The sequence below is a fragment of the Psychrobacter sp. JCM 18900 genome (assembly GCF_904846625.1).
In the GTDB taxonomy this organism is placed as follows: Bacteria; Pseudomonadota; Gammaproteobacteria; order Pseudomonadales; family Moraxellaceae; genus Psychrobacter.
The window spans coordinates 576,715-634,385 of the sequence record NZ_CAJHBL010000002.1 but is presented as its reverse complement, the minus strand read 5'-3'; the positions used below and the strand labels follow the sequence as shown (position 1 = coordinate 634,385).

At 42.5% G+C, this 57,671-nt stretch carries 40 protein-coding genes and 1 other RNA gene (2 of these 41 only partly in view); 17 read left to right on the top strand and 24 right to left on the bottom strand.

Annotated features, from left to right (window positions below):
• The 5 genes from JMX96_RS05535 to JMX96_RS05515 all read right to left on the bottom strand — a co-directional run.
• On the bottom strand, nucleotides 1-583 hold the 5' portion of the coding sequence (locus JMX96_RS05535) for a class I SAM-dependent methyltransferase (protein WP_201567986.1). 23 nt of this gene lie to the left of the window's left edge; only the first 583 of its 606 coding nucleotides appear in the window; its start codon is at nucleotides 581-583; the stop codon falls past the left edge of the window.
• A 140-nt stretch (nucleotides 584-723) separates the two neighbouring features.
• The gene (hrpA, locus tag JMX96_RS05530; protein WP_227676938.1) at nucleotides 724-4,956 is read right to left on the bottom strand and encodes an ATP-dependent RNA helicase HrpA; all 4,233 of its coding nucleotides are present in this window, start codon (nucleotides 4,954-4,956) and stop codon (nucleotides 724-726) included.
• 209 nt (nucleotides 4,957-5,165) lie between these two features.
• Nucleotides 5,166-5,765, bottom strand: coding sequence for a DUF1543 domain-containing protein (locus JMX96_RS05525; protein WP_201567984.1), 600 nt, complete (start codon nucleotides 5,763-5,765; stop codon nucleotides 5,166-5,168).
• A 61-nt stretch (nucleotides 5,766-5,826) separates the two neighbouring features.
• Entirely contained in the window at nucleotides 5,827-6,825 is a 999-nt protein-coding gene (locus JMX96_RS05520) for an alpha/beta fold hydrolase (RefSeq protein ID WP_201567982.1), read from the bottom strand.
• A gap of 158 nt (nucleotides 6,826-6,983) precedes the next feature.
• Entirely contained in the window at nucleotides 6,984-8,405 is a 1,422-nt protein-coding gene (locus tag JMX96_RS05515) for an SLC13 family permease (protein WP_201567980.1), read from the bottom strand.
• 408 nt (nucleotides 8,406-8,813) lie between these two features.
• Here JMX96_RS05515 and JMX96_RS05510 point away from each other — a divergent pair, with 408 nt between their 5' ends.
• Nucleotides 8,814-8,966, top strand: a complete 153-nt coding sequence (locus tag JMX96_RS05510) for a hypothetical protein (protein ID WP_166739249.1) — start codon at nucleotides 8,814-8,816, stop codon at nucleotides 8,964-8,966.
• Between the two features lie 93 nt (nucleotides 8,967-9,059).
• Here the strand turns inward: JMX96_RS05510 and JMX96_RS05505 are convergent, their stop codons facing one another.
• Entirely contained in the window at nucleotides 9,060-9,755 is a 696-nt protein-coding gene (locus tag JMX96_RS05505) for a YoaK family protein (RefSeq protein ID WP_057760330.1), read from the bottom strand.
• Nucleotides 9,756-9,889: 134 nt separating this feature from the next.
• Entirely contained in the window at nucleotides 9,890-10,699 is an 810-nt protein-coding gene (locus tag JMX96_RS05500; protein WP_191113648.1) for an enoyl-ACP reductase, read from the bottom strand.
• A gap of 542 nt (nucleotides 10,700-11,241) precedes the next feature.
• On the opposite strand from JMX96_RS05500, the gene folE reads away from it, so the two are divergent.
• Nucleotides 11,242-11,838, top strand: coding sequence for a GTP cyclohydrolase I FolE (gene folE / locus JMX96_RS05495; RefSeq protein ID WP_185156591.1), 597 nt, complete (start codon nucleotides 11,242-11,244; stop codon nucleotides 11,836-11,838).
• Between the two features lie 98 nt (nucleotides 11,839-11,936).
• Here the strand turns inward: folE and msrB are convergent, their stop codons facing one another.
• From msrB to ffs, 12 genes are all read right to left on the bottom strand, one after another.
• On the bottom strand, nucleotides 11,937-13,151 hold the full coding sequence (msrB, locus tag JMX96_RS05490; RefSeq protein ID WP_201567972.1) for a peptide-methionine (R)-S-oxide reductase MsrB: 1,215 nt from the start codon (nucleotides 13,149-13,151) through the stop codon (nucleotides 11,937-11,939).
• A gap of 439 nt (nucleotides 13,152-13,590) precedes the next feature.
• The gene (locus tag JMX96_RS05485; protein ID WP_201567959.1) at nucleotides 13,591-14,895 is read right to left on the bottom strand and encodes an iron-containing alcohol dehydrogenase; all 1,305 of its coding nucleotides are present in this window, start codon (nucleotides 14,893-14,895) and stop codon (nucleotides 13,591-13,593) included.
• Between the two features lie 273 nt (nucleotides 14,896-15,168).
• Nucleotides 15,169-16,848 (bottom strand): ABC transporter ATP-binding protein, encoded by a 1,680-nt coding sequence (locus JMX96_RS05480; RefSeq protein ID WP_201567956.1) that lies wholly within the window; start codon nucleotides 16,846-16,848, stop codon nucleotides 15,169-15,171.
• 1 nt (nucleotide 16,849) lies between these two features.
• Nucleotides 16,850-17,899: an ABC transporter permease gene (locus JMX96_RS05475; protein WP_227676949.1), complete on the bottom strand. Its 1,050-nt coding sequence runs from the start codon at nucleotides 17,897-17,899 to the stop codon at nucleotides 16,850-16,852.
• A 62-nt stretch (nucleotides 17,900-17,961) separates the two neighbouring features.
• On the bottom strand, nucleotides 17,962-19,032 hold the full coding sequence (locus tag JMX96_RS05470) for a microcin C ABC transporter permease YejB (RefSeq protein WP_179798986.1): 1,071 nt from the start codon (nucleotides 19,030-19,032) through the stop codon (nucleotides 17,962-17,964).
• Between the two features lie 103 nt (nucleotides 19,033-19,135).
• The gene (gloB, locus tag JMX96_RS05465) at nucleotides 19,136-19,915 is read right to left on the bottom strand and encodes a hydroxyacylglutathione hydrolase (protein ID WP_201567954.1); all 780 of its coding nucleotides are present in this window, start codon (nucleotides 19,913-19,915) and stop codon (nucleotides 19,136-19,138) included.
• Nucleotides 19,916-20,239: 324 nt separating this feature from the next.
• Nucleotides 20,240-22,072, bottom strand: coding sequence for an extracellular solute-binding protein (locus JMX96_RS05460; protein ID WP_201568050.1), 1,833 nt, complete (start codon nucleotides 22,070-22,072; stop codon nucleotides 20,240-20,242).
• A 307-nt stretch (nucleotides 22,073-22,379) separates the two neighbouring features.
• Complete coding sequence (gene serC / locus JMX96_RS05455) at nucleotides 22,380-23,507, bottom strand: 3-phosphoserine/phosphohydroxythreonine transaminase (protein ID WP_201567945.1); 1,128 nt, start codon at nucleotides 23,505-23,507, stop codon at nucleotides 22,380-22,382.
• A gap of 92 nt (nucleotides 23,508-23,599) precedes the next feature.
• Nucleotides 23,600-24,526: a DNA polymerase III subunit psi gene (locus tag JMX96_RS05450; RefSeq protein ID WP_201567943.1), complete on the bottom strand. Its 927-nt coding sequence runs from the start codon at nucleotides 24,524-24,526 to the stop codon at nucleotides 23,600-23,602.
• 114 nt (nucleotides 24,527-24,640) lie between these two features.
• Entirely contained in the window at nucleotides 24,641-27,601 is a 2,961-nt protein-coding gene (locus JMX96_RS05445; RefSeq protein WP_227676936.1) for a M48 family metalloprotease, read from the bottom strand.
• Nucleotides 27,602-27,614: 13 nt separating this feature from the next.
• Complete coding sequence (locus JMX96_RS05440; RefSeq protein WP_082624601.1) at nucleotides 27,615-28,211, bottom strand: LemA family protein; 597 nt, start codon at nucleotides 28,209-28,211, stop codon at nucleotides 27,615-27,617.
• Nucleotides 28,212-28,479: 268 nt separating this feature from the next.
• Nucleotides 28,480-28,576, bottom strand: an RNA gene (gene ffs, locus JMX96_RS05435) — signal recognition particle sRNA small type.
• Between the two features lie 315 nt (nucleotides 28,577-28,891).
• On the opposite strand from ffs, the gene JMX96_RS05430 reads away from it, so the two are divergent.
• Complete coding sequence (locus tag JMX96_RS05430; protein ID WP_102091728.1) at nucleotides 28,892-29,608, top strand: SIMPL domain-containing protein; 717 nt, start codon at nucleotides 28,892-28,894, stop codon at nucleotides 29,606-29,608.
• A gap of 122 nt (nucleotides 29,609-29,730) precedes the next feature.
• Here JMX96_RS05430 and JMX96_RS05425 read toward each other — a convergent pair whose 3' ends face one another.
• Nucleotides 29,731-30,414, bottom strand: coding sequence for a DUF4124 domain-containing protein (locus JMX96_RS05425; RefSeq protein ID WP_227676934.1), 684 nt, complete (start codon nucleotides 30,412-30,414; stop codon nucleotides 29,731-29,733).
• Between the two features lie 262 nt (nucleotides 30,415-30,676).
• Nucleotides 30,677-32,086 carry a type I glutamate--ammonia ligase gene (gene glnA / locus JMX96_RS05420; RefSeq protein WP_057760355.1) on the bottom strand — a complete coding sequence of 470 codons (1,410 nt, stop codon included), beginning with the start codon at nucleotides 32,084-32,086 and terminating at the stop codon, nucleotides 30,677-30,679.
• An 828-nt stretch (nucleotides 32,087-32,914) separates the two neighbouring features.
• On the opposite strand from glnA, the gene JMX96_RS05415 reads away from it, so the two are divergent.
• From JMX96_RS05415 to JMX96_RS05395, 5 genes are all read left to right on the top strand, one after another.
• Nucleotides 32,915-33,538 (top strand): anthranilate synthase component II, encoded by a 624-nt coding sequence (locus JMX96_RS05415; protein WP_201567938.1) that lies wholly within the window; start codon nucleotides 32,915-32,917, stop codon nucleotides 33,536-33,538.
• Nucleotides 33,539-33,636: 98 nt separating this feature from the next.
• Complete coding sequence (trpD, locus tag JMX96_RS05410; protein ID WP_201567936.1) at nucleotides 33,637-34,758, top strand: anthranilate phosphoribosyltransferase; 1,122 nt, start codon at nucleotides 33,637-33,639, stop codon at nucleotides 34,756-34,758.
• A gap of 170 nt (nucleotides 34,759-34,928) precedes the next feature.
• Complete coding sequence (gene trpC / locus JMX96_RS05405) at nucleotides 34,929-35,798, top strand: indole-3-glycerol phosphate synthase TrpC (protein ID WP_201567934.1); 870 nt, start codon at nucleotides 34,929-34,931, stop codon at nucleotides 35,796-35,798.
• A 108-nt stretch (nucleotides 35,799-35,906) separates the two neighbouring features.
• Entirely contained in the window at nucleotides 35,907-36,638 is a 732-nt protein-coding gene (locus JMX96_RS05400) for a Smr/MutS family protein (protein WP_201567932.1), read from the top strand.
• 207 nt (nucleotides 36,639-36,845) lie between these two features.
• The gene (locus tag JMX96_RS05395) at nucleotides 36,846-37,478 is read left to right on the top strand and encodes a DNA-3-methyladenine glycosylase family protein (protein ID WP_201567930.1); all 633 of its coding nucleotides are present in this window, start codon (nucleotides 36,846-36,848) and stop codon (nucleotides 37,476-37,478) included.
• Between the two features lie 60 nt (nucleotides 37,479-37,538).
• On the opposite strand, the gene JMX96_RS05390 is transcribed toward JMX96_RS05395, so the two are convergent.
• On the bottom strand, nucleotides 37,539-39,464 hold the full coding sequence (locus tag JMX96_RS05390) for a mechanosensitive ion channel family protein (RefSeq protein ID WP_413786734.1): 1,926 nt from the start codon (nucleotides 39,462-39,464) through the stop codon (nucleotides 37,539-37,541).
• 495 nt (nucleotides 39,465-39,959) lie between these two features.
• Between JMX96_RS05390 and JMX96_RS05385 the strand changes: the two genes are divergently transcribed.
• The 9 genes from JMX96_RS05385 (at nucleotide 39,960) to JMX96_RS05345 (ending at nucleotide 55,382) form a co-directional block, all read left to right on the top strand.
• Entirely contained in the window at nucleotides 39,960-41,876 is a 1,917-nt protein-coding gene (locus JMX96_RS05385; RefSeq protein ID WP_201567926.1) for a TonB-dependent receptor plug domain-containing protein, read from the top strand.
• Nucleotides 41,877-42,228: 352 nt separating this feature from the next.
• Nucleotides 42,229-43,653: an adenosylhomocysteinase gene (gene ahcY / locus JMX96_RS05380; protein ID WP_201567924.1), complete on the top strand. Its 1,425-nt coding sequence runs from the start codon at nucleotides 42,229-42,231 to the stop codon at nucleotides 43,651-43,653.
• A gap of 13 nt (nucleotides 43,654-43,666) precedes the next feature.
• Nucleotides 43,667-44,515, top strand: a complete 849-nt coding sequence (gene metF / locus JMX96_RS05375; protein ID WP_201567922.1) for a methylenetetrahydrofolate reductase [NAD(P)H] — start codon at nucleotides 43,667-43,669, stop codon at nucleotides 44,513-44,515.
• Between the two features lie 300 nt (nucleotides 44,516-44,815).
• Nucleotides 44,816-45,712, top strand: coding sequence for a 16S rRNA (uracil(1498)-N(3))-methyltransferase (locus JMX96_RS05370; protein ID WP_201567920.1), 897 nt, complete (start codon nucleotides 44,816-44,818; stop codon nucleotides 45,710-45,712).
• Between the two features lie 173 nt (nucleotides 45,713-45,885).
• Nucleotides 45,886-47,598, top strand: a complete 1,713-nt coding sequence (locus JMX96_RS05365; protein WP_201567918.1) for a putative bifunctional diguanylate cyclase/phosphodiesterase — start codon at nucleotides 45,886-45,888, stop codon at nucleotides 47,596-47,598.
• Between the two features lie 622 nt (nucleotides 47,599-48,220).
• Nucleotides 48,221-50,014 carry an acyl-CoA dehydrogenase C-terminal domain-containing protein gene (locus tag JMX96_RS05360; protein WP_101204980.1) on the top strand — a complete coding sequence of 598 codons (1,794 nt, stop codon included), beginning with the start codon at nucleotides 48,221-48,223 and terminating at the stop codon, nucleotides 50,012-50,014.
• A 348-nt stretch (nucleotides 50,015-50,362) separates the two neighbouring features.
• Nucleotides 50,363-52,147, top strand: coding sequence for an acyl-CoA dehydrogenase C-terminal domain-containing protein (locus tag JMX96_RS05355; protein ID WP_101204979.1), 1,785 nt, complete (start codon nucleotides 50,363-50,365; stop codon nucleotides 52,145-52,147).
• Between the two features lie 237 nt (nucleotides 52,148-52,384).
• On the top strand, nucleotides 52,385-54,829 hold the full coding sequence (locus JMX96_RS05350; protein WP_201567916.1) for a site-specific recombinase: 2,445 nt from the start codon (nucleotides 52,385-52,387) through the stop codon (nucleotides 54,827-54,829).
• A gap of 193 nt (nucleotides 54,830-55,022) precedes the next feature.
• A complete protein-coding gene (locus JMX96_RS05345; protein WP_102092992.1) occupies nucleotides 55,023-55,382 on the top strand; it encodes a hypothetical protein in 360 nt (119 codons plus the stop codon).
• A 1,032-nt stretch (nucleotides 55,383-56,414) separates the two neighbouring features.
• On the opposite strand, the gene JMX96_RS05340 is transcribed toward JMX96_RS05345, so the two are convergent.
• Both JMX96_RS05340 and rsmA read right to left on the bottom strand, forming a co-directional pair.
• Nucleotides 56,415-57,251 carry a symmetrical bis(5'-nucleosyl)-tetraphosphatase gene (locus tag JMX96_RS05340; RefSeq protein WP_201567914.1) on the bottom strand — a complete coding sequence of 279 codons (837 nt, stop codon included), beginning with the start codon at nucleotides 57,249-57,251 and terminating at the stop codon, nucleotides 56,415-56,417.
• Nucleotides 57,252-57,392: 141 nt separating this feature from the next.
• Nucleotides 57,393-57,671, bottom strand: partial view of a 16S rRNA (adenine(1518)-N(6)/adenine(1519)-N(6))-dimethyltransferase RsmA gene (gene rsmA, locus JMX96_RS05335; protein ID WP_201567912.1) — the 3' end only. The gene runs 585 nt beyond the window's last position; only the last 279 of its 864 coding nucleotides appear in the window; the start codon falls outside the window, past its right edge; its stop codon occupies nucleotides 57,393-57,395.

Genomic DNA, 57,671 nt, shown 5'->3' with positions numbered 1-57,671 from the left:
CAAACTGTACTACAGCGCTAAGCCCTTGATGTCGCTTTCCTTCTGATACCATACGCAACTTCTCTACACCAATCACTTCGTTCAGCCCTACAAGCTCATGTTGAAAGTTCTCTAAAGCGCCAAAAAGTTCCCTTTGACTGGCTGGCGGTCCACCGACTGCCTCTGTTTCAAGCTGTCTTTCTGTATAAGCTTCGACGATAAATATTCCCTCTGGCTTGAGAGCAGTGCTAATTTGTGCATGTACATATTGACGTACCGTTTTGGGCACGTGTGCCCAAATATAAACTATGGCATCCCATTTATCCTGACCAAAGTTATAATCTGCTAAATCAGCTACTTGGGTGGTAATAGCTACCCCTCTATCTTTGGCCAACTTGTTCGCTTTGTTTAACCCTACTTCGGACATATCCATTGCAGTCACCTTGAAGCCTTGCTCAGCTAAGAATACTGCATTCCTACCCTCGCCCTCTGCTAGACAAAGTACGTGTCCACCTACAGGTATCTGCTCAAATGTCTCTCTCAAAAAATCATTAGGTTCGGTACCAAATGCGAACTCTGTGCCGCTATAGCGTTCATCCCACATTTTAATCGTCCTTTTATTTGAGATTGATATCCAATTTGGTAGGTAACATATGGCATTTAGAATGCTTAGTCGTAAAGTCCGTATTTTAAGATAAATGCGCACTCTATAACATGACGTACCATACAAAACTAAAATTTAGTCTAACTCACCTTGTCCCACATTTTGCTTAGACGCTTGGGCGATACTGCCATACGAGTTTTCATAGGCTGGGCAAACAGTTGAATACGATACTCTTCCACCATCCAACGATACTCACTGATAGCTTCTTTGTCCGCACGTCCTGCTAACCGCTCCATATGCAAGTCAAGCGCGTAAACGCCGTCAAGGTCAGCGTCGAGGTTGTGCTCCAGACGCTCTAGTCGAATCTGTAGCGCTTCAAGATAGCGTGGGTACTGTTGCCAATGGCTATAATCCATCCGATAAACAAAATCAGCCAAATGTAAGTCTTCTAGCTGATCTTCGATATCATCGATAGACTCACCAAATATCTCGCGATCTAGCATCAGTAGTCCTTGGCGAATACGCTGCCAACGAGTGTAGACATTCTTAAGCGTTTTGATAACGCTTTGACCAGTTAATAAAAAGTTATTCACTACCACTTCGAGAGTCTGGGCATACTCTTCAGAGGTAAACGGTAGCTCTTCGCTCAATCCGACTGCAATATCATCGGCGCTTTCTGGTAAATTTTCAGCATGATCGAATAAGACGTAGTGCTCTTCGAGAGCCGCGTCTAACGCAGCATCTATGACGATCGTTTTGAGTTTATCCATGTCGCCAAGTGGCGCAAATGCCAGTTTAAATATACTGTCGATTTGGCTCGTTAACTGCTTTTTCTTTGCACCAAGTTTGCCTTTGATTAAAGTCAGCACCCCGATGCGATGTGCTTGAAGTGCTGCATTGACATCAGTGTATTGATGAATCGATACAGCTTCTCCCGCTTCATCAGCGACAAGCGCCGCAAACTGTTTCATTACCACACCTGCGCTATGATGATTTTTGCTAAAAGCAAAATGCTCAGGGAACTCAGTATGCACGCCTTGCTGCTCATTTACTGCTTGACTGGTTTCAGATGCATGACGAATCTGTAGGGTTTGCAGGTCACGGCCTTTTTCGATGATACGGTTTTTCTCATCGACCACACAGATTTGTGGCTGCAAATAGCGATCAATCGTAGATGGATTGAAGTTCTCTAGCGTCACCGACATAATACCGCGACGATGTAATGCCTGACACAGCTGCTTCAGCAATCCTTGTCCACCCTTTGGCTGCAATTCGTCAAACAAACTGTCTGCAGTATTTGGTATCGGTACGATTTGACGACGTATCTCCTTTGGCAGTGACTTGAGCAGCTGCAATACCAATTCATAGCGCCAACCAGGCACACCCCACAGTAGCTCAATCGCGTCGAGCTGCGGTAATGCGGCAAGCGGTACACGTATGGTCACACCATCATCATCGCTGGCTGGATCAAAGATATAGCGGAGCGGCAGTTTTAAATCGCCCAGCTTCCACACTTCTGGGAAGTCCCCTGTGGTCGGCGCTTGGCTATTAAGTACATCTTCATCGGTAAAGAATAGATGCTTGGCATCATGCTTTTCGACTTCTGCACGCCAATCCTCAAACGCTTTGCGACTAGCGACGTGCTCAGGAATTTTCTTATCATAGAACTGATAGAGCGTCTCTTCATCCACCAATAAATCACGGCGACGCAGCTTGTCCTCGATACGCTCAACATGAGCAATCTTATCCATGTTATGTTGTAGAAATGGTGCATTGCGCCCAAAGTTACCAGTTACCAAGCCATCACGAATAAATATCTCTCGTGATTCAACCAAGTTAACTTGCTCATAATTGGTCAGCTGCTTGCTGATAATGATCAAGCCAAACAAACTAATCTGTGCGTAGGCTTTGACGCGTCCTGTTTTCTTGGACCAATGTGGTTCGAAGTAATGATATTTCAGCAAATCACCTGCCGCTGAGATAATCCATTCTGGTTCGATTTTGGCAACAGTACGCATAAAGACTTGTGAAGTCTCCACCATTTCAAACGCCATCACCCAAGGTGGTATTTGTTTAAACACCGTACTGGCTGGGAATATCTTGGCCTTTTGCTGACGCGCCGCCAAATACTCACCGCGGCTTTCGGTCTTATGCGCGATGATAGACAATAAACCCGTCAATAATGCTCTATGCAGATTGGCATATTTGACTGCTTTTAACTCTTCGTCTTCGATCGCTGTCGGATCATTGACAGCCACATTTTTATCAGCAGCTTTTGACTCATTAACATCAGTTAGCTTCAGCTCAGTGACCATTTGTACCAATTGACGGTGTGTCTGATGCCATTCTCGTACACGCGGGAAGCTTAAATAGTTCTTCTTAGCAAACTGCTTACGCTGATTGCCAGACAGTTTATTACCGTCTTCATCTTTTTCAAACAGCACCTTCCATAGACTCAGATAAAACAAAAAGTCAGAGTCGTCTTGACGGAAGACCGCATGCTTTTGATCCGCTTGCGTGCGTTTATTGGCAGGCCGCTCACGTGGATCCTGTACAGCGAGCGCGGCCACAACGATTAGCATTTCGCGAATACAATCAAAGTCGGAACCAGCCACCAGCATACGTGCCAGCCTTGGGTCAATTGGCATACGTGCCATTTTCTGACCAGTTGCTGTCAAACGCAGGTGATCAAGCCCTTTTCTAGCTTTTGGCTTATTGGTTTTGTCCTGAGCAGCGGCATCTTTCTTAGAAGTAATAGCGCCCAACTCATCTAGCAGTTTATGACCATCAGTAACCAATCGGCTATCAGGCGGCTCAATGAACTCAAAGTCATCGACACTACCTAGACGTAAATTGGCCATTTGCAAGATTACTGACGCTAAATTGGTACGTAAAATCTCAGGCTCAGTAAACTCAGGGCGGCCACTAAAATCTTCTTCACTATAAAGACGAATGCAAACACCTGGGGCAACACGGCCACAGCGACCTTTACGCTGATTGGCAGCTGCTTGCGAAATCGCTTCAATCGGTAAACGCTGTACACGAGAGCGATACGAGTAACGCGAAATCCGCGCAAAACCCAAGTCGATCACATAGCGAATACCCGGTACAGTCAATGCAGTCTCAGCAACGTTGGTTGCAATAACAATACGGCGACCTCGACCCGATGGCTGAAAGATACGCTGCTGTTCTTCATAAGTCTGCCGTGCAAACAATGGCAGTACTTCTGTATGGCGCGGACCATGACGCTCAAGCACTTCCTGCGTTTCGCGAATCTCCGCTTCAGTCGCAGCAAATATCAAAATATCAGATTGATCGGCGTGACCTTTACTCTGCGCATCGCTAAAGCACTCTTCGACAGCGGCGACCACAGCACGCGGCAGGTTCTCTTCAAAATCATCGTAGCTGTCATCTTCCGAGCTGTTTACTGGCTCATCTGTCAACGGACGATAACGGACTTCTACCGGAAAGCTACGCCCTTCGACATTAAAAATAGGCGCAGGGACTTGCCGTTTGAGCTTGCTATCATAACGGCTGAAGTATTCACTAAAGCGCTTGGTATCAAGGGTCGCCGAGGTAATAATGACTTTTAAATCTGGGCGCTTGGGCAGCATCTTTTTGAGATAACCCATAATAAAATCAATGTTTAAACTACGCTCATGCGCCTCATCAATAATAATCGTATCGTACTTACTCAAAAACCGATCATGACCCAACTCAGCGAGTAAGATACCATCTGTCATGAGCTTTACAACAGATTGTGCTGTCCCTTGCTCATTAAAGCGAATCTTAAAACTGACCGTATTACCTAATGGCTCACCCAGCTCTTCTGCGATACGGTTTGCCACACTACGAGCAGCCAATCGTCTTGGCTGTGTATGCCCTATCTGTCCAGTGATACCACGCCCTGCTAACATCGCAAGCTTAGGCAGCTGCGTCGTTTTACCAGAACCGGTCTCACCAGCGACGATAATGACTTGATTATCGATAATCGCTTGTACTAAGTCTTCTGCGCGCTGGCTAACGGGTAGATCTAGATTTAGCTTGGCAGGTAAATCACTTGGAATACTATTGATACGTGCCTGTACAGCTTCTTGAGAACGTGTCTTTATTTTCTCGTACTGAGCACGTTTTTTAGCGAGTACATCATCTGAATTATTCTTTTGCTCAGAATCATGATTAGATTTTTTATTCTTAGATACAGCAGCACGTGCCAGCTCTCGTTCAAGACGGCTTAAGTAATAGCTGTCCTTGGCAAGTACTGGTAAATCCGCCAGTGGTACTGCTGGCTTCTTAGTATCTCGAGTTTCATTCACAGTAGATGTATCTGAATCGCTGTTTTTAGGAATATTGGGCTTAGAAGTATTGGGCATATTTGCTTAGGCTATTTATTATGTAGAAGTGGTTAGATTATGGGGGTAATTGGGGTATGATTCAAGTTAGTCGAGTCCTGATTGCTCTTGTATCAATAATGCTGAAACTATCACACATTACAGAACGTATCCGAACTTAAGCTATCCATTAAGTTCATTTAATCAGCCGTGTATTGGGTTACTTTTATAAAATTTAGATAAACCTGTTATTAAACCTGTTGTAGCGCCAATTTCCTTAAATTCTTGATGCTTAGATAGCCGACGTACTCTTTGTCTTCTTTAGCATTTAACTCACCTGTATCACTAATAGGCTCAATCGAAAGCTGAACATTGGAGATAAGATCGTTTACGTTATATATGTCATTTATATCTACTGCAAACTTATCATCAATATGAGAAGCTGCATTAAAAGGTGATGTTTCATCTTTAAAAGTAAACTGCTTATAAAAATCACTTTTTTTTGCTTGTTTGATGGCGTCAGCTTGGTTAGGTGCAACGATAAGTAGCTTGTAATGAAATTCTTCAAAACTGTCCTGTTGATAGCCACCTAGATTGATAAAGAATAACTTTAAGTCAGTAGCAGCCTTTAATTGCTCACTTGATTCAATTAACTTGATGGCATAACTACACACTTTAGTAATTGCTCGATATGAATCAATATGCCATTTATTTTTTACCTCAGGCCAATGCTCATTGATATCTCCTATCAAGTCACTCACCTGACTGGCCACACCAAAGAAGATATCGTGTTGCTCAATCAGACGGCCTTTAGGACGACCGCCCAGTTGAACCATATATAGTGTTAGCATAAAACATGACCTTCTAAACAACTCTAGTGACAACGACTATTAAAGCGTTTTAAATATTCTTTCAATTACTTATCGGATCATCCGTCAAAAACTGCTTTACAACGTCAACGGTTGCTAACGGATCTTCTTCGTGCGGTACATGACCTAAGTTATCAAATATCTTAAGCTGACTATTACGTATATCTCTATGAAATAACACGGCGTTTTCTACAGGAATAAGATCGTCTTTTGCACCCCATAAGATCAAAGTCGGTATGTCCAGCTGCTTTATTTGAGCTTGATCACTGGCATCATCGCTCTCATTTAGCCGACGACTCAAAGCCTGTCGATTACCTTGGCGCAAGGTCAATTCATAGTATCTGTTAATCAACTTCTCATCGACTTTGCTGTCATCGGCATACACGCTTAAAACGCTTTTTTCGACGACATTTCTGGGTAGGATACGATTTAAAATTGGTGACATCATTGGATATTTAGCAAGTTTAAAACCAATAGGAATATGTTTGGGTGTTGTTGGATAACCAACTGAGTCTACCAGTATCAATCGATTGACACGCTCAGGATACAAAGCGGCGGTACGCCACGCTACCTTGCCTCCTAATGAGTTACCGGCGAGCGTGACGCGGTCCAGCTTCAAATGATTGAGTACTTCAATAACAAACGCCGCGTAATTTTCGCTGCTGTATCGCGTGCTCTCGTCCACATAAGGACCTGTCAAACCAAACCCTGGTAAATCCATGCTCACGACACAGTATTGATCAGACAGCGCCTTGGTCCAGCTCTTCCATGTATGCAAGCTTGCCGATGTACCATGCAATAAAACGATTGTTTCGGGTCGGTTTTTTTCGGCTGTATTGCCACGATTTGTATAACAATTAGCTGACTGCGCTACATGCGCTTGCATACCTTGTATGTCTATAAATTCGCTGTTAGGTAGTTGCCATTGTTTTAGCTCAGCGACGGTACGATCAGGTGCCCAGTATTTTGCTATAAATACCATTAACACGGCAATTGCGCCTAGTAATATCAGAACAGTTGCTTTTAATAAGTACTGTGTCATGTGATCAAATCCATTTAATAAGATGACGTTAATAATAAACATTCTATACCGCTAGCTCGTATGATAAGCCATAAAAAACCCCAACGTTCAATTTGTCTTGAACATTGGGGTTTCATTTATACTAAGCAGATATGACTAGGATTGTAATGACTACTTGATTATATCAAGAAAAAGTACGCCCATAGCCCGATAACGATAGTAGAAATAATATTTAATATGATACCTGTACGAATCATTTCTGTCTGTTTGATCAAACCTGTACCGAACACAATAGCATTTGGCGGTGTGGCAACTGGCAACATAAAGGCACACGATGCACCAATACCGATGACCAATACGAGCACTTCATGTGGCAAACCCATCTGCTCTGCAATAGCGGCAAATACAGGCACTAACAATGCTGCCGAGGCAGTATTAGAAGCAAACTCTGTTAAGAAAATAATAAATGCTGAGACTGCCATCATCACAATGATAAGTGGTGCAGAAGACAACGCAGTTGCTACGGTTTCCCCTAGTACCAAAGACGCCCCAGATACTTTCAAAATTGTCGATAGCGCAATACCGCCACCAAACAACATGAGCACACCCCAATCCGTATTGTCCGATACTTGCTTCCAAGATACTAACCCTAAGCTCACTACTGCTGCAGCTGCTGATAGTGCAACGATAGCATCAGTATCCGTGATATCTAAGGCTGCTCCGATCTTTTTGGAGAATATCCAGCTCAATGCCGTAACGATAAAGACGATGATAGTGACGATACGTGGCTTGTTCCAAGCAATCGGCGCATCATCAACGAGGACAATAGTACGATTTAGGTTCGGCTTTAGGAACACATACATCGCACCCAACAATAATGGTAACAGTACCAACATCATCGGAATACCAAACTTCATCCAGTCTACAAAGGCAATATCGAGCGCCTTTGCTGCAATAGCATTGGGCGGCGAACCAACAATCGTACCTAGACCACCAAGGCTGGCTGAATAAGCAATACCTAATAGTACAAACACAAACGTACCGCGATCTTTTTCACGATCAACTTGCGTCAAGATACCGAGTGCCAATGGGAGCATCATCGCAGCTGTAGCAGTATTCGATATCCACATCGACAAAAATGCCGTCACACCAAATATCAAAAATACAGCTGTACTCAGCTTACCACCAGACATCGATAGAATCTTTAGTGCGATCTTTTTATCTAGCTGCTGCACATGCAATGCTGCTGCCAAGGCAAAACCACCAAAGAACAAATAAATAGTAGGATTGGCAAAGCTTTGCAGACCGATTTCAGCATCGAAGTCTGGTATGCCAACCAAAGCACCGATTACTACGACAAGTAGCGCTGTTATGGTGACGTGCACAGCTTCTGTAAGCCAAAGTACCCCTATAAAAAACAGGACTGCGAGACCTTTATTAGCATTGATATCGAACGGCAACACATTATAAATAATCAACGCAATAATCGCGGCAATAGCGACAACGATCAGCCCTTTGCCTGTACCTTTTGGGAAAGTATCAGTAAATAAATATTCATTGCCATCATTAGGAAGATGACTATCTAGCTTTTGCTCTGACATAGAATGTCCTTATTGAATCAAAGACGGTGTAAGAAACTTAAAAATAAAACATAAATGGTTGGTTAGTGTATTTTAATAAATACATTACTACTGAGGTAAATCTAATTATCTGCAGACATCACTTGAGATATATACGTCGAAACTCGCTTTTCTACAACTTATGCTAGAAATCCGTAAACTTAGTCGTTAACCACGTGATCAGCTTTATTATTAGTTGCATCGTTAAGTGCAGCATCAGTTACACATAGTCACTAAACAAGTGTACTCTGTATATGTACAAGACTATGACCACACTGCATACTAGATAAGTTAAATAAAAGCCAAGCGCTACTAAATACGAGCGTCAACAAATAAAGATTTAATTAAAACATCTCTATTAAGAAGTAAATAAAAACACTGGAGTACTTTATGACAGACTCAAATAAAACGGACTCAACGACCAAAATGGCACCAAAAGACATCAATCAAGATGGCCTAGCCAAAGAAGATCAACAACGTACTGACGACTCTATGCTCGATATGATGCAAGGGATGCATGAGCACGAAGATCATAAAGAATAAGCCCGAAGCATGTTTTAACAGCTCGCTATTCTACACCTAAATAAACATGCAAAAACCAATACGGCTAATAATAGGTACGATAGGCGTTTATCATTATGATAAGCGCCTATCTTTTTTTGGTTCTCTAACCTCTGGCAAATGATCTGAGACATAGTTGTATACAAATGCTGCTGTCGACACAATGGCGATGGGAACGAACAAAGCATCATAGCTGACTTTTGCAAACAAGAAAGCACCTACTGCACTACCGCCGCAAAAGCAATACCAGATAATGGCTTGGAACCCCAAGGTTGGCTTACTAATAGAACGACCCGCAAGCCAGTTACCGATTGCCGCCCCCATGTCTGAGGTCAGCCCTGTCAAGTGAGTGGTACGAATGACTGCCCCACTATAAGTTGCCACCATCGCGTTCTGTAGTCCGCAGGCCATTGCTGCTGCTAATTGCCCCAAGTAATCATGCTGCTGATATAGCCAATAACTAACTAACAGTAGCGCTGCTTCTAGATATAGCGCTCGCCCATAACGACGGCCAAGTTTCAATGATGTCTGGCCAATGACAAAGCCGCTTAGTATAGCCCCTGCCAAAAAGGACAGCAACAAGGTACCAATATATAAAATACTACGCGCGTCTGAATGAGCGATAGCCGCTGCAAACAAGCTTACATTGCCCGTTACGTGCGACACTGATAAATTGGCAAATCCCATTAACGCCGTCGTATTCACACAACCAGCACTAAATGCCAATACTGCCCCGCCCCATAGTATCCACTTTGGTAACTTGGTTATCATATCCCTCGCTCAAAGGCACTTAACTAAAAATGCACACTGCTAAAAAAGCACGTAGCCAAAAAGACTCATAGTATAACTAGAAAAGACAGCCAATTGGCTGTCTTTTCTATTATCAAACGAATCATATATAACAATTACTGTGCTGGTTCATCAAGCATCATCAACTGCTCGCTGATAGCTACTGTATTGAAGCCTGCATCAACGAACATAATCTCACCTGTGATACCAGATGCCCAAGGCGACAATAGGAACAATGCGGCGTTGCCTACTTCTGTCTGTGTGATGTTGCGCTGTAGTGGCGCAATTTTTTCGCTGATATCAAGCATTTTACGGAAAGACTTAATACCACTAGCCGCTAGCGTGCGGATAGGACCTGCAGATATCGCATTAACACGGATACCTTCACCGCCCATAGACGTTGCTAAATAACGAACGCTCGCTTCTAAACTGGCTTTTGCCATACCCATAACATTGTAGTTTGGCAATACTGAAATGCTACCTTCATAGGTCAATGTCAACATAGAACCATGGCGCATCGCTAGTAACTCACGAGCCGCTTTAGCCAATGCAACGAAGCTATAGCTAGATATATCATGCGCGATATGACTGCCTTCACGAGTCGTGGCATTGACAAAATCGCCATCCAACTGATCCATCGGTGCAAAACCAATGGCATGTACCACACCATTAATACCGTCGCCCCAGTGAGCAGTCACTTGCTCAAAGCATGCAGCAATTGACTCATCAGAAGCTACGTCACATTCTAGAACCAAATCTGCTTCAAATTTTTCAGCGGCCATATCGACGCGTTTTTTGATTTTGTCATTCGGGTAAGTCAGGATTAGTGATGCCCCTTCGCGGTGCAGCGCTTCTGCGATAGCCCAAGCGATAGAGAGTTTACTTGCGATGCCAGTTACGACAAATCTTTGTCCTTGCAGTAGCATAAGATTTCCTTTTGAATCAATCGAGATGATTTAGAATAAGAATTTATTTAGAGTAATTAGAAGATTGAGACTACTAAATAGTACAAATGAAAAGATGAGTTATTATACACGAAATAATTTAAGTAAACAGTCGTAAACTGTATTTGGTTCTTGTTATTGGATTGACTGATACAAACAACTAATAACGTCAAAATGACTAATAGCAGTTTATCACTTGAAGTAGTATCGACAGTGGGGGTTTTTCGTGAGTTATTAGATTGCATTTTAGCATCAATATTTTACGATAAAATACTCAGACTATAGTATTTTGCTTATTTTATGAGACAAATCACACTTCGAATATTGATACTACAACCGTTTCGATTAAGTACCAAACACTCCTTTATTGATTAAAGACTCAACTGCTAGCCACAGCAGTATGAAGTTAAGCAGATTTCGAGTATAATCACAGCCCTTCCCAGCTTGCACAATTTTTATAAGAATCCTCACATGATAGGATTCAACGTTAAGCTACACCCACATTTTGGATGGCTGCCAAACTTATGAGTAACACCCCCATCATAACCCCAGATTATAAAGAAAGTACCGAATCTTATCGCCAACTGATTGCTTCAACTGGCGAAGACTTAGATCGTCCGGGTTTGCTAGATACGCCTGTACGTGCTGCAAAGGCCTTTGCCCATCTGACCCAAGGCTATCATCAAAGTATAGATGAAGTGGTCAATGATGCTGTGTTTCCATCAGCCAATCGCGAGCTGGTACTGGTACAGAACATTGAGTTTTATTCACTGTGTGAGCATCATATGCTACCGTTCCATGGTGTCGCTCATATCGGCTACTTACCTGACGGCCAAGTACTAGGACTGTCAAAATTTGCTCGTATCGTTGATATGTTTGCTCGTCGTTTGCAAATACAAGAAAACCTAAGTGAGCAGATTGCACAGACCATCATGGATGTTACTGGCTGCCGCGGCGTAGCAGTCGTTATGGACGCATCACATATGTGTATGATGATGCGCGGTGTTAGCAAACAGCATTCAACCACGCGTAGCACCGCGATGCTCGGCGAATATCAACACAATAATCAAGCCCGTAATGAATTTTTGGGTGCGGTACCTAAGCGTCAACCAGCGTTTTAATTGACTGTTAATTGCTTAGGCTGTTGTGAATAACAACCAAATAAAAAGGACGCATATGATGCGTCCTTTTTATTTGGCTGAGCGATAGAAAAATAGTACTAACCAACTGGTTTTACGTCATCTACCCAATCGCCATAACCAGCAGCTTCCATCTGCGCCAGTGGAATAAAGCGGAGCGCTGCTGAATTCATGCAATAGCGCTTGCCTGTCGGTGCTGGACCGTCATCAAATACATGTCCCACATGTGAGTCCGCGTAACGGCTACGAATTTCAGTACGAGTTCCAAATATTCCTCGATCTGGCTTTTCAACCACTAAGCTCGTATCCAATGGGCGAGTAAAGCTCGGCCAGCCCGTACCAGACTTATATTTATCACGCGAAGAATACAGTGGCTCACCAGATATCACATCGACATATAATCCAGGTTCTTTATTATCCCAGTACTCATTATCGAAAGCACGCTCGGTCCCTTCTTTTTGAGTGACTTTATACTGAATATCACTAAGTGACTTCTTTAGCGCATCTTGTGAAGGTTTTACGAATGTATCTGGGTTAAAACCTTTGCCTACCTTACTATCCGATGTATTATTTGACGTCACTTGCTGTGTGCTATCTGCTTCGGGCGTAAACTTACTAAAATCAAGCTCATAGTTTTTACCATAGACACTCTCGATAAACTGATAACGACCAGAATTGAAGGTATAAGCTTTATAGCGTAGTGGGTTCTTTTTATAATAATCTTGATGATACTCTTCAGCAGGATAAAAAGTACTAGCAGGTACAATCTCGATCACTACTGGCTTTTCATACACACCAGATGCTTGCAGTGATTGCTTGGCCGCTTCTGCGATTTGCTTTTCTTGCGCATTATTATAAAAAATTGCTGGACGATACTGTGTGCCGCGATCAACATACTGTCCTTTATCATCAGTAGGATCAGCGATTCTCCATAGCGCCTGTACTATGCCATTGTAAGTAATCTTCTTAGGATCATAATACACCTGCGCCGCTTCTGTATGCCCAGTTCCACCTGCTGACACCTGCTTGTATGTCGGGTTTTCAGCGGTGCCACCCGTATAGCCAGACACGACTTCTACCACGCCAGGGATTTTTTCATAACCTGCTTCAACACACCAAAAACACCCACCCGCTACTGTGGCTACTGCCAATCCTGGCGTAGTCGGTGCATATGGGTTAGCGGCAGTTGTGTTTTTTACAGTAGAGCTGTTTTCAGTTGATGCACAGCCTGCGTAAATCGCACTACTCGCTATGATAACTAACCCTATAATTTTAGATGGTAATATGCGATTCATAAAAATCTCCTAAGCGTAATGTCCTTTAAATATCCTAACGCTTTTGTATCACTGAAACATTCCTATACTGTTATATATTTACAGTTTATTAAGATATTTTTTATCAACTGAGTTTAGGGCGTGTCCTCAATTCAATCGATAGTCATCTAAATGGGTTAAAAATGGCTAAATCTTGCCAAACGGTGTCAAATAGCTGACTAATATCTCGATATTATCCTTGTTTGACTGCAATTTATCTCATTTTTATCACCATTTTTAAAATGAGGACACGCCCTAATCACAAGATAAATTAAACGATTATTTGATGACGATTATATATTTTAGTATGGGTTGACCATAGAAATAAGACGGAAACTTCATTATCTCAATGCATTAAAAAAGCCTATCCTCCAAAAAGCAATAGGCTTTTTTATTGTAATGTCACTAGCCCCATCAAAAACTATGACGCTGTTTCATTATTACTATCAGCACGTTCGTCACTTGCCTGCTTAATTTTCGTTAGAATTTTTTTGATCTCAGCGGCTGATAGATAGGTTGGCACGGCATAAGTATCACTGACTTCTTTTGCAGCTGCCTTTGCAATATCATCAAAGTCGCTGATTTTCATACCATTGACAGTCGGATCAATATTTAGATCTGCAATCAAGTCTCTAACTTGCGTGATAAGGTTATCTGCTATCTCACTATCGCCATTAGCTGCTTGACCATCCTGTACCATACCGGTTCTTTTAGCCAATGCAGCCAGTCTCTTTTTGCTCACTTTGCGATTGACGTCGAGCACATAAGGCAACACGATGGCGTTAGCACGGCCATGAGGAATACTATAGTAAGCGCCTAATTGATGCGCGATAGCATGCACATAACCCAGACCTGCTTTGTTAAAGGCAATCCCGCCATAATGAGCAGCGATACCCATCTCTTCTCTTGCTTTTAGATTGCTACCGTCTTTATAAGCTAGTGGTAGATAATGCATGACAGATTTTACGGCAGAGGCTGCATAATAATCTGTCTCTACGCTGGCATTGGCACTCATCCACGCTTCTAGTGCATGGGTCAATACATCAATGCCAGTATCTGCGGTGATATGGGCTGGCATGCCTTTCATGATAACTGGGTCAATCGCTGCAGCTAGTGGTACCATTCTTGGGTCAATAGACAATGCTTTTTGATGCGTTTTATCATCCGATACTACTGCACCAAGTGTCGCCTCTGAACCCGTGCCAGCCGTCGTTGGTACGCAGTATAGCGGAGTCGCAGGCTTTCTTGCCTTAAGAATACCGATTAGCTGCTTTGGCTTGCACTTGTTGCCTTGAGACATGGCAATCATTTTGGCGGCATCAATTACTGAACCGCCACCAATAGCTACGATAGAGTCACAATTGGCTTCGATAGATTGACGGAGCCCTTCTTCAACTACCTTAAAAGTAGGATCTGGCGTAATACCGTCATAGATGTGATAGCTGATATTTTTCGCATCTAGATAATCGGTAACTTTTGCAGGTATGCCCAGTTTGTTGAGCACTGTATCCGTGACGATAAACACATTGGTATTGCCTTCATTGATAAGCATATCGCATAGCTCATCGCAGGCAGTCTCACCGATAAATAGCATTGGTCTTCTAATAGGTATCACATAAGAGACTGCTTTTAATACCTTTGCCCGAGTCTTAGCGACAGCCAAATAACCAGCATGCTGCAAACTGTTGTTCTTTACCAATTTAGTAATACTGTTTTGTGTTTTCATGAGCACAAAAATCCTTTTTAATGATGGTTTTAACTGCAATAAAGACCGTTTTGGGCAGCCAGTTAAATATTACTAATTTACGAGCGCCAGAATGTATAAAGATACGTATCACAGCATTATAAAATGGGCAGCTCTCTAAAATTATTGTACCACTGCTTTTTTCAATATGTCGCTATTATTATGAACTGCGATGTGTCAATTTTATACCAAGCCGCTTATTTTAGTCGCTTAGTTTGATTGCTCAGTCTAATTGGCTACAGTAAGTCGTTTAAACTAGTCAGTACTTGCCTTTAGCAGTTGCTGAGTATAAATATGTTGTGGATGATTAAAGAGATCTTCGGTACGTCCAGACTCTACGCAAGTGCCTTGTTTTAACACCATAATATGCTGACACAGTGCGCGTACTACTTTGAGATCATGACTGATAAAAACATAGCTGATTTGCAGTCTTTCTTGGATTTCACGTAATAAACTAACTACTGTTATCTGTGTGGTACTATCGAGCGCGGAGGTCGGCTCATCTAATATAAGTAAGCTTGGCTTCATAATGAGTGCGCGCGCCAGTGCCACGCGTTGACGCTGGCCACCTGACAGCTCATGCGGATAACGCTGCGCAAATGCTAAAGGCAAATGTACTGTAGCAAGACTATCTAGCACCGCTTGCTGACGGGCGACTTTATCCACGCCTTGTACCAGCAGCCCTTCTTCAACGATTTGCATGACCGTCATACGCGGATTAATACTGGCAAATGGATCTTGAAATACCATCTGTATCTGCGCGCGGAAGTTACGTAGCGCTTTTTTGGACAATATCGAAATATCTTGCCCGTTGACCACTATCTGCCCATTCACACGTGCTTGATTGCTCAGTAGTTGGCTAAGCGCCAGCGCAATGGTGGTTTTTCCAGAGCCAGACTCACCGACGATACCCAATGCTTGGCCTTTTTGTAGCCTCATATCGACATCTTTGACCGCATCGAACCAGCGCTTGGTACCACCAAACAGACCTTTTTCAATTGGGAACTGTACGTTAAGACGCTTCACTTCTAGTACGCTTGGGTGCTTATCCGCGTTATCGTCTTCTATGGTCAATGCTTGACCAAAGTCTTGCTGAATAAGCGTCCGAGTATAATCGGCTTTGGGCTGACTAAATACCGCTGACGTTTGACCCTGCTCAATGGTTTGACCATGACGCATGACGATGACCTCATCACTATAGCGTCTGACTAGGTTGAGATCATGACTGATTAATATCATCGCCATATTATGCTGACGTTTGAGATCATCTAATAGCGCCAAAATCTCATGCTGCAACGTCACATCGAGTGCAGTCGTTGGCTCATCAGCGATTAAAATATCAGGCTGCTGAGCCAATGCCATGGCAATCATTACTCGCTGACGCTGACCACCTGATAACTCATGTGGGTAACGGTTCAATTTGTCAGCAGGATCTGCAATATTGACATCATTTAGCAAAGCAATGCTAATGTCTCGCCATTGCTTCTTAGGTATTCCGCTTAGACGCAACGATTCAGCGATTTGTTTGGCGACCGTATGCAACGGATTTAATGCGGTCATCGGCTCCTGAAATACCATACCAATCCGCTGTCCACGAATAGACCGCAATGCAGCATTACGCGCCTTATCATTGGATATGGGCAAGGTAGACATACCTGCCGTACTTGCCAACTGAACTTCACCAGTAATCGTTAAACTATCTGGTAACAGACCTAGTAGCGCAAGACTGGCGATCGATTTGCCAGAGCCTGACTCACCAACGATAGCCAAAGTTTGCCCTTGTCTTAGCTCATAAGACAGCGCATCGACCAACTGGACACCTGTAGTCGTAGTAATAGTTAATCTATCTACTGTCAGCATAAGCTTATCTTGTGCATGATTCAGACATTCATCTGGTGCGTTGTGTTGCTCAGTGGCGATAATATTTTTAGTCATATTAAGAACGCCTCGGATCAAATGCATCACGCAGCGCTTCGCCAACGAAGATGAGCAATGACAAAATAAAGGTCAAACTAAAGAATCCTGACAAGGCAAGCCATGGTGCATCAAGGTTGTTCTTCCCTTGTACCATTAGCTCACCAAGAGACGGTGAGCCAGGTGGCAATCCATATCCCAAGAAATCCAGCGCGGTTAAGGCGATAATATTAGCCGTTAAAATAAATGGCAACTGCGACAAGCTAGAAGCTAATGCATTAGGTAAGATATGTCTAAGCATGATTTGGCTGTCCGAAACGCCTAAATTGCGTGCAGCTCGCACATAGTCAAAGTTGCGGGCTCGCAAAAACTCTGCCCGTACCAAACCGACCAAACCCATCCAACCGAACAGTAGCATCATGGCAAACAGCATAATAATGCTAGGACTAAACAGACTGACCAAAATAATAATCATAAACAGCTGAGGCATACCGCCCCATACTTCCATAAATCGCTGCCCTGCCAGATCTACCCAACCGCCATAATAACCTTGTACCGCACCAACGATAATCCCAATCAGTGCGCCCGCAAGCGTCAAAGCCAGACCAAACAGTAACGACACTCGCATACCATAAAGTATCCGTGCCAGCACATCACGCCCCATATCATCAGTACCAAGCCAGTTCTGGGCATTGGGCGCTGCTGGATAAGGCAAACCAAGCTCGACATTCGGTGTCTGGTCGGCAAACGGGATAGGCGGCATCATATAAAACCCTTGCTCATCAATCAGCGACTGCACTGCAGGATCTTTATAATTGGTTTCGGTCTCAAATACACCGCCAAACGTCGTTTCAGGATAGGCCTTTAATACCGGAAAGTAATAATCGCCTTGATACTGCACTAATAATGGTTTGTCATTGGCAATGACATTAGCCGCCATGCAGATGACAAATATCACTGCGAAAACAAACAGCGATATCACTCCAAGTCGATTTTGGCGAAAGCGATTTAAACGCGCTTGCCATATAGGGTTCAATCGTTGCTTTTTTGTGGTAGATAGCTGCTCAAGCATTGGCGATTTATCTGGTTCGCTATTAATAGGACTGCTCTTTGATGAAGGTTTATTATTTGACATTAGCGCCCCTCAAAATCAATACGAGGATCGATTAAGTGATAGCTCAAATCACTGATTAATTGCAGTAGCAGCCCCACTAAGGTAAAGATAAATAGCGTGCCAAATATCACTGGATAATCGCGTTGTTGAATGGCTTCAAACCCTAGCAAACCGAGGCCATCAAGTTTAAAGATAATTTCAATCAAGAAGTTACCCGCAAAGAAGATACCAACGATAGCGGCTGGAATACCTGCAATGATAATCAACATTGCATTGCGAAACACATGTCCGTATAGCACCTGACGCTCACCTAAGCCTTTAGCACGAGCGGTCAGTACATACTGCTTGCCCAGTTCCTCTAAAAAGCTGAATTTGGTCAAATAGGTCAAACCTGCAAAACCGCCTACGGTACTCGCCAGCAGCGGTAACGCCAAATGCCAAAAATAATCTTTTACTTTACCAAGAGCGCTTAGCTGATCAAAATTTTCGGACGTCAGTCCCTGTAATGGAAAGATATTCCAGTAACTGCCACCCGCAAAAAACACCAATAAAATCACAGCAAAGACAAATACAGGTATCGCATGTCCGATCGCCAGCAGCATAGCCGTGGCTTTATCAATGCCTGAGCCATGATGCATCGCTTTATAGACGCCTAACGGAATGGCGATCATATAGATGAGCAGCGTACTCCACAGCCCAAGCGATATCGAGACTGGCAACTTCTCTACGATAAGATCGGTCACCGACTGCCCTTTAAAAAACGACTCACCAAAATCTAGCTGAGCGTAGTTCTTTAACATAAGCCAAAATCGCTCTGGGGCAGATTTATCAAAGCCATATTGGGCATTGATTGCGGCGACCATCTCCTCAGAGAGACCACGCGTGCCTTGATAAGTGCTGTCATTCCCACCTGCACTGCCCGCGCCGATATTACCGCCAAGCGCATTGTCTTTTGCACCCTGCTCGATAAGTGCCAGCTGCTGCTCAACAGGCCCGCCTGGTGCCGCCTGTACGATCACAAAGTTGGCAAGCAATATCAAAAATAGTGTCGGCAATATCAGTAGTAGTCTTTTTAAGATATAACGACCCATAATGGCGACTTCCTAAATAAAGAGAGAGGGCAATGACGTTCAGCAGCGAATTGCGTTATGTTAAAGAGGTTCTTAAAAGCAAACTATTTGTTAAAAACTTGCTTTAAAAGTTGTTTTTTAGCTCACGTAACGCTGCAAATACCGTTAACGACTTCTCATCATCGATAGACATTTTGGATTTCACTCCTGCGATTACACTTGGCTCTTGTGTACGTAAAAACACATTTACCGTGCATTCATGCTCTAGTGTCACTGGTAGCGTTGCCATGCCTTGCTCAGTTTGCGCCTCTGCTCGTGCTAAGGCTTGCTGCATCGCTTCGTTGTCAGGTTCAATAGACAGGCCAAAACGTAGGTTACTGGCCGTATATTCATGCGCAGGATACAGTAGCGCCTCATAAGGCAAGCCGTTCAAACGCTTAAAGCTCTCATGCAGTTGCTCAATCGTACCAGTAAACACACGCCCGCAACCTGCACTAAACAACGTATCACCGCAAAAGCAGTGCTTTTGTCCATCGATATCTAAGATATAGGCCATATGGCTAGCGGTATGCCCTGACACATCCCAGACTTGCGCAGAGCAGCCCCATGCGCTTACCGTGCTACCGTCTTTGATAGTTTGATCCTCATCGACACCATGCTCACTATGCGCAACCAGATGAGTCATCGGATACGATTCCTGTAACTCTGCGACGCCGCCGATATGATCATGATGATGGTGAGTCGTCCAAATCGAGGTTAGCTCAAGCTCATGCGTCTCTAGATAATCAATGACCGGCTGGGCTTGACCTGGATCAATAACAATCGCCTGCTTATTATTTTCATTAATCAATGTCCAGATATAGTTATCGCTAAATGCTTTGATTGGGTGAATACGGATACTCATGTTAAATCCTTACCGGTAGTTATTTTTGTTACGTGTTATTTTGAGTTATCTAGGGCGTGTCCTCAATTCAAACGAGTGTCCTCTAAATGGGCTAAAAACAGCTAAATTTTGCCAAACATCGTCAAATAGTTGGTCAATATCTCGATATTATCTGCACTATTTTCCTCGTTTGACGGCAATTTATCTCATTTTTATCACCATTTTTAAAATGAGGACACGCCCTAATCTAACTGTTATTTGATACCAACAGAATATATTCGATAACAACAGCATCTATGCTCAGCTGTCCGTTGTTATCGGGTCAAACTTTATAATAAATACTGTCTACTGCTTTAAATATTTATTGATGCGCCCTTCTGCCTCTTTATCGACCCACCAATAATCGATACCAACAGCATTGGTCGGTAGCTTTTCGGTATGGCGATACTGATCCCAATAGGCGACATTGGTACCAGATTTGCCGTATAGCGGTACAACATAATGTCCTGCCCGCAATAACCTATCTAACACCTGTGTATACAGTACAATCTCGTCACGATTTTTAGCATTACCAAGGGCAGCAACGACTTTATCGACGGCTGCATTCTTGATACCAGCACTGTTATGATTACCCGGCTCGTCAGCAGCAGCGCTTCCCCAGAATGCCGCTTGTTCAGCACCAGGAGATAGACTTTGAGCAAATACGTCCACGACCATGTCATAGTCAAAACGGCGCATACGCTCATAATATTGCGGCCCATCGACTTGGCGCAATGTTGCATCAAATCCCAAGCGTTTTAGATTGCGAATATAAGGCAATAATACACGGCCCATGGTCTCGCCTGTCATTAAAACCTCAATCTGGGCAAGCGATCCATCAGGCTGATATAGTTTCATATCCTCATAATAAAACCCAGCCTCTAATAGAAGCTTACGCGCCTCTAATAACCCTTGACGATTAAAGCCGTTCCCATCACTGGTGGGTAGCTGCCATTCTGCTAATGTTGCTTTACGTTGAATCGGTTCGAGCTCAGACAATAACGGTGTCAATACCTGCATTTCTGCATCAGATGGCGTACCCGTTGCAGCAAGCTCTGATCCATGAAAAAAGCTTTGCAAACGTTCATACTGCCCGTGAAATAAGGTTTTATTCATCCATTCAAAATCATAAGCAGCCGTCAGTGCTTGGCGAACTTTGATATCTTGAAAGATTGGACGGCGCAAATTCATGACCAATGCTTGCATCGGAACCGGATTTTGACTGGTTATCGTCTCTTTTTGGATAAGCCCTACTTTCACTGCGGGGAAATTATACCCAGTTACCCAGTTCGATGCTTTATTTTCGGGGCGAAAACGATATTGACCAGATTTAAAACCTTCAAAGGCAATTTCATCACTTTGATAATAAACAAACTTGATCATATCAAAGTTGTAGCGGCCACGATTGACCATCAAATCACGCCCCCAATAATTGGGATCACGTATATAACTTACCGAACGTCCCGCATCGACGCGTCCCAATTTATAAGGACCACTACCCATCAATGGTGACAGACTGATTTTCTCAAAATCGGTATCAATGGAAGATTTGGCAAATATAGGAAACTGGCCAACGGTCAGTAAAATCTCTTTGTTGTCAGCAGAGGCAAAGACAAACTTTACTTGTTGATCATTAATGATTTGAATGTCTTTGATATCACTTAGATAACTGCGAATATACATGGGGCCTTTGTTCAATATCGCCTCAAAAGTTGCTTTTACATCGCGACTGGTCACACCCGACCCATCCCAAAAACTAGCATTAGGATTGAGATGATAGATAATCCAGCTCGTATCGTCTGGATCATATGTCACTTTACTTGCCAGCTGTGGATACATGGTAAATGCTTCATTTAATGAACCAGTCATCAAAGTATCATACAGATAGTCTGTGCCAATCATCGCCACACCTGTGGTCATCCATTTGTTGGCGCTATTAAACGTACCGCGAGCATCTAGAGACAGCGTACCCCCTGATGGCGCTTTTGGATTGGCATAAGGTAAGTAAGGTGCATCGATGTACTCAGTAGGACTATTGTGACCAAGCGCGGTCGTCGTGATAGGTGCAGCGATACTGCTCGGTATCCAACTGACGGTGATGGTTAGCAATACAGCCTTTAACAGGGCATTTTTTATTATCATGACGTTATAACAAACCTCTATGCTAACCAATATAAATATCAAAACGTAAAGCCTGACAGCAAAACAGCGTTATAGCAAAATTTTATCATAACAAACTTAGGTTTTTTAACCTAATGGTTTGCCGTGGATATCGTTTAATGGTGATAGCATTAAACGATATCCACGGCAAAACATTATTACTACGCGCTAGCATAACCAAACTGTCTCTTTATAAATATAAAAAGGCGCAACCATGATTAGTTGCGCCTTTCTTGATGTACATTTTATATAGCAAGACTTTCTACGCTAGCGGTTACTATTTTGCTTAGGCGTGCTTTTTTTCAAAAGCAATCATAAAGTCAACCAACTGCTGTACCCATTCAAGTGGCACAGCATTGTAGATACTGGCTCGCATACCGCCCACATCACGATGACCTTTCAGATTTAACAAGCCAGCTTTTTCTGACTCTTCTAAGAATACTTTATCAAGGCTGCTGTCTGCTAAAGTAAACGGCACGTTCATGATAGAGCGATACTTAGAATCTACTGGATTATTATAAAAACTGCTCTCATCGATTGTCTTATAAAGTAAGTCGGCTTTTTGCTGATTGATTTTACCGATGGCAGCCACACCACCCTGCTCTTCCAACCAATCAAACACTAACCCAGCTAAATACCAAGAGTACGTCGCTGGCGTGTTAGACATAGACTCTTTATCAGCTTGATGCTCATAATTCAGCAGCATAGGACACCATTCACTTGCTTGCCCCATCAAATCATCACGGATAATGACAATAACCAGACCTGCAGGACCAATGTTTTTCTGTGCGCCCGCGTAGATCATGCCAAATTTAGACACGTCTATCGGCTGCGACAAGATACAAGATGACATATCAGCAATGATTGGTGCATCTATTTGTGGTGGCTCAAATATCTGTAGACCATGAATTGTTTCATTGGCACAATAATGAAAATAAGCGGCGTCTTTACTGATATTCCAATCGCTTTGCGCTGGTACGTCAGTAAAGTTATTCTCTTTACCAGTCGCAACTAGGTTAATCTCGCCCAGACCCAGTGCTTCATAGCGCTTGGCTTCCTTGATCGCTTTACCTGACCATGCGCCTGTCGTCAAATAGTCACCGCGTCCACCATTTAACAGGTTCAATGGAATCGCAGAAAACTGTAAACTAGCGCCACCTTGCAAAAACAGCACTTTATAGTTATCTGGTATTTCCATAAGCGTGCGTAGCTTAGCTTCTGCTTTGTCAGTAATGGCCATATACTCTTTGCTACGATGACTGACTTCCATGACCGATAGGCCGCGACCTTGCCAATCAAGCAGTTCGCTCTGTGCGCGCTCTAATACGGCTGTTGGCATGGTAGCAGGTCCAGCACAAAAATTTGGCAGGCGATGCGGTGTGGCAGTTGCTGTAGACGTTGGGGTTGTAGGCATAATCACAGTCCTAGGTATGATGAAATAAAAGGATGTTTTTTATTTCAGTTTGTTGATAAAGGCATTGGTATCGATGTTAGTTTTTATACAACTCAATGAGATATCTGTTCCCACAGCTGACGTTTAGTATCACTGTCTACGAGCATTTCTTCTAATGTCGGCACAGTCGTCAGATTGGGATGTTGGAGGCCGTCAGGTAACGCTGTCAGTGCAGCAACTTTTATCTCTTCGCTTCGGCCAATTCGAAAAATATATCCTGCAAGACTGGCATTGGCAAGCTCAGCAGTATCCATACCATCACAAATCGGAAATGAGGTGGTCTCGCAAGTGATTGATAGCGCTTGGGTGATGTTTTGCCATAGTTTTTGACTGTCACTATTTAGCGCTTTGATATCAACCAATATTACCCAGTCACCATAGCGGCCACCTTGCAGGTCAAATGGTGCTACTTTTTTTAAGCTATCATCATTTATGCTGTCATCATTATTACTTTGCGGAAAATCGCTCTGTAGAAAATTATTCTGCGCAAATTGAGGTTGCTCAATAGGTGCATTCGTAGAGGTTACAGCAGTTTGGTTCGATGCAGTACTTGGGATGTCATGATAGTTAGACCCAGTACTTGAACTAACAATATTTGAACTAGCAGCACTCGAATCAACGGAATCAAAACTATAGGTAACAGGACTTTGCTCACTAGCCGTCTGTTCAGTGGTAGCTTGCAAATCAGCATCATACTCATCGGCAACATAGCCGTTAGCATTGTAATCATTGATATCATAACCATCAGTCGGTTGATCAACTGTATCTACCACTCCAACGCTCGCTACTACTTCATTGTTATTAGACTCAATATCAGTGGAATCAATATGTGATTGCTCAACCGAAGCTGTCGCAATGTCAGCCATATTGATGGTTTTTGACTCAGGCTGCACCCACTGATTGATACCCATCATCGCTAAAATTTGGCGTTGCTGCATATGGCGCTGTAATACAGTTAGCGGGTCTTGGGTATCACTCATTCGACTCTACTATCCTACTCATTTTGTTTATATCATTTATAGATGTTTTTATGGTTTTGGCAGCTCTCATTAAGCATGCGCTGTACTATCAATTAAGTAATAAATACATGCCCATCAAAACAGCTGTCGAATACCGAGCCAACGCTCTGATATTGCCAACAAACAATCGTATTCATCTTGGCTGATTATCGTATCGTGTAACATCACTGTATGCAACGTACTTAGCCATTGGCGATACTCATTATGAGTCGGCTGGTTCATCTCACTTTCATTATAATCTATTTGGCTACCATCCTGTTGCTTCTCTCGATAATTATCAGCATTCTGAGCACCTATCACGCGCTTGATAAAGTGATTGGCAGAGACAGGAACCGCAGAAATAATCGCCAATAACTGAATGCTATTCAAGTGCTGTGCGGTCAATAATAGCCACTGTAAATTAACATCGCTTACTGTCATAAGATCAATATCAATCAAGCGCGCATGCCGTCTCAAATCTACAATATAATGCGCCACACTGTCGTTACCTTCACTCAATAACGATCGGTCATGCATTGAGATCATCTGGCCTTTTGCATCTTTTGATAGTCGATAAGCCAATAAGATAACAACTGATACTTCTGATTTACTAAGCCCTGTAAACACTTGACCCGAAGGATCTAGTTGCGCCCTTACGTCTTCCATACCAGTCTTTAGTATTTGCGGCCATAGAGACTGCGCGTCTGTATCATGTAAAACTTCAGACAATATCGGTAGCAACTGCTGCAAATGTAGCGCTCGCCATAATGATAATATTGGCGATTTTTGAAGTGTTGAAACTAACGAGTTATTCAGAGCAATTGCATGAGCGTTATCACTAGGTATATTTTGATCTGACGAATCATAAGCTAAGCTTTTGGTTAAGTCAGATGTCAGCTGTTGGTTAAATAACTCAAATATGCCCTGCTGATAACGCAACAACATCGTACGGCATTTCTCTTGTTTTTTATAGTACTGATGACTGTCGTGACTATGATCGTTTTTACTTTTGAGCTGTAGATTTTCGATAGATAGTTCAGATAAATTCTTTTGATGCAATTGGTTTAAGGCGAGCTCAATCAAAGCGCTGTCTAAACGCCTGTCCAAACTGGCTATTACTGTCATCAGCTTAGTATCTATCCTATGTGGTAATATTTTCTCATGGGAAGTCGAGTCAGTCGCATCAGAGAAGCCTTCATTCCAAATATCATTCAAACTATAAGTGGCAGTCGTTGATAAGAGTTGATGCTGATGACAAAGCAAGACAGCTTCTATTAATGCTAGCGCACCTAGAGGATGATGACTATGGTTGAGTATATACTGAGGTAGTGACACCTTCTGAATATCATTAAATCCAATTAGTGTGTTTTCTGGTAGATCAGCGTTAGGTTTGGACTGCCACGGTTTTAATAGCTGATGAACGCCAACGTCTTCGGCCTGTACTTGAAGCCGCCCATCGACCACCACATCAGCGTCTACGGTAAACTCTAAACCATCATCACCTTCTGATTTACTACTATCTTTATTACGACTGTCTCTTGTAGACTCAGCAAGAACTTTTCCGTCACTTGTCTGTTTAGTGTCACCTGTATTAATCGTTGCAGCTTTTTGAGTCTCAAATATTGACGAATGCTGCACGTTTTTTTCTAGTAAATCTTCACTTAGGCTATTTTCTTTTGTTATTCCCCAATCACCTAAGCGGCGTTGCCTATATATTTCTTTAACCTTTTGCTGATTTATTCGCTTTTCTTTGGCAACTTGTACCGCAAACTGATGATAAGCATCCGCATTAATAGCGCTCATACGCTCAGTCAAGCTTGGATGGGTGGCAAACCATGACACATCACCCAAGTCTGCCCCACTACTAGCAAAGAAAAAATGACTGAGTCCATTGATATCGGCGATGCCAGACAAACGCGAGCCGAGCGAGTCTTGATGAATGGCTTTTAAGGTTTCTATAATCGCAGGCGTACGTGTCAATTGAACACTGGTGGCGTCAGCAAGTAGCTCGCGCTCACGATTAAAACTGTGCTTAATCAACTGCGCGCTTGCCATACTAGAGAAGCTTAAACCATGCAGTAGCAATGTCCAGACACTACGCGGGGCTTGACGCTCTATTATAGATGGCGTTTGTACCCATTTAGACTGACGCTTGGCTGAGGACTGCTGTTGTTGTGATTGCTGCTGCCAGTAAGCGACCCATTCACTATGCGTAGTAAAATTGGCCGTTTGCGCTTCTGTGTTACGCGCTAGCATATCAACCTGTCTCTGTGATAGAGACTTTTGAGAGATACTATCGCTATCAAAGTGACTATAATTAGAGAGACGATTAGAGATTGGGTCACTCCAGTCGTATAGTATCTGCAAGCCTGCCAATACCACCATCAGCTGTAAGTTGAACGTAGCATCACCGTGCAATATATGACCATATTCATGACCAATGAGTCCGTATAGCGCCTCATCAGACAGTTTATCTAACGCACCTTGAGTAACGACGAGTACCATATCTGAGCTATGGCGACCAGCGACGAAACCATTGATACCCTGCTCGTCAGGTAACACGTACAAAATAGGGGTTTGCAAACCTGAAGCAATAGCCAGTTGCTGTGCAATCTCATAGTAGCGACGATAAACGGGCGGAAAATCGCGCTCGTCACGTACTGCTATATTACGTGAACTATAGCGAACCTTTTCTTCTGCTTCGTGTTGATGAGCGACTCCTTGACTGTGCTCCCATGCTTCTTGACTGTTATCAATAAACAGCCTAACTGCTCCTACTCGCTGAGCAATAGCGCGGCCACCTGCTCGCAGGCGTCGATACTCTAAAAAACTACCACCAACGAAACTGCCTAACGTCAAGACAATGACCAGAACCAATACCCAATGATATATACTGCCTGTAAATACTGTCAGCAGTATAGACATGACAGCCAGTCCTACAGCCATATGAGCAAGTACAATCAGGAAAAATAGTCCATAGAGTAATAGACTGCGCCGCGTACGTATCCGCTGTTCACCAAAAAAATCCATCAGATTAGGCTGCCTAGAGTTCGCCAAAATTGTCTAAACCTTAGCCCATGTTGACAATCGGTGCCTGAGCAATCGCTTCTCTGTCTTCGAATACCAACTGACTGAGCGGACGAAAGCCAAACGTCGTACTAACGAGGTTATTCGGGAATACTTCACGATCATTATTATAAAACATCACGCTATCATTATAATGCTGACGCGCAAATCCAATGCGATTTTCCGTATTGGTTAATTCGTCCATGAGTTCCTTGATCATACTATCGGCTTTGAGCTCTGGGTAGGCTTCGACGACAGCGGAGAATTGACTCAATGCTTTGGACAACATACCTTCTGCTTTTGCAAACAGTGCCATATGCTCTAGTGAGTCTGGCTGATGTTTATTAGAGTCTTGTAGATCTTGGGCGTGATTACGTGCGCTAATGACGCGAGTGAGTGTTTCTTCTTCATGACTCAAATAACGCTTGGCAGTTTCGACCAAGTTTGGAATCAGATCATGACGACGCTTTAATTGCACATCTATTTGCGCAAAGCCGTTCTTTGCTTGGTTACGTGCGCGTACCAATCTATTAAAAATAGATACCCCAAACACAACTACCAACACCACAAATGCAATGAATAGCCAAACAAACATCTTCATAATCAAACTCCAAAGTGTCTAGAATGTTAATAAAAAGTTAATACATTGTATTTTAACTCATATTAATCAATAAAACCTTAGAACTAGATCGGAACTACAAAGGAAATCGAACAGGGAATTAAATTGAAAACTACATAAGCAAATAGATAACCATCAGATAAAATTTTGACCAAAAAAAAGCCCTTTACAATGAAGGGCTTAATACATCACAAATATGTCTTTTATACTTTATAAATATAATTATCAAATTTTAGGCAAAAAAAAGCGACTCCAAAAGCACATCCTCGGCACACACTATAACTATTACCGTTGCTACCTTCCGGTCCTGGCGGGATTCATAGAACAATGTTGCGAGGCTACCAATGGAGCCACCAGTCGCAAATTATACAAGAAATTTTTAATTTTACAACCCCTATCTTAAAACTGTTTGCTTTAGACCCTAAATAGCACTGTCATTTAGTTCATTAGCTCATGTTCGCAATGTATGAGCACAAATTATATCAGTAACTTAGGTCACAAAATTCTCACAGCAACTTATATGAATTTTGCTATTTTAGTGAATGAAGTTGCACCCATGTCGATTTCTAGAGAATAATAGGGACAACTTTTCGTGTATAAATGAGCAATGAGCGTTGATAATTGTCATTTATATATTATTAGAATCAACTTAGGAGATAATAATGAAAAATACTTTATTGAATAAAGCAGCACTAGCTTCTGGTACGGTTTGTCTCATGACAGCGATGATGGGTAGCGCCCATGCCGAGCCAACAGGCTATGATCAACTGACGTTTCAGACAGAAATAAAAGAAGAAATTCAGAACGACGAAGTACGCGCCAGCTTGTACAAAAAAGCACAAGCAACTGACTCTAAGACTTTAGCCACAATGCTTAACACCTCAATCAACAATGCCATGAAAATCGCCAAGCGCTACCCTAGCGTGACCGTGAGCACAGGGCAACAGCGTACCTATCCACGCTACGACAAGAACGATAAAATCATTGGCTGGACAGGTCAAGCAAACATAGACTTAAAAAGTACAGACTTCTCAGCGACCAGCCAACTAATTGCTGATTTGCAAGAAACCTTAGTGATGGACAATCTTAACTTTGGTGTATCAGATACCAAAAAAGATGCGCTAGAGCAAAAGCTAATGACCGAAGCCTCTCGCGCTTTTCAGCAGCAAGCTAAGAGCCTTACCCGTGCTTGGGATGCTCGTGGCTACCGCGTCGTCAATGTTAACCTAAACACAGGTAGCAACTATCCACGTCCGATGTATAGCGCTATGAGCATGAAATCAGGAATGGCAGACGAGTCAGTACCAAGCCAAAGCTTTGAGTCTGGCAATAGCACTATTTCGGTGACTGCTAACGGTACCATCGAGTTAACTAAATAAGACAGCTTATAGTTAAATAAAATAAGTGATTTACATCAAAAAAGGCAAGCATCGTTAACGGTGCTTGCCCTTTTATTTTGCTAGCAATATCTATTCATTATATTCAATCATTATTGAGACCATCATTGTGACTGAGCAACTTCCTGTTGACGCAGCTTTAGCATCAATTTTTGATACCAAGCGAGCTTTTGATAAGCCAACAGCTGCGCTGCCTTTCTTTTGTTGTCTTGCAATGTGGTCGTGTTTTGAATCACATATACGGTACGTATGATTTGCTCAAGTGTTTGGCCAGTTTCGCTTTGTACAACCGCCTTGATTGTATGAGCACCTGGCAAAACATCAACAGTAGCAATAGATGCGCTCAAACCTTGTGCAACCTCTTTGTCATCAAAATAAATACGAGCGCTATCACCTGCCTGTAACGCAGGCTTAATTTGCACATTGACATCGATATTCTGTACTGGACGACGATAGGCTCTCTCTTCGCTAGGTTCAGTAATGACTAATTGATAGTTTACTGGCGTGGCAACCTTAGTATTTATCGCAGGCGACTCGGTAGTAGTCGCTGTCTGCGACGCATTTGATGATTGGCGACTTGTATTAGAATTGGTTGTCGTATTCAGATTAGTTGACCTGCTCGTCTCATTACCTGTCGTAATAGCCATTTGATTGATTTGTTTGCCAGCTTGCTGCTCATAATCCTGTGGACGGTCAGTAAAGGTGACTTGACCGGTTTGCTCATCGACCACTTTGTAAATAGGCGCAGCATTCGTGAGAGGTGCACAAAGACTAGCGAGAGCAACCATAGTCCATAACCCAACTCTTATCTTACCCTTTAAAAAACTCGGTTTTGCTAATAAAGTCATAATCCGTCAACCTAGATAGTGTCTACTATTAATATAATTTTATAAAACTATTATGCGTGAGTTTTGACATGAAATCAGTAGCGATTTCAAAGAAAATTCAGCAATTGGACTGATATACTTTATTGATACGCATAAAAAAACCAGCTAAGAATAACTTAGCTGGTTTTTTTGACTCAAAATAACTGAGTGCTTTAGCGACTAATTAGCAGCTGTAGTACATGTCAAATTCAACAGGATGTACAGTTACGTTCAGACGTTGTACTTCTTCTTCTTTCAAAGCGATAAACGCTTCTAGCATGTCTTCAGTGAATACATCGCCTTTTAATAAGAAGTCATGATCGTCACGCAGTGCTTGCAATGCAACGTCTAAGCTCTCTGCAACCGTTGGGATTTGTGCTTCTTCTTCTGGTGGCAAGTCATACAAGTTTTTATCAGCAGCTTCACCTGGATGCATTTTGTTTTGGATACCGTCAAGGCCAGCCATCAATAGTGCAGCAAACGCTAAGTATGGGTTAGCCGTTGGATCAGGGAAACGGGCTTCTACACGTACCGCTTTCGGGCTACTTACGTGTGGAATACGAATAGATGCTGAACGGTTAGATGCTGAATAAGCAAGTTTAATAGGCGCTTCATAATGAGGAACTAGGCGCTTATAGCTGTTCGTTGATGGGTTGGTAATCGCATTCAACGCACGAGCATGCTTGATAATACCTCCAATGAAATACAATGCTGTTTCAGATAGACCAGCATACTCATCACCAGAGAATGTGTTTACGCCGTCTTTTGAGATTGACATATGTACGTGCATACCTGAACCGTTATCACCAACGATTGGCTTAGGCATAAAGGTCGCTGTTTTACCAAACTGATGCGCAACGTTATGAACAACATATTTCAATTGCTGAACTTCATCCGCTTTACGTACCATTGTGTTGAATGCAACACCAATCTCAGACTGGCAAGAAGCAACCTCATGGTGATGAACTTCAACCGAACCTTCACCAACGATTTCTTCGATGCGTTCACACATAACAGCACGCATATCATGTGAGCTATCGATTGGTGGTACTGGGAAATAGCCGCCTTTCACACGTGGGCGATGCGCCATGTTGCCCCACTCGTAAGTCTCGTTAGTCGACCATGCTGCTTCTTCAGCCGTGATTTTATGACTAACGCCAGACATATCGACTGACCATTTAACATCGTCAAATACAAAGAACTCAGGCTCTGGACCGAAGTAAGCAGTATCACCGATACCAGTAGACTTTAAATACTCTTCAGCGCGACGTGCGATAGAACGTGGGTCACGGTCATAACCTTGTAGCGTTGATGGCTCGATGATATCGCAAGTCACTACCACAGTCACCGCGTCAAAGAACGGGTCAACAAAAGCAGTTTCTGGATCAGGACGCAAGATCATATCTGACGCTTCGATACCTTTCCAACCAGCGATTGATGAGCCATCAAACATTTTGCCATCTTCCATGACATCTTCATCAACGGTATGCGCTGGGAAGCTGATGTGCTGCTCTTTGCCGCGTGTATCAGTAAAGCGAAAATCAACCCATTTAGCATTAGAGGATTGGATAAGATCTAATAGTTTATTCGACATGAATAGTCTCCGTTGTGTTGATCACGTAATTGCGATTTAAAATTATTAATATGATGTTCTTGTCCAAGAATGTCAGATGTGCTCTCAATACTAAAACAGCGCATTCGATATTATGCTTATTATCAGCACTATTTTGCGTATTAGTCAAGATGCTCATCTAAAGCGTTTATTCGATCAGACCAATATTTGTGCACATGGTCTAATATACGCCAATTCAATCCTAACGACATTCTAGCAATATACAACTCATAATGCTGAACTCTTCGGGCTCTTGTTAATAATTATTTTTAGACCAATTTTTTGGCTTTAAAAATAATCATAACAGCAATAATGCAAAGGCTATGCCAATGTATTGACACTCTGATAACAGATATAGTTATAGATAAATTTAATTATCAATATTTACAGTGATTTATACGATTAATATCGTTATATATTAATTAATTCTCATCTAGTTCGGTTTTAGAATAGCACTTAATCAGAGCACCAGTTGAGAACCAAAGGCACTTAATTGGTGCAAATACAAGTATGTGAATTCTTGCAATGCTACTTTCTGGTGCAATGTTAATATCTGAATTTATAACATTGTCTCTGGGCAAACTATCCTAGTTATCGACATAATAATAAAAAATGTGTTTTTACTTGGTGCTTACTTAGATAGCCTATACCTTACATTTGATAGAAAACAAAATAGTGGTAAGATAACCGCGCGCAATAACCCCCTCTGTTATAGTCATAGCTGCTTGTCTTTGATAATCAAGTGACTCGATAACAGTGACAACCAATTTTACGTTAAAAATATAATGAAACTGATAAGTTGAAGCCTTAATGATTTTGATGATCGATAATTACGATAGCTTTACGTACAATATCGTACAGTACTTCGGTGAGCTAAAGCAGGACATCACTGTCTGGCGTAATGATCAGGTCAGCATTGAGCAGATTAAAACCCTTGCACCTGATGTCATTGTGATTGGCCCAGGTCCGTGCGATCCTGACCGTGCGGGTATTTCGCTGCAAGCCATTGAGACATTTAAAGGAATTATTCCTATACTGGGTATTTGCTTGGGTCATCAAGCTATCGGTCAAGCTTTTGGCGGTCAAGTGGTCAAAGCTGGGGAAGTCATGCATGGCCGCTTATCAGCTATCTATCACAACAAGCAAGGTGTGTTTGCTGGATTACCTAACCCGTCACAGGTTACGCGCTATCATTCACTCGTCATTGATAAGACAAGCCTACCAGACTGCCTTGAACTCACCGCATGGACACAGAATGCTGATGGTAGTATTGAGGAAATCATGGGTATTCGCCATAAGGCGTTTGCTGTAGAAGGCGTCCAGTTTCATCCTGAGTCGATATTGAGCGAAGCAGGTTACCAATTGCTCAATAACTTTTTACAAACTCACGGATTGGCTACTCTGACATCCGATGAGCTACCACAAGTTGGCTAGATTTGACTAAAAGCACGTCGGTAAAAAATACTGCTTTCATAAGCCCATACCAAATTTCACACAGATTCATATAAAAAATAATAGTAAGCGAGACCATAATGAGTACGACAAAAACAGAAGAAACACACACGCCAGAGAGTATTGCAAAATTGTCTGACGAGCAAACGCATCAACTGTTAACCACAGCTTTGGGTAGAATATTTCAACACATCGATTTAACTTTTGATGAGATGTATCAAGTGATGCTGATTATCATGCAAGGTAGATGCAGCGACGCTATGATGGGCGCTATCTTGACGGGGCTGCGCATGAAGGGCGAATCCATTGACGAGATTACTGCATCAGCCAGCGCCATGCGTGCACTAGCCGCCAACATTGAACCAAAGAACTGCGATTACTTGGTAGATATCGTTGGTACTGGCGGTGATGGTGCTAACTTGTTCAATGTCTCAACTGCATCGGCGTTGGTTGTTGCGGCAGCTGGTGCACAAGTTGCCAAGCACGGTAATCGAGGCGTCTCGACCAAATCTGGTAGTTCAGACTTACTTGGGCAAGCAGGTATCAGTCTTGCGCTCACTCCAGAGCAAGCAAAAGACTGTATTGAAAACCAAGGTATCGGGTTTTTATTTGCACCCAATCATCACAGCGCCATGCGTTACGCCAACCCTGTACGCCGTGAGCTAAAGGCACGTACCATCTTTAATATTTTAGGCCCATTGACCAACCCTGCTGGCACGCCAAATTTAGTCATCGGTGTGTTTACCGCGCAGTTATGTGAGCCGATTGCTAAGGTGATGAAAAACCTAGGCGCACGTCATGTTATGGTAGTAGGCGCAAAAGATGGTCTTGATGAAATCAGTCTTGCGACTTCGACTACAGTCGCTGAGCTAAAAGATGGCGAGATATCAGTCTATGACATGATGCCAGAAGATGCGGGTATCGAGTCACAAACTCTTATTGGCCTCGATGTCGACTCTCCAGCACAAAGTCTTGAGTTGATTCGTGCTGCGCTATCTGGAGCCGACACTCATGACCGTGCCGTACTTAAAGCACGTGACATGATTGCGCTAAATGCAGGTGCCGCGATATACACCGCAGGACTTGCCAGCAACTACCCTAATGGTGTTAGCCGAGCACAGAAAATCATTCAAAATGGCGATGCTTTACTCAAACTTGAGTCTTTAGCCAACTATACCCAACAGCTAGTCGCTCAAGGTTAATCTATACGCATTTATATACTGTCTATAGTCAAAGAAATTTAAAAAGGATAACAGGCAGCCAACCATAGATTGCACAAGTCGTATATCTAAGAAGGTCAATGCCGTAGCCATTTAGTAGTTATTAATAGTTCTCTGACTGTATTTACATTTAACGATATTCGGATACCAGTATGACCACAACCAATTCAGACATACCATCAGTGCTACAGCGTATTGTCGCCACCAAAGTAGAAGAAGTAAAAGCCGCTCGCGAAGCATTGTCTTTAGAGGACTTGCAAGCACAGGTCGCAGCTGATGATAAACCGCGTCGAGGCTTTGCCGCGGCGCTACGTGCTGCTGGCACTAAAGAAAACGGTATCGGTATCATTGCTGAGATTAAAAAAGCCTCACCATCTAAAGGCATTATTAATCATAACTTTACCCCTGCTCTATTTGCGCAGCAGTATGAGCAAGCGGGCGCTAGTTGTCTGTCTGTATTGACCGACCGTGATTACTTTCAAGGCGATGACAGCTACCTTATTCAAGCGGCTAATACCTCAAGCTTACCGATATTACGTAAAGACTTTATGATTGATGTCTATCAAATCTATCAATCTTACCTAATGGGCGCTGACTGCATCCTACTCATTATGGCTTGCCTAGATGATGCCCAAGTACAAGAGCTACATGCACTCAGTATTGAACTTGGTATGGACGTATTGATAGAAGTGCACACTAAATCTGAGCTTAAGCGGGCGCTACAGTTGCCAAGCTCAGCGCACAATATTTATGGTATCAATAACCGTGATTTGAATACCTTCGATGTGGACCTACAAACCACGCTTGATCTGAAAAATATTTTAAACGACGCACTCGCTACTGATAGCGCTGAACAAAAACCACTTATCGTGACCGAGAGTGGTATTCATAGCAGTGATGATATCTGTCTCATGCTAAGTAATGATATTCAGCACTTTCTAATCGGTGAGCAATTTATGAAAACTGATCATCCTGGACAAGCGTTACAATCCTTACTTGCGGGCGTCGCAGCAGACGGGTAAAGTAACTCAATAACTTATGCTTCAATAAATGCTCAATAGCTTGAACAATGTCTGCGCTATATACATAGTTCAATCAACCATTCATCAATCAACGATACGTTAACTTTTATGTCAAACTCTCTGTTTTCAAAAGAAATGCAAGATCAGCTCAAAGAACTCAAAGGCCAGCTGAGCAAAGGCCGTGATACCAACTCACCTGAAGGTGAGAATCAAAAGCCAACTGATCCGGTGTCGCTACCGACTCAAAAACAAGTAAAAAAGACAGTTAAGCAGCTAGATAGTGAACATATCGATGACGATAAAGTTCTGTTTATGCAAGCCATGCATGGTGTCAATCAGCTAGAAGATAAAAATGTTCGCTCACCTGCCAGTGCAACTAGAGCAGGCAAACCTGATGCAGCGACACTATCAAAACGTGCGGCGGCTCAAGGTAGTGAAGCCAGTGATTTAGGCGCAGGCTTGTCAGATATGCAAGCACTACTAAACCCTGTCGCTGCTGAAGCTTATTTGTCTTATAAGCAGCCTACACTGCAAAATAAAATCTTTGATCAGCTCAAAAAAGGCAAGCTGCGTTGGTATGATGCGGTAGATATCCATGGCTGTACGATAGAAGAAGCACGCGAAGCGATGACTCAACTATTGAGCCAAGCCAAGCAGAACAACGAAACTATGGTAAAAATCGTCCATGGTAAAGGTAGTGAAGCGATTCTAAAAACCTGTATCAATGGCTGGTTGCGTCAATTGCCAGAAGTACTGGCGTTTTGCTCTGCGCCACCAAAAGATGGTGGTAACGGTGCCGTACTAGTACTACTTAAAAAACCTAAAGCAGACGGCGAATAGGTCTACTGTTAGTTATACGGTACTACATAAAAAGGACTGCTTATTTGCAGTCCTTTTTTTATCACTTACTAATGGTTTAGACGTAGACTGCAACAATGCTTCCTTTAATGAATGCTCTCTTTAATGTACATTCCATTTAATGTTAGCTTCTCATCCTCTATTAATATATTGACTTGAGCACCTTCTAATTAGCAAAGCGAAATCACTATGAGCATACAGACTATTGAAAACACCAACGAACTAGAACGGCAGATTGCTGCGTTGATCGTACTTGAACCAAGGTTTGCTTCTGTGCATAAGCAGGTTGGCACACCTAACCTTAGGCATAACGCAGGTGGTTTTGAGCAATTAATGAGGGCGATGGTTGGTCAGCAGTTATCAGTAGCTGCCGCTGCTAGCATTTGGAAACGACTGGTTGATGCAGAATTGATCACACCGCAAGCTATACGTGAAGCGACAGACGATAGTTTGAAGACGCAAGGATTGTCTAAGCAGAAAACTCGTTATGTACGCTCTTTAGTGGATCATGATATAGACTTTGCAGCATTGGAAACCTTACCAAATGAAGAAGTCATAACAACTTTGACAGCTGTGACAGGCATTGGGCGTTGGACAGCTGAGATGTATTTATTATTTTCATTAAAACGTGCAGACATACTTGCTGTCGATGATTTGGCCATTAAAGTTGCAGCCATGGAGTTGTTAGGTTTAGCAGAGCGCCCAACACCCAAGCAGCTTAAAGATCTAACTCAGCACTGGTCACCTTATCGCAGCGCTGCCAGTCTATTGCTTTGGTCGTACTACGGCTCATTACGTGATAAAACCGCACTACCTTTATAACTAATTGAGCAAAAACTGAGCTAGTGTTATTCACTACCATTCGTGAGCAAAGAGTCTCTTTTAAGGCTGGTTCCATATAGAAAAGCCAGACTTGTTTTTAGTATGCTTAAACTTGCTTTTTCTTAGCATATGACTTTTATGCTTTAGTGCCTTAAGCGCACCACTTCTGCTGACGGTCGCCATAGAGAATTTGTGGTGACTTACAGCATCATTTTTAGCCTTGTCGCTATCTTTACGAAGATTAACGCCATCGTCGTTGTAATCTTTCCTGTATACGCTTGTGTTTACTTCCTTGTTATCAGACACTTCATTACTAGCAGAGTTACTACTGTTATCTGATTCATTTCCTTCTGCTGATTCATCAGTACTGCTTCCCACATGATGTTCAAGTTCAGCTTGATTAACAATCAACTGCTGAGTCGGCAATGCATGTTCTACTTTATATTTCGCGACTTTCTTTAATATATCTACAAACAAAGCGTTTTGTTTGTCATAGAACTCAATGATACCAATAGCATTCACATAAGCTTGCAACTGAATAACATAGCAATCTTGGCGCAGCTCCAAAATATTGACCTGATTCCATTCTTGATTGGTCAAATCATGCTCTTTTATAAATTCATCCAAGTCATTAACCATTTTGAATATTACGTCAAGATCAGCGGTACGCTTAATATATAAGTAATGGAAAAAACGAAACATATCGCGAGAGGTAAAGTTTTCGATCTGCATCGATGAAAAATCACCATTTGGTACCGTAACAATCGTCCGCGACAAGGTTCGTACGCGCGATGAGCGAATACCAATATCAATAACTGTGCCTTCGTAAGTACCAAACTTACAATAGTCACCGATACGCACAGGTGAATCTGCGACGACGACGACACTACCAACTAAGTTTTCAATCGTCTTTTGCGCACCAAGGGCCAACGCCAAACCACCCACACCCAGTGCGGCAATACCAGTGGTCAAATCAAAACCCAAATTGCCAAAAATAACAATCACTGCAAATATCAGTAATAGCGCTTTGACGACCTTACGCAGCAGTCCCAAAATTGAGACTCGCTCAGTATAGTTTTTCTTGTAGCTTAGATTTACCGCTCGGGTAAATATCGCGTCGATCACTCGCAATAGTAGCCAAGTCAGCGCTAACCAAGAAGCGATATCCGTAAAGCGATTGACCGGCTCACGCAGGGTCACCGATACGCCTGCATAAACCATCACCTCGGATAGTATCAGGGCCATAATGACCACAGAAAGTGGCAATATTACCTTATTAGGTAACGGCAATGGCGTACCACGCAAGTACGGATAGACAATCCTTAATAAATGGTACAGCAACCATACCGCGACATAAGTGAGTACAAAGCTGGTCACAATCATAGTGAGCGCGGCGACCAAATCAGCTAGTTGATAGCCAAAAAGCTTTTTACCATCTAAAGAATCAACCGTATAGCGAGAGACCAAGGTCGGCTCAGTATTTTCTATCACTTCTGGTACTGAGGTCAGTGTATCGCTAGAGAATTGCCAATATTGTTCGTTTTGTTTTGAGACCACCCTTTCTAGCAATAGCGGAACACTTCGCTCCCCGATATTAATCACACCGACATTTTCTTGGCTAGGTGGCAGTTGGTCAGTTAGATTACCCTCAGGTGAATTGCTAATCTGTAGATCCGGCTGAAAACGCCCTCCTGCATCCAGTGCCTGTTTGAACTGTCGCACAACGGTCGTTGGGTTATCGGACTTTGATAAGTTGAGATAATTACTTGCCAGCAAATAATCATTTTCGCCCAACGCACTGATAAATCCTTGTACCGTATGACGCGGCGTATCTCGTCCGAATGAATCAGGCAATGGCGTACTTACTGTCTCTCCACTACTGTCATTACCCACTCCAAGCGCACCAGCCTCGACAGCATAGGCATTATTTGGCAAGGCAATACTCAACAGCATAGTCAGTAATAGCATTGCGACTATAAATGGCATCTTAGTAATAACAGGGAATAAATTAGGCGAAGGACTGGGAGTCAGATTGTGCTTGATAGACAAAACAAACCTCTTAGTTTAAATGGCATGATAAATGACAGGTGGCGTCCATACTATAGTAACAATTATTTATAACAGCAGTGCTTTTGATTACGCAATTTTGTAGCTAACTGTATTGGTATTTGGTTTCTTACTCTAGGTGTGCTTCTAATAATAGGTGTTTTTAAGGATAGGCTTCTCTTATAAAGTTGAATTATTTCTCCTAGAATTTCTAAGTAAAGTAATTTTTAACTGACTATTTAGCAAGCTAACCTGAATAACATTCAGCCTAACCTGAGTAAACATTAGGTTAAAATAGTTTATAAAGCAGGACAATTTGTAGATAATGAGCACAGTTTTGCTTATATACTGTTTTTTGTAACTTTTGACCCCTTTTACGTCATAATAGTTACCTCTCATTTCTGCATTTTTAACTTGATTACTTTGGAATCGACTATGTCTGTATCACGTGCATCTTCACGTACCTATCTTCGTTTAAGTATTTTGAGCGCGCTTGGCTTACTAGCAGTAAATACTGCAATGGCAGCCACTTCTGAAAACACTTCCATTGACGATAGTAACTTACCACAAGTTGAGCTTGACGAAATCGTAGTAACAGCGACTCGCACACCTACTAAAGTCAGTAATGTGATTGCTCAGACACGTGTTGTAAATAGTAAAGAGCTCAAACGTTATCAAGGTCAAACAGTATTAGAAGTACTAAAACGCCAGCCTGGTATCAGCCATTATACAAACGGCGGCATGGGGACGGTTTCAAACCTTTATATGCGTGGCTACGATGGCAAGCAGATCTTAGTACTGATTGATGGCATACGCTATAGCTCATTAAGTACAGGTACTAGTGCCCTAAACTTACTACCAGCAGACCAGATCGATCGTATCGAAATATTATACGGCGCGTCAGGCTCTAGTATATATGGTGCAGATGCAATGGGCGGCGTCATTCAAGTATTTACCAAAGGCAGCAATGTTGAAAAGACTAACTACTCTGTAACTGCGGGTGTCGGCTCGAATGATCAGTACCTATATGGCGCGAGTGCACAGTTTACCAATGATACTGGCACAGCCCTTAGCCTATCAGCCAGCCACAATGAAACAGACGGTATCAATGCCACGCTACCCGATCCTAGTAACCAATATGCTCCTTACAACAAAGATGATGACGGTTTTGAAAGTGATAATGTGAGCATTGCTTTGAATCAACGTATTAACGATCAATGGTCAGCAGGCGCTAGTGCCTTGTATAGTGAGTCAACAACTTATTTTGATAATGGTGCGGCGCAGAATGTCTATTCTGATCAAGAGACGGGCGCAGCTCAAGCCTTTGTCGATTGGCGCTATCAACCAGGCTCTTCAGTGAAGCTGCAATATGGTCATTCTATTGATAATATAGATACAGAAACCTATGCCAGCAACTATGACACCGAACAAGATCAAGTTAGCTTAGTAGGTCAGCACTCACTACCTATCGGTACAGGTATATACGGCGCAGAATACTTAAATCAAAGTATCGATACCACTGACTATGATATTGATGATCGTGATGTCACCAGTGCTTTTTTGGGTTATGTGCTAGCCAACGATAAGTTCGATGCACAAGCAAACCTACGTTATGATGATAACTCACAGTATGGTGATGAGACTACCTACAACCTAGGTGGTGCGCTACACATCAATCCTAACCTACGTATTGGTGCCAGTTATGCTAAAGGTTTCCGAGCACCTAGCTTCAATGACTTATATTCACCTTTCGGCGGCAATGCTGAACTAACACCAGAAGCCAGCGATAACTATGAAGCATTTATTGAATATGACACAACTATTCAATCTACACGCTTGACTGGCTACCATAATAAAGTTGACGACCTAATCAGCTATGTATCAAACCCCACTCCTAGCAACCCATATGCAGGTGCTAGCGAAAACGTCAATGAAGCTGAAATCAAAGGGATCACGCTAACATCAGACTGGATAATCGATGACTACTTATTTGGTGCGAGTTATGACCACCAGCAAGCAAAAGATAGCAGTGGTGGTAGTAATGATGGTAATTTCCTTGCCATTCGCCCTGAGCACAAAGGTCTGATTTATGCAGGTTATCGTCTATCAAGCTTTGATATTCGTGCCGAGTATGAATACGTAGGCGATTATTATAGTAATACTGTTAATGCAGAGTCGCAGTTTGTCGATCATTATGGATTGTTCAATATTAGCGGTAACTATCAGTTAACTGATAATCTTACTATGACTGCTCGTTTGGATAACATCACCAATGAGAAATACATCACGCTACCTGGTTATGATACTGACGGTATCAACTACTTTACTTCTCTAACTTATAACTGGTACTAAGCTGACTTAGCACTATAAAAATCTAGCGCTTAATTAAATATAAAAGGTCATCTAAAGGTGGCCTTTTTTTATACCTATGAAAAATACACAGGTACTTATGCCATGGCTGCTTATCATTTATCTCAGTCAATAGGTGACAATTAACCACTCATCTATTACAATAACGACCTCCGAGAGGTGTTGCGCCATAACAGTGATTTACTGCATTAACGTTCTATAGTTATGCAATCACAGGTTATGTTAGGCTCGGTTAACTGTCGATAGTCCATGTTTTTGGTCACTCACAGCGCAAACAACGGCACCTGCGTTTTTATTCTTTTTATCATTCGTTAACCACTGATAGGAGCATATTATGGACGCAGTGTCTACTACACCATCTGCCCATACGATCGATCCCTCTTTCACTGACTACAAAGTCGCTGACATCAGCCTTGCTGATTACGGCCGCCGTGAAATCACCCTTGCTGAAGCCGAAATGCCTGCCCTAATGGGCTTGCGTCGTCGCTACGAAGCAGACCAGCCGCTTAAAGGCGCGAAAATCGCTGGCTGTATCCACATGACTATTCAGACTGCCGTACTTATCGAGACATTAGTCGCTCTAGGTGCTGAAGTACGCTGGACATCATGTAACATCTTCTCAACTCAAGACCATGCTGCTGCTGCAATTGCTGCTGCTGGTATCTCTGTTTATGCTTGGAAAGGCGAAACAGAAGAAGAGTATGAATGGTGCCTACGTCAGCAAGTACATGTTGGCGGCGAAGCGTCAGGCCAACTTTGGGATGCTAACTTAATCTTAGATGACGGCGGTGACTTAACTGCTTTAATTCACAGCGATTATGCAGAGCTTCTTGATAGCATTCATGGCATCTCAGAAGAAACCACTACTGGCGTTCATCGCTTGGTTGAGATGCTTGGTAAAGGTACACTTAAAGTACCAGCCATCAACGTCAACGATGCAGTGACCAAATCTAAAAACGACAACAAATACGGTTGCCGTCATAGCTTAAACGATGCTATTAAACGCGCTACCGATATGTTCCTTGCTGGTCGCCGTGCTTTGGTTATCGGTTATGGCGATGTAGGTAAAGGCTCTACGCAAAGCTTACGCCAAGAAGGCATGATCGTACGTGTTTCAGAAGTTGACCCTATCTGTGCTATGCAGGCATGTATGGACGGTTTTGAAGTCTTATCACCATACATCGACGGTGACAATACTGGCGGCGCAGCCAGCATCAACAAGCGCTTGCTTGAAGACACTGACATGATCGTCACGACTACTGGTAACTACCATGTTTGTGACCGTCATATGCTAGCAGCCCTTAAGCCTGGTGCTGTTGTATGTAACATCGGTCACTTTGACACCGAAATCGACACACAATTCATGCGTGACAACTGGCGCTGGGTTGAGATTAAGCCACAAGTTCATCAAATCTTCCGCTCAGACGATGAGAACGATTATTTGATCTTACTTGCTGAAGGTCGCCTAGTAAACCTAGGTAACGCAACTGGTCACCCATCACGCGTGATGGACGGCTCATTTGCCAACCAAGTATTGGCTCAAATGTATCTGTTCGAAGAAAAATTCGCTGACTTGCCAGCTGACCAACGTACTGACAACCTATACGTAAAAGTATTGCCTAAGAAGTTAGACGAAGAAGTGGCCGCTGCGATGGTTGCAGGCTTTAACGGTACGCTAACTAAGCTGACCCAAAAGCAAGCTGAGTATTTGGGTGTGCCAGTTGAAGGTCCATTCAAGCCTGACGCTTATAAATACTAAAAGGAGCCTGACTGTGAGTAAGCCTGCTTTCTCCTTTGAGTTCTTTCCTGCAAAGACCGAGCAAGGTCACGAAAAGCTTCTTAGCACTTATGATGAGCTTAATAAGTTATCACCAGCTTATTTTTCGGTAACTTACGGTGCGGGCGGTTCAACCCGTAGCCGCACCTTAGATATCGTACAGGCACTAAGTGCGCGTGGTACCACTGAAATCGCGCCGCACCTGTCTTGTATTGGTGATGATAAAAGTGAAATCGCTGAATTGCTCGAGTATTATAAGACTTTAGGTATTAGACGTTTAGTAGCGCTACGCGGCGACTTGCCATCAGGTCAGGTGGGCATGGGTGAACTACCATTTGCGGTAGATTTGGTAAAGTACATTCGTGAGCATTCAGGTGATCACTTCCATATCGAAGTGGCCGCCTACCCTGAAATGCACCCACAAGCACGTAGCTTTGAGTTTGATATTGATAACTTGGTAAATAAATACCAAGCTGGTGCCAATGCGTCGATTACCCAGTTTTTCTACAACGCTGACAGCTATCTGTACTTGCGTGATAAGTTAGAGAAACGCGGTATTGATACAGTAGCTCAGCCTTTGGTCGCTGGTATCATGCCAATTACTAATTCGAGCAATCTCTTGCGTTTTGCTGATAGCTGTGGCGCTGATATTCCACGCTATGTACGTAAACAGCTGACGGATTTTGGTGATGACCGTAAGGCTATTCGTGAGTTTGGCTTTGATGTGGTTTATCGCTTGTGTGAACGCTTGATTGCCGAGGGCGTACCTGCTATGCATTTTTATAGCATGAACAAAATTGAGCCAAACAAACGCTTGGTAGAAGCATTGGGATTGACTGCTTAAATTTGTAAGCATTCTAAAATATCCCTCGATCATTCCTGAATATATTATTAATGACTGGCGCTTCTAGGAGCGCCAGTTTTTTATTGTCAAAATTTTGACCAATAGCCCTTTACCGTTTTATTCATACACTTTATCTTATTTGATTTTTAAAAATTTCTTCACTGTGTAATAATGCTGCTCTAAAAATAATTTTCTTTATTAAGAAAAATTCTCATAAAACAAATGTCATTAATTGGCTCAAGTGATATTCTATAGATCTAATAATAATTACACTCAATCAAATAATAGGAATAAGACCACGTGCGACGTTTTTTTTATGCCGTTAACAACGACAATGCTGATGCCTCATCACTACCTAAATTGGGTGAGTTACCGCTAGGTAGTGATGTCGAATTACCCGATAGTGTTGTCCATCATTGGTGCCGTGTGCTACGTGCCAATATTGGTGATCAAGGGATTTTGTTCGATGGATTTGGCGGCGAATATACAGTAGAGCTACAGGCAATTAGTAAAAAAAATGCCACTGCTACTTTGCTTACACATATAGACGACGATCGTACGCCGCTTACTATCACCCAGATTGGTTTGGTAATGAGCCGCGGTGAGCGTATGGATTACGCTATTCAAAAAGCAACTGAGCTTGGAGTGACTGCCATTCAGTTGCTCAGCAGCCACCATGGCGAAGTCACATTAAAACCTGCTCAAGTTGAAAAGAAACTGGCGCACTGGCAACAAGTGGCGATTGCCGCTTGTGAACAATGTGGCCTTAATCGTCCACCTCTTATTCTTGCGCCACAATCTATTAACGAATGGCTAAGTAATACCAATTCTGACGCTAAGACTACTGAGACTATGGCTACTGACGTTACAAAGACGCAAATGGCCGTCAGTTCTATTGTTTCTGTGCTTAGTCTTGATTCTTACTATCAAGTATTAGCAAACGCTCCAGATCTATGTATGCAGATGAGTGTACCAGCAGCAGGACAACCTGCCATGCCTAACGCTCTATCTGATATTCTTAAACAACAGACCCCTTATATCAAACTGTTGATCGGGCCTGAAGGTGGTTTGAGTCACGATGAATGTCAGCAGGCGGAGAGTATTGGATTTGAGCCTTGGCAAATCGGCACAAGGGTCTTGCGTACCGAGACTGCACCAGTGGTAGCGTTAGCTACTCTACATGCTTTAAGCACCTAGTAAAAACTGATAAGTACTAGCCTGACTATCGTAGTTTTTATCTTTTATGCTTATAGTCAAAAATAACGTCTGTTCTGTATCGTACATAGTAAAATGCGATGCCAACTCAATGTTAATAAATTGATAATGCAGTTCTTATTTTTATAAGCCCTTATCTTTTGTGAGCCACTATTATGAGCAATTTTGACACTATTCCAGTATCAATCAAGCAGCAGTTGATGAGTACGCTATGTGAACAGCTTGAAGACGCCATATTTGTATTAGATGATAATTTACGTTATTTAGCGGTCAATGCCAGTTATGAGCTTATGATTGGCTACAAAGAAGAGTTCTTGGTTGGTCGGCCACTTGGTATTTATGCTGCTGAGTTTTTATCAGAAGCAGAGCAGCTGATCTTGAAAGACATCAGTAAAAACCTAGACAGTCATGGATTTTACGAACTTGATTTTTCGATGATCAATCGTTATGGCGAGCCTATTGATTGCCATGTCACTTATCGCAAGATTTATGTCGAGCAGACGGCCTACCATGTGGGTATGCTACGTGACATGTCATCGGTTATCAAAGACCAAAAACAGGTCGCGCATTTACTCAACTATGATCAGCTCACAGGTCTCCCTAACCGCAAGGTATTTTTGAGTCAGACAAGTGACATGCTATTGGATAGTTACCAAGAGGTTGTCCTTGTACGCTTAAATATTGACCGCTATCGCAATCTTGCCAGCCTACTAGGGCCTGATGGTGCCAATGATTTGATAAAAAACTTTGTAGAAGAAGTCGAAAAGCTCAAACTGCATAATTTACGCTCTTTTTCTCACTTTGGTGGTGATGATTTTGCGCTACTGTTTGAAGTTAAAGATGCCAATATGGTACGTCATCAGCTAGACACACTGATGCAAATGTGTGAGCGTCCCTTCTCTACTGATAAGAGCCATGCGACAGATACAAATATCTATTACCATATTTCTGTGGGTGTCAGCTGTTTTCCAAAAGACGATAACGAAATAACGGGTTTATTGACCAAAGCAGAAAAAGCATTGGACTATGTCAAGCAGCATGGTGGCGATGATATTCGCTGGTACGACGAGGCCATTGAAAGCGCCACCGCTGGTAGCTTAGAGCTAGAGTCTGAGCTTAGGACTGCTACCCTTGAAGGTCAATTCGTTCCCTATTATCAGCCAAAGTTTTCATTAGAGACTGGGGCTATCACAGGTTTTGAAGCATTGGTACGTTGGCAACATCCTACTCGCGGATTACTCAAACCCGTTCATTTTATCAATGCCATTATCGCGCACAAGCTCTCCTTTGATTTGTTTTCGCAACTGGCCATTAAAATTGTCAAACAACTAGCCGTTTGGCAACAGCAAGGGTTCCATCAACACGTCTGTATCAACGCTGATGCCGCTGAGTTTAGCCACCCTGACTTCTTTGATATGGTCAGCACACTACTGACAGAGAATGACGTTGCTGCCCATCAGTTACATATCGAAGTGACCGAGTCGTCTTTGATTCAGCGTCATGATAATGTAAAAAAACAGCTTAACTCGCTTAGAGAGCTTGGCGTACGTCTAGCGCTCGATGATTTCGGTACTGGTTATGCATCATTGAGCTACTTGCAAGAATACCCATTTGATTTTATCAAGATCGATAAGAGCTTTATCTCCAATATTGAAACCGATCGTACCCAGTACGCGATTGTAAAAGCCATTTTAGACTTAGCAGTCGCTTTAGATATGCAGGTCGTGGCTGAAGGTATCGAAACTGAGCAGCAGCGCGATGTGTTGTTAGATATGGGTTGCAAAATTGGTCAGGGCTATTGGTTTAGCAAACCCGTGGCTGCTGATGTCGCCACTGCGATGCTGATTAAACAAAATGCTTCTGAGTAAACGCTAAGCTATTCACTATTCACTATTCGCTATTCGCTATTCGCTATTCGCTATTAATCATAAACTACTATGTTCAGACTCCTAGCATACGAGCATGTTTAATGTTTATCACGTTTATATCTGTGAAATAACTTACATACTCGGTTCTACCAAATAGTGTTGTAATTTATACCGATGCGTTTGTCTTTATGGCAAACGCTATTTTTTTGGCTGTCGTTTTTTCATGTTAATACTAATCATATAAAGGACTATCTGTCTTAGTAACATTAGAGTTTTCATATGCTTAATGCTGCTGTTTCTTAGCGCCTAACGTCGATTGCATAACCGATGCAAGATAGGTTCATGACTTATCAGTCCTGTCACCAAACTTGTATAATCACCTATGAAAGCCTATCTTTTATAGTGAATTTGTTAGAGCACATTTAATCTATCATTGACTCTGACAATCACCACTCTTTTCAACACTATTTTATGTAATCGATAGCATGGTTGACCTGCTTTACTGTTTATCATTTATTTAGATTTTCAGATTGACTAGGTAAGAATAACGCACTAGAGGATAGTGCGACCATATGCTCATTATTGGCTATAATCGGTTACATTCCAAAAAGGACAGGAAGTTATGCAATACAAAGCGCCCTTACGTGATATCCAATTCGTTATGCATGAACTACTCGATAGTGAAAGCCACTACAAAACTTTGCCTGCGTTCCAAGAAGCTGACCGTGAGCTAATGGACAGCCTGTTTGAAATGGCTGCAAGCTTTGCTGAAAACGAACTGTCACCATTGAACCAAAGCGGTGATGCTGAAGGCTGTAAGTTTGACAATGGTAAGGTCACCACGCCAAAAGGCTTTAAAGAAGCTTATGATGCGTATTGTGAGCTTGGCTTCCCTGCTTTATCTGCTGAAGAAGATTTTGGCGGTCAAAACATGCCTTTCTCATTGTCTACTGTCATCAATGAAATGGTTGGTACGGCTAACTGGTCATTCTCTATGTACCCTGGCCTATCACATGGTGCTATCCAAACCATCGAGCATCATGGTACTGACGAGCAAAAACAAACCTACTTAGAAAAAATGGTCACTGGCGAATGGTCAGGCACCATGTGTCTAACTGAAGCGCATGCGGGTTCTGACTTAGGTATTATCCGTACCAAAGCTGAGCCTAAAGAAGATGGTAGCTATAGCATCACAGGTCAAAAGATTTTCATCTCTGCCGGTGAGCATGACCTAACCGGTAACATTATCCACATTGTATTGGCTCGTCTACCAGGCGCTCCTGCTGGCACCAAAGGTATCTCCCTGTTTATCGTTCCTAAAATGACGGTAAACGCAGATGGTAGCGTTGGCGAAAGCAACAATGTCGTTTGTGGCTCTATCGAACACAAAATGGGTATCAAAGCCTCTGCAACTTGTGTCATGAACTTCGATGGCGCAACGGGTTACTTGATTGGACCTGAAAACCGTGGCCTACAGTGCATGTTCACCTTTATGAACGTGGCACGTATCGGTACTGCTGTACAAGGTTTGACTGCAGCAGAGTATGCATTCCAAGGTTCATTGACTTATGCAAAAGACCGCTTAGCGATGCGTTCACTATCAGGTACGAAAGCACCAGAGAAAGCAGCTGATCCTATTATCGTACATCCAGCTGTTCGTAACATGCTATTGACTGAAAAAGCCTTTGCTGAAGGTGGTCGTGCGCTAGTTTATTATCTCTCACACTTTGCAGATACCGTCGCAAAAGGCGAAGGCGAAGAGTTGAAGTTTGCTGATCAAATGTTGTCACTACTGACGCCAATTGCTAAAGCGTTCTTGACTGAAACAGGTCTAGAAGCCGCTAACCATGGTATTCAGGTTTATGGTGGTCATGGTTTCGTTAGCGAATGGGGTATGGAGCAGAACGTACGTGATACACGCATTTCTTGCTTATACGAAGGTACCACAGAGATTCAAGCGCTTGACTTGTTAGGTCGTAAAGTCTTGGGTTCACAAGGTAAGCTACTTGCGAACTTTGTAAACGTTATCCAAGAATTCTGTGAAGAAAACAAAGAAAATGACGAGATGGGTCAGTTTATCCGCCCACTTGCCAAGCATCTTAAAGAATGGGGCGATTTAACTGCACGCATCGGTATGCAAGCAACTGAAACTCCAGATGCTGTCGGCGGCGCTGCAGTAGACTATATGTATTTCAGTGGTTATGTGACCCTAGCCTATTTATGGGCGCGTATGGCACTGGTTGCTCAGACTGCTATCGCAAACGGTACTGGCGAAAAAGCATTCTATGACGCTAAAGTTAAAACGGCTCAGTTCTACTTTGCTAAGCTATTGCCACGTACTACTACGCACGTACAGCGTATCAGCACTGGTGTAGAGCCATACATGAGCATGGACGTTGATCAGTTTGCCTTTTGATTAAAGCGCTAAACTTTGCAATCGTATAGTCTTGAGCGGCAATATACTTCGGTGTGTTGCCGCTTTGTTTTGCGCGTGCTTATGACAACTATCAAAATAGTTTTGTCTATAGCAACTGTCTATAAGTACCGACCTGTCTACCTTCTCACATTCTAGTTATCAGTGAGGTGTCTATAAGCACTTCAATAGCCGTTGCTAACTTTTGGTGTACGCACAATTCACGAAGAAATACACTCGCTCACAAGCTTATTTGTTAAACTTTGATTATTAATCGCTAAGGTTATACCAAGAAAACAGTTGATAATCTTAACAACTTCAATTTTAATTATTTGAACCAAAGGAATGTTTATGGCTGTTTATAATGCCCCTCTTAATGACATGCGCTTTATCTTAAATGACGTATTCAAAGCGCCAGAGTTTTGGCAAAACAACGAAAACTTGGCTCATGTCGACATGGAAACTGTCGATATGATTTTAGAAGAAATGGGAAAACTGTCAAAAAACATTCTACTTCCTATTAACCGTAGCGGTGATGAAGAAGGCGCAACTTTCGAAGGTGATGGCGTCGTCACGACTCCGACAGGATTTAAAGAAGCCTACAAGCAATATGCTGAATCAGGCTGGGTTGGTTTAAGCGGTAATGCTGAATACGGCGGTCAGGGCTTCCCTAAAATGGTTACCATGCTCACCGAAGAGATGGTTTTCACTGCCAACCAATCATTTGCCCTGTATCCAAACCTAACAGTCGGTGCGACGCTTTGTTTAAATGCGGCTGGCTCTGAAGAGCAAAAGCAAACTTATCTAGAAAAAATGTACAATGGCGAATGGGCGGGCACCATGTGCTTGACAGAGCCGCATGCTGGTACTGATTTGGGCATTATCAAAACCAAAGCCGTGCCTAATGATGATGGTAGCTATGATATCTCTGGTACCAAAATCTTTATCACTGGTGGTGAGCATGACCTTACTGATAACATCATTCATTTGGTATTGGCAAAAACACCTAATGCACCAGAAGGCTCAAAAGGTATCTCGCTATTTGTCGTACCAAAATTCTTGGTCAACGCAGATGGTAGCTTAGGCGAGCGCAATACGTTAGCGGTAGGCTCTATCGAACACAAAATGGGTATCAAAGCCTCTGCGACTTGTGTCATGAACTTTGACAATGCCAAAGGCTGGATGGTTGGCGCGGAAAACACTGGCCTATCATCAATGTTCATCATGATGAACTATGAGCGTGTCACTATGGGCTTGCAAGGCTTAGGTGGTTCTGAGCTTGCCTATCAAAATGCAGCGTTATATGCCAATGACCGCGGTCAAGGTCGTAGCGATACACAGCTACAAAGCCCAGAAAAACCTGCTGATGCTATTATCCATCATGCTGACGTCCGTCGTATGCTATTGAATGCCAAAGTAAACACTGAAGCTTCGCGCTGTTTTGCGATGTACGTTGCCAAAAACCTTGATGAAGAGAAGTTTAGTACCGATCCTGAGTCAGCCAAAGCTGCTGCGGCTCGTGTTGCCCTACTGACACCGGTTGCTAAAGCGTTCCTGACTGATAAAGCACTAGAAGCCACTGTTGATTGTCAGCAAGTCTTTGGTGGTCATGGCTATATCCGTGAATGGGGTATGGAGCAGATCGTTCGTGATACACGTATTGCACAGATTTATGAAGGCACCAACGGTATTCAAGCGCTTGACTTATTAGGTCGCAAAGTTGCTCGTAACAACGGCAAGTACGTCACTCATTTCTTAGGTGAGATTCGTGACTTTGTTAGCAATATGCAAGCAGATCATGCTATCAAACAAGCTACGTTAAATGCAGCAGATACCATCGAAGAGCTAACCACCACTGTGCTTAACAACATTGGCGAACGCAAAAACGAAATCAATGGCTGTGCGGTTGACTACATGCATGCGTTTGGCTACCTTGCTTACTCATACATGTTTGCATTGATGGTAGAAGCTGCCAATGGGAAAGAAGGTGAGTTTTATACCAATAAAGCCAAGCTTGCAGATTACTTTGTCGGTCGTGTCTTACCGCGTATCGATGCGCATGCACAAATGGTCAAAGCTGGTAGTGACCCAATGATGAACTTTGATCTTGCTTATTTCGACGTTCCTGCAAGCTAAGCTAGCTTTACAACTCACCTAAAATACCTTGATTAAAAGGACAGTCGTGTTACTGTCCTTTTTTTTGTCAAAATAACTGCTAACAAAATAATTCAATATCAATAGGCAGTTCCGATTAAAATAACGCAAGACAAGATGTCGCTCGACTACAATTGAACGATTGGCAAACATTACTTAACCACTTATACCGATTTAAATAATAAAAACGATTGAAACAACCATGATAAAGGGTGCGACGTGTCAGAATTAAAACGCATTTTACAACAGATTACCGCCTTGAGCGACGTGCCAGATCCTGCGGTACTCAAACGCTTGATTGATGAGCTACGAGTCAGTGATAAAGAACCTGCATTGGCCAACGAAAAAATTCAATCCCTTATTGATATCATACATCAGCATCCAGAATATGGAGATGGGCTGTCTAGTTTCGTGCTAAAACTGATTATTCAATATCGACAAATTGCGCTCTATACCGATACTGGTATCATGTCCGACCAAGGTTTCTTCAATAGTTTACGCCGGTTAATTGGCCATAGATTTTTACCATTATTACCACAAGATGACTCTGTCGTTGAGCTGGTTGGCTACTTATTTAATAAACGCTCTGATGAACGCTGGCTGGCCAATATCGAAAAGGAAAAATGGGACAAACTGGTTGAGCTGGTTCGCGTAGAAGAGAAACATTTAAACCTAGTCGCTACCGCAAAAAACAGTATTTTAAACGCCATTATCATCTTATCTTACCGCATCAGCGGTATCGGCTTGCATCCTGATTTGATGGAGTCCTATCCGCAGATACTGAATTATTCCGCGTCTTTTGTTGCACAAAATCAAGAAGCCGTACTCTTCGTCAATCAATATCGTCAAGCACATGAGCTTGATACCTTGACAGATATCACGCCCGAGCAAGCAGTCGATCCTGCACCCCTATTGGTTATGCTCGAACAGTGTGAAGATATCGTCGCTACCGTACGTAAGCGGATTTATAAGACAGGTATCTCTATCCGTTTGACCAATATGATGCTGCGTCTAGATCAAAGCTTGCAGCGTATGCGGATTTTAACTGAACTGGTCACAGACGATAATCAAAAGCGAGATCGTGCTGTTATCGAACTGATACAGGCACTCATCACTACGGCCAATCAGCGCTATAGTATTGGCTATTTGATTGATAACAATACCAAACTGCTCTCTCGCAAAGTCACAGAAAATGCCAGTCGCGTCGGTGAGCATTATATTAGTACCGATAAAGCTGGCTATCAAAAGATGCTCAAAAAAGCCTCTATCGGTGGCTTTATCATCGCATTTATGGCAACCATAAAAATACTGGCGTATCACTTAGCGCTCGCACCTATGGGTCGTGCGTTCATCAACAGTATGATCTATGGTTTGGGTTTCGTATTTATTCATGTTATTCGTGGCACAGTCGCTACCAAGCAGCCAGCCATGACCGCGGCGGCGATTGCCTCTACCATTTCTGAAGGCTCTGGTAAAAAATCACATCAATTGACCAAGCTATCAGAATTGGTCGTCGATATCTTGCGTACCCAGTTTGTCGCTATTATGGGTAACGTCATGCTAGCCGTACCCGTCGCTTTGATTATCTCTTTTGCTTGGTTGCAATATACTGGTGCGCCAATGATCGATACCGAAAAAGCAGGACACTTGCTACATGATCTCGACCCGTTCCACTCATTAGCACTTCCCCATGCTGCCATTGCTGGGGTTTACCTGTTCTTATCTGGTTTGATTGCCGGTTATTACGATAACTTGGCAGTCTATAACAACGTAGGCGCGCGTATACAACGTCACAGATTGTTGAAATACATATTGCCTAGCTCATGGCTTCAACGTTTAGGCGGCTTTATAGAAGCCAACTTGGGCGCTATCATGGGTAACTTCTTATTCGGGGTGTTCTTAGGTAGTACCGCGACTATCGGCTATATCTTCGGCTTACCAATTGATATTCGTCACATTGCCTTTGCTTCAGCAAACTTGGCACACGGGCTATTCAATATATCTGCTGATGACATCAGCTGGAGTCTCATCCTAATTTCTATACTTGGCGTGGCACTTATTGGTCTGGTCAACTTAATCGTTAGCTTTTCGTTGGCACTGTTTGTCGCCCTACGTTCTAAAGAAGTTCGCTTTTTTGAATGGAGTCGCCTCACAAAACTGGTGTTTGGCCATATTATTAGTCATCCGTCTGACTTTTTCTGGCCACGTGATAAGCCAATGAAATATGCGCGTATCGATAGTCAGGGCCATATGATATTTGATGATACCTCCGCACAAAAAAACGGCAAATCTATACCAAGTAATTATGTGGTAAGGCGTCTGTCTGATGTCAGGATACTACCTGAATCTAAACATGCTGATGCTCAACATTCCCAGACGAATACCGACATCAACTATGAAAAGCAGCCGACAGATGAGCATACGCAGCCGTACAACTCTCCTGAAAAGGTAATGGATTTGGACGATGGTTTAGTCGATGACGAACTAAACAGCGTTCCTTATACCGATGATATCCAATACGACAAGGCCACCAAAACGATAAGTACGATTGATAACGATGTTGTTAGTGATGAGCCACACCATACTGACTCTGATGACAAGCAGACTGGTGACGCAAAAACACCTCTACCAAAACCTAAAAAACCACCAAAGCTACCTAGTTAAATAGGTAGTTGCGGTGGCTTTATGCTCGATCGACTGTTGTTACTAAAATTATTTGTCATAACGTCTGTTATCAGAGTATGTTCGATGCGCTATAAAGGTAGCGAAGCATTGGCTATGTAATTAGCATTCTTTTGTCTATTATCCTAAATTGTACTAAGTTAATTGACCACAGACTTTGATCATAGGAAAGAAAATGTCGTTCTTTTATCCTAAAGATGTAGATTTTATGGAGATGTTTGGATGCGAGAGTCATATAGATAATGATGGTTTGCTAGAATCCACATTCATTGATACACAAAATAAAAAAATGGTTTTTTCTATCAGTGATATTCAGAACTCAATATCTGCTTATATATATCAAGATGAAGCATTAATATTTAAGATATATGAAGAAGGAGCGATGAGGGTCATGATATATGAAAATCAGATCATTATAGAATATCTGAATTATCAGGATTTATACGCTAAAAGACTTACTATTATTGATGTGTATCCAATATTTAAAATTGACCACTCTACTCTGATAGACAAGGATATGAACCAGCTAAACTAAATACTTTAAAGGTATTATCATATTAAGATGTATCTACAGCGAACCAATCAGATGCTTTCACTGGTTCGGTGCCCTAGTGAGGACTTGAACACTAGGCTGTAAGCTAATGGTATCAAGGTTTTAACTTGCTGAGACAACCACAGTGTACTTCATGGTGTACCTATCATACATGTTCTGTCTATGGTCAGTGCGCTACATAGTAGCCATACTCAATATTTACTTTATATTGCGGTTACTTTAAATTCGTCACTGTAGTTTCTTACTTTCTTGGTCATGATAAACTCCGATTAATACGCTTAGTTTACCAAGTTTACTTGTACGGTTCCTTCAGCATAGCTCATAAGGATGTAAATGATGAGGAAAATATTTAGGAATAAGCTCGTCGTTTATTGTTTGATTGCACCAAGTATAGGAGGCTTTATTTTTATATTGTATATATTGCTCACAACACAAATGAATAAAAATTTTTATACTCATAATGATTTATGGAGTGGTCTTTTATTTCCTTTACTTGGGTCACCTGTTTTAGGTTTAGTGTATTGTGTTCCAGCTTTTATAACTTATATTTTTTCAGAATTATTATTCTTTTTAAAATTTAATAATAAAGCAACAGAGGTAGGACTGATCTTAATTTTTGGAGGAATAGTATCTATGTTATTCACTTTGATAGTAATTCCTTACTCTAGTCCGAGCTTGAGGTTAATGACTTTTTTCATTGGTATTATTTGTTCTGGAGTGGCTGAATATATTTCATATTATAATAGATCTCTTGCGTAAGTTGGCTTTATCCATTAGAAGTCAATAAAATGGCACCTTTACAAGGAATCTTGTAAATCATCTAAAAATTATCAGTAAATATTTTTGTACTTATCGATTCAAAGTAAAGATTGTAAATTAGGGTATACCCCAACGAAACCAGTTATTTCACCCTTTAAGTCTATTAACAGACTACTTAAAACAGACTGGTATAATGGAACTACTTATAACAGACTGTTTATTTAGCCTTGTATATTAAGACGCTTATAACCCTCTTTATGGACTCGGGCACTGTGCGCTTGAAGTAAAAACCTTGCCGTCACCCAATCTATAAGCCAATAGATAATTACCCCACACGCAGCCACCGTCGAGTGCGTGCGCATGTGGCAAATCAATCTCGCCTTTTAGCGCAGCCCAATGACCAAATAGTATCTTACGAGTGCGCGGTACTTGCCACTCAAACCAAGGCAAAAAGTCCTTTGGCATAGCTTCATCTAAGCCTGCTGAAAAGCTAAACTCAAGCGATCCATCCTGCTTACACAAGCGCATACGCGTAAAGTAATTAGCAATCGCCCGCATCTTAGTAAATCCTTCGATACCTGCATGCCACTCATCCGCTTCTTTGCTATATAGATTCGGTAGCAATTGATCTAGCTGATTCAAATTACTTTGCAGCTGAGCTTCTAATTGCTGCGCGTATCCTGCGGCAGCTTCAATACTCCAATGCGGTGGAATACCCGCATGCACCAACACCGTGTACTCATCAGGATAGGCTAATATCGGCTGCCTGCGTAACCATTCGAGCAACTCATCACAATCATCCGCAGCAAAGATAGGTGCGGTTTTGTCTTTATTTTTAAGCTTGGCGGCCCCGCGCCAGACAGCTATCAAATTAAGATCATGATTGCCCAATACCGTTGCCGCAGCGCCTTGCTCACATAACGCTTTGACATGACGCAGCGTGTTCAATGAGTCCTCGCCGCGTGCTACCAAATCACCAGAAAACCATAACTTGTCTTGGGCAGGATCGAAATCCAGTGTCTTTAGCAATTGTAGATACGCAGCATAGCAACCCTGCAAGTCACCGATAACATACTGATGGCGAAAACTCATAACACCTCAACGATTTAAACACGATAGTTAAAGACAGCTCGATAAGAAATAAATACTTAAGTACTGGTCATAAAAATAAAGCATAAAAAACCGCCATTATAATTGACGGTTAGTAGCATGCTTTTATGTATCAAAAATACATTATACGTCTAGCTGTTGTGAATGATTGCTTAGGTTCACAAAGTCCGTGACGCTTAATGTCTCAGGTCGTGCCTGCGGATCGATACCACAAGCTGCAAAATCGTCTTCGCTCAATGTCGGCAGCAACGTTGATTTTTTGAAGATAGCACGTAGCGTCTTGCGGCGATGGTTAAAAGTCTCACGTACGACAATCGCAAAGTGCTCTTCATCATTTGCAACTATTGGTTTGTTGATATGCGGTGTCAGACGGAAGACGGCACTGGTCACCTTGGGTGGTGG

Bases quoted from the DNA above. Each gene is read 5' to 3' on its own strand.
- ahcY (WP_201567924.1), top strand. From the start codon at position 42,229: ATGGACGCAGTGTCTACTACACCATCTGCCCATACGATCGATCCCTCT.
- JMX96_RS05515 (WP_201567980.1), bottom strand. From the start codon at position 8,405: ATGTCAGAGCAAAAGCTAGATAGTCATCTTCCTAATGATGGCAATGAA.
- JMX96_RS05505 (WP_057760330.1), bottom strand. From the start codon at position 9,755: ATGATAACCAAGTTACCAAAGTGGATACTATGGGGCGGGGCAGTATTG.
- JMX96_RS05400 (WP_201567932.1), top strand. From the start codon at position 35,907: ATGTCAAACTCTCTGTTTTCAAAAGAAATGCAAGATCAGCTCAAAGAA.
- JMX96_RS05520 (WP_201567982.1), bottom strand. From the start codon at position 6,825: ATGACACAGTACTTATTAAAAGCAACTGTTCTGATATTACTAGGCGCA.
- trpC (WP_201567934.1), top strand. From the start codon at position 34,929: ATGACCACAACCAATTCAGACATACCATCAGTGCTACAGCGTATTGTC.
- JMX96_RS05360 (WP_101204980.1), top strand. From the start codon at position 48,221: ATGCAATACAAAGCGCCCTTACGTGATATCCAATTCGTTATGCATGAA.
- JMX96_RS05395 (WP_201567930.1), top strand. From the start codon at position 36,846: ATGAGCATACAGACTATTGAAAACACCAACGAACTAGAACGGCAGATT.
- JMX96_RS05440 (WP_082624601.1), bottom strand. From the start codon at position 28,211: ATGAAGATGTTTGTTTGGCTATTCATTGCATTTGTGGTGTTGGTAGTT.
- hrpA (WP_227676938.1), bottom strand. From the start codon at position 4,956: ATGCCCAATACTTCTAAGCCCAATATTCCTAAAAACAGCGATTCAGAT.
- JMX96_RS05415 (WP_201567938.1), top strand. From the start codon at position 32,915: ATGATTTTGATGATCGATAATTACGATAGCTTTACGTACAATATCGTA.
- JMX96_RS05340 (WP_201567914.1), bottom strand. From the start codon at position 57,251: ATGAGTTTTCGCCATCAGTATGTTATCGGTGACTTGCAGGGTTGCTAT.
- JMX96_RS05355 (WP_101204979.1), top strand. From the start codon at position 50,363: ATGGCTGTTTATAATGCCCCTCTTAATGACATGCGCTTTATCTTAAAT.
- serC (WP_201567945.1), bottom strand. From the start codon at position 23,507: ATGCCTACAACCCCAACGTCTACAGCAACTGCCACACCGCATCGCCTG.
- JMX96_RS05365 (WP_201567918.1), top strand. From the start codon at position 45,886: ATGAGCAATTTTGACACTATTCCAGTATCAATCAAGCAGCAGTTGATG.
- JMX96_RS05430 (WP_102091728.1), top strand. From the start codon at position 28,892: ATGAAAAATACTTTATTGAATAAAGCAGCACTAGCTTCTGGTACGGTT.
- JMX96_RS05500 (WP_191113648.1), bottom strand. From the start codon at position 10,699: ATGCTACTGCAAGGACAAAGATTTGTCGTAACTGGCATCGCAAGTAAA.
- JMX96_RS05485 (WP_201567959.1), bottom strand. From the start codon at position 14,895: ATGAAAACACAAAACAGTATTACTAAATTGGTAAAGAACAACAGTTTG.
- JMX96_RS05475 (WP_227676949.1), bottom strand. From the start codon at position 17,899: ATGCTTGAGCAGCTATCTACCACAAAAAAGCAACGATTGAACCCTATA.
- JMX96_RS05450 (WP_201567943.1), bottom strand. From the start codon at position 24,526: ATGAGTGATACCCAAGACCCGCTAACTGTATTACAGCGCCATATGCAG.
- JMX96_RS05345 (WP_102092992.1), top strand. From the start codon at position 55,023: ATGTCGTTCTTTTATCCTAAAGATGTAGATTTTATGGAGATGTTTGGA.
- trpD (WP_201567936.1), top strand. From the start codon at position 33,637: ATGAGTACGACAAAAACAGAAGAAACACACACGCCAGAGAGTATTGCA.
- JMX96_RS05390 (WP_413786734.1), bottom strand. From the start codon at position 39,464: ATGCCATTTATAGTCGCAATGCTATTACTGACTATGCTGTTGAGTATT.
- JMX96_RS05525 (WP_201567984.1), bottom strand. From the start codon at position 5,765: ATGCTAACACTATATATGGTTCAACTGGGCGGTCGTCCTAAAGGCCGT.
- JMX96_RS05510 (WP_166739249.1), top strand. From the start codon at position 8,814: ATGACAGACTCAAATAAAACGGACTCAACGACCAAAATGGCACCAAAA.
- msrB (WP_201567972.1), bottom strand. From the start codon at position 13,151: ATGAATCGCATATTACCATCTAAAATTATAGGGTTAGTTATCATAGCG.
- JMX96_RS05470 (WP_179798986.1), bottom strand. From the start codon at position 19,032: ATGGGTCGTTATATCTTAAAAAGACTACTACTGATATTGCCGACACTA.
- folE (WP_185156591.1), top strand. From the start codon at position 11,242: ATGAGTAACACCCCCATCATAACCCCAGATTATAAAGAAAGTACCGAA.
- glnA (WP_057760355.1), bottom strand. From the start codon at position 32,086: ATGTCGAATAAACTATTAGATCTTATCCAATCCTCTAATGCTAAATGG.
- JMX96_RS05480 (WP_201567956.1), bottom strand. From the start codon at position 16,848: ATGACTAAAAATATTATCGCCACTGAGCAACACAACGCACCAGATGAA.
- gloB (WP_201567954.1), bottom strand. From the start codon at position 19,915: ATGAGTATCCGTATTCACCCAATCAAAGCATTTAGCGATAACTATATC.
- JMX96_RS05385 (WP_201567926.1), top strand. From the start codon at position 39,960: ATGTCTGTATCACGTGCATCTTCACGTACCTATCTTCGTTTAAGTATT.
- JMX96_RS05425 (WP_227676934.1), bottom strand. From the start codon at position 30,414: ATGGTTGCTCTCGCTAGTCTTTGTGCACCTCTCACGAATGCTGCGCCT.